General features: G+C 62.8%; 55 protein-coding genes, 1 tRNA gene and 1 pseudogene (1 of these 57 only partly in view). 28 read left to right on the top strand and 29 right to left on the bottom strand.

The window, feature by feature from the left end; translation table 11 throughout:
• From NKH54_RS29865 to NKH54_RS29845, 5 genes are all read right to left on the bottom strand, one after another.
• Positions 1-474: the 5' portion of an anti-sigma factor family protein gene (locus tag NKH54_RS29865; RefSeq protein WP_353029535.1), read on the bottom strand. It extends 318 nt beyond the left edge of the window; only the first 474 of its 792 coding nucleotides appear in the window; its start codon is at positions 472-474; the stop codon falls past the left edge of the window.
• The gene (locus NKH54_RS29860) at positions 471-989 is read right to left on the bottom strand and encodes an RNA polymerase sigma factor (RefSeq protein WP_023702686.1); all 519 of its coding nucleotides are present in this window, start codon (positions 987-989) and stop codon (positions 471-473) included. The genes NKH54_RS29865 and NKH54_RS29860 overlap by 4 nt, the downstream gene beginning before the upstream one ends.
• 162 nt (positions 990-1,151) lie before the next feature.
• Positions 1,152-1,568, bottom strand: coding sequence for a type II toxin-antitoxin system VapC family toxin (locus tag NKH54_RS29855; protein WP_023692861.1), 417 nt, complete (start codon positions 1,566-1,568; stop codon positions 1,152-1,154).
• Entirely contained in the window at positions 1,568-1,810 is a 243-nt protein-coding gene (locus NKH54_RS29850; RefSeq protein WP_353029534.1) for a type II toxin-antitoxin system VapB family antitoxin, read from the bottom strand. The genes NKH54_RS29855 and NKH54_RS29850 overlap by 1 nt, the downstream gene beginning before the upstream one ends.
• Before the next feature lie 47 nt (positions 1,811-1,857).
• Complete coding sequence (locus tag NKH54_RS29845; RefSeq protein WP_353029533.1) at positions 1,858-4,635, bottom strand: DUF2339 domain-containing protein; 2,778 nt, start codon at positions 4,633-4,635, stop codon at positions 1,858-1,860.
• Between the two features lie 247 nt (positions 4,636-4,882).
• On the opposite strand from NKH54_RS29845, the gene NKH54_RS29840 reads away from it, so the two are divergent.
• Complete coding sequence (locus tag NKH54_RS29840) at positions 4,883-5,347, top strand: NUDIX hydrolase (protein WP_023670246.1); 465 nt, start codon at positions 4,883-4,885, stop codon at positions 5,345-5,347.
• Positions 5,348-5,448: 101 nt separating this feature from the next.
• Here NKH54_RS29840 and recO read toward each other — a convergent pair whose 3' ends face one another.
• The 11 genes from recO to rpoZ form a co-directional block, all read right to left on the bottom strand.
• The gene (gene recO / locus NKH54_RS29835) at positions 5,449-6,240 is read right to left on the bottom strand and encodes a DNA repair protein RecO (RefSeq protein WP_352915567.1); all 792 of its coding nucleotides are present in this window, start codon (positions 6,238-6,240) and stop codon (positions 5,449-5,451) included.
• 102 nt (positions 6,241-6,342) lie between these two features.
• Entirely contained in the window at positions 6,343-7,236 is an 894-nt protein-coding gene (locus NKH54_RS29830; RefSeq protein ID WP_353029532.1) for an aminoglycoside phosphotransferase family protein, read from the bottom strand.
• Positions 7,237-7,280: 44 nt separating this feature from the next.
• Entirely contained in the window at positions 7,281-8,207 is a 927-nt protein-coding gene (gene era, locus NKH54_RS29825; protein WP_023670243.1) for a GTPase Era, read from the bottom strand.
• On the bottom strand, positions 8,204-8,920 hold the full coding sequence (gene rnc / locus NKH54_RS29820) for a ribonuclease III (RefSeq protein ID WP_353029531.1): 717 nt from the start codon (positions 8,918-8,920) through the stop codon (positions 8,204-8,206). Before rnc ends, era begins: the two co-directional genes overlap by 4 nt.
• Positions 8,920-9,669 (bottom strand): signal peptidase I, encoded by a 750-nt coding sequence (gene lepB, locus NKH54_RS29815; protein ID WP_023670241.1) that lies wholly within the window; start codon positions 9,667-9,669, stop codon positions 8,920-8,922. Before lepB ends, rnc begins: the two co-directional genes overlap by 1 nt.
• A 90-nt stretch (positions 9,670-9,759) precedes the next feature.
• Positions 9,760-10,173: a holo-ACP synthase gene (gene acpS / locus NKH54_RS29810; RefSeq protein ID WP_023670240.1), complete on the bottom strand. Its 414-nt coding sequence runs from the start codon at positions 10,171-10,173 to the stop codon at positions 9,760-9,762.
• Positions 10,170-10,754, bottom strand: coding sequence for a DUF2062 domain-containing protein (locus NKH54_RS29805; protein WP_023670239.1), 585 nt, complete (start codon positions 10,752-10,754; stop codon positions 10,170-10,172). Before NKH54_RS29805 ends, acpS begins: the two co-directional genes overlap by 4 nt.
• Before the next feature lie 264 nt (positions 10,755-11,018).
• Positions 11,019-11,399, bottom strand: a complete 381-nt coding sequence (locus tag NKH54_RS29800; RefSeq protein ID WP_352915561.1) for a VOC family protein — start codon at positions 11,397-11,399, stop codon at positions 11,019-11,021.
• Positions 11,400-11,410: 11 nt separating this feature from the next.
• Positions 11,411-11,989, bottom strand: coding sequence for an orotate phosphoribosyltransferase (gene pyrE / locus NKH54_RS29795; protein WP_352497144.1), 579 nt, complete (start codon positions 11,987-11,989; stop codon positions 11,411-11,413).
• 101 nt (positions 11,990-12,090) lie between these two features.
• Positions 12,091-14,322, bottom strand: a complete 2,232-nt coding sequence (locus tag NKH54_RS29790; protein WP_023670236.1) for a RelA/SpoT family protein — start codon at positions 14,320-14,322, stop codon at positions 12,091-12,093.
• A gap of 127 nt (positions 14,323-14,449) precedes the next feature.
• Entirely contained in the window at positions 14,450-14,851 is a 402-nt protein-coding gene (rpoZ, locus tag NKH54_RS29785; RefSeq protein WP_353029530.1) for a DNA-directed RNA polymerase subunit omega, read from the bottom strand.
• Positions 14,852-15,182: 331 nt separating this feature from the next.
• On the opposite strand from rpoZ, the gene NKH54_RS29780 reads away from it, so the two are divergent.
• A complete protein-coding gene (locus tag NKH54_RS29780; RefSeq protein WP_023670234.1) occupies positions 15,183-15,764 on the top strand; it encodes a LabA-like NYN domain-containing protein in 582 nt (193 codons plus the stop codon).
• A complete protein-coding gene (locus NKH54_RS29775) occupies positions 15,761-16,426 on the top strand; it encodes a uracil-DNA glycosylase (RefSeq protein ID WP_353029529.1) in 666 nt (221 codons plus the stop codon). Before NKH54_RS29780 ends, NKH54_RS29775 begins: the two co-directional genes overlap by 4 nt.
• 266 nt (positions 16,427-16,692) lie before the next feature.
• Here NKH54_RS29775 and NKH54_RS29770 read toward each other — a convergent pair whose 3' ends face one another.
• From NKH54_RS29770 to dapA, 3 genes are all read right to left on the bottom strand, one after another.
• Entirely contained in the window at positions 16,693-17,400 is a 708-nt protein-coding gene (locus tag NKH54_RS29770) for a glycoside hydrolase family 25 protein (protein WP_023687281.1), read from the bottom strand.
• Between the two features lie 82 nt (positions 17,401-17,482).
• Entirely contained in the window at positions 17,483-17,962 is a 480-nt protein-coding gene (smpB, locus tag NKH54_RS29765) for an SsrA-binding protein SmpB (RefSeq protein WP_023687280.1), read from the bottom strand.
• A 25-nt stretch (positions 17,963-17,987) separates the two neighbouring features.
• Entirely contained in the window at positions 17,988-18,869 is an 882-nt protein-coding gene (gene dapA, locus NKH54_RS29760) for a 4-hydroxy-tetrahydrodipicolinate synthase (protein WP_353029543.1), read from the bottom strand.
• Positions 18,870-19,146: 277 nt separating this feature from the next.
• On the opposite strand from dapA, the gene NKH54_RS29755 reads away from it, so the two are divergent.
• Entirely contained in the window at positions 19,147-21,180 is a 2,034-nt protein-coding gene (locus NKH54_RS29755) for a lytic transglycosylase domain-containing protein (protein ID WP_353029528.1), read from the top strand.
• A 311-nt stretch (positions 21,181-21,491) separates the two neighbouring features.
• Positions 21,492-22,394 carry an alpha/beta fold hydrolase gene (locus NKH54_RS29750; protein ID WP_353029527.1) on the top strand — a complete coding sequence of 301 codons (903 nt, stop codon included), beginning with the start codon at positions 21,492-21,494 and terminating at the stop codon, positions 22,392-22,394.
• A gap of 59 nt (positions 22,395-22,453) precedes the next feature.
• Here NKH54_RS29750 and NKH54_RS29745 read toward each other — a convergent pair whose 3' ends face one another.
• A complete protein-coding gene (locus NKH54_RS29745; protein WP_353029526.1) occupies positions 22,454-23,530 on the bottom strand; it encodes a tyrosine-type recombinase/integrase in 1,077 nt (358 codons plus the stop codon).
• A 240-nt stretch (positions 23,531-23,770) separates the two neighbouring features.
• Complete coding sequence (locus NKH54_RS29740; protein WP_353029525.1) at positions 23,771-24,991, bottom strand: porin; 1,221 nt, start codon at positions 24,989-24,991, stop codon at positions 23,771-23,773.
• A 463-nt stretch (positions 24,992-25,454) separates the two neighbouring features.
• Here NKH54_RS29740 and NKH54_RS29735 point away from each other — a divergent pair.
• The 3 genes from NKH54_RS29735 to NKH54_RS29725 all read left to right on the top strand — a co-directional run bounded on the left by NKH54_RS29735 (position 25,455) and on the right by NKH54_RS29725 (position 27,332).
• A tRNA-Ser gene (locus NKH54_RS29735) sits at positions 25,455-25,545 on the top strand.
• Between the two features lie 248 nt (positions 25,546-25,793).
• The gene (locus NKH54_RS29730) at positions 25,794-26,036 is read left to right on the top strand and encodes a GIY-YIG nuclease family protein (RefSeq protein ID WP_353029542.1); all 243 of its coding nucleotides are present in this window, start codon (positions 25,794-25,796) and stop codon (positions 26,034-26,036) included.
• 123 nt (positions 26,037-26,159) lie between these two features.
• Positions 26,160-27,332 (top strand): porin, encoded by a 1,173-nt coding sequence (locus NKH54_RS29725; protein WP_352769613.1) that lies wholly within the window; start codon positions 26,160-26,162, stop codon positions 27,330-27,332.
• A 77-nt stretch (positions 27,333-27,409) separates the two neighbouring features.
• Here the strand turns inward: NKH54_RS29725 and NKH54_RS29720 are convergent, their stop codons facing one another.
• Complete coding sequence (locus NKH54_RS29720; protein WP_353029524.1) at positions 27,410-27,592, bottom strand: hypothetical protein; 183 nt, start codon at positions 27,590-27,592, stop codon at positions 27,410-27,412.
• On the opposite strand from NKH54_RS29720, the gene NKH54_RS29715 reads away from it, so the two are divergent.
• The 10 genes from NKH54_RS29715 (at position 27,591) to NKH54_RS29670 (ending at position 37,087) form a co-directional block, all read left to right on the top strand.
• Entirely contained in the window at positions 27,591-28,703 is a 1,113-nt protein-coding gene (locus NKH54_RS29715; RefSeq protein WP_353029523.1) for a pyridoxal phosphate-dependent aminotransferase, read from the top strand. The genes NKH54_RS29720 and NKH54_RS29715 overlap by 2 nt on opposite strands.
• A gap of 146 nt (positions 28,704-28,849) precedes the next feature.
• Positions 28,850-29,140 (top strand): acylphosphatase, encoded by a 291-nt coding sequence (locus NKH54_RS29710; protein WP_023732008.1) that lies wholly within the window; start codon positions 28,850-28,852, stop codon positions 29,138-29,140.
• Positions 29,141-29,209: 69 nt separating this feature from the next.
• Positions 29,210-29,866 carry a TetR/AcrR family transcriptional regulator gene (locus tag NKH54_RS29705; protein ID WP_023735525.1) on the top strand — a complete coding sequence of 219 codons (657 nt, stop codon included), beginning with the start codon at positions 29,210-29,212 and terminating at the stop codon, positions 29,864-29,866.
• A gap of 65 nt (positions 29,867-29,931) precedes the next feature.
• Positions 29,932-31,095, top strand: coding sequence for an isovaleryl-CoA dehydrogenase (locus NKH54_RS29700; RefSeq protein ID WP_023735526.1), 1,164 nt, complete (start codon positions 29,932-29,934; stop codon positions 31,093-31,095).
• A 9-nt stretch (positions 31,096-31,104) separates the two neighbouring features.
• The gene (locus tag NKH54_RS29695; protein WP_352741774.1) at positions 31,105-32,010 is read left to right on the top strand and encodes a hypothetical protein; all 906 of its coding nucleotides are present in this window, start codon (positions 31,105-31,107) and stop codon (positions 32,008-32,010) included.
• Between the two features lie 8 nt (positions 32,011-32,018).
• Entirely contained in the window at positions 32,019-33,626 is a 1,608-nt protein-coding gene (locus NKH54_RS29690) for a carboxyl transferase domain-containing protein (protein ID WP_352741773.1), read from the top strand.
• A 1-nt stretch (position 33,627) separates the two neighbouring features.
• Positions 33,628-34,158 carry an O-acetyl-ADP-ribose deacetylase gene (locus NKH54_RS29685; RefSeq protein WP_023670208.1) on the top strand — a complete coding sequence of 177 codons (531 nt, stop codon included), beginning with the start codon at positions 33,628-33,630 and terminating at the stop codon, positions 34,156-34,158.
• 120 nt (positions 34,159-34,278) lie between these two features.
• The gene (locus tag NKH54_RS29680) at positions 34,279-34,653 is read left to right on the top strand and encodes a hypothetical protein (RefSeq protein ID WP_023670207.1); all 375 of its coding nucleotides are present in this window, start codon (positions 34,279-34,281) and stop codon (positions 34,651-34,653) included.
• A 45-nt stretch (positions 34,654-34,698) separates the two neighbouring features.
• Positions 34,699-35,076: a hypothetical protein gene (locus NKH54_RS29675; protein ID WP_023684512.1), complete on the top strand. Its 378-nt coding sequence runs from the start codon at positions 34,699-34,701 to the stop codon at positions 35,074-35,076.
• 49 nt (positions 35,077-35,125) lie between these two features.
• Positions 35,126-37,087, top strand: coding sequence for an acetyl/propionyl/methylcrotonyl-CoA carboxylase subunit alpha (locus NKH54_RS29670; RefSeq protein WP_352788137.1), 1,962 nt, complete (start codon positions 35,126-35,128; stop codon positions 37,085-37,087).
• Positions 37,088-37,153: 66 nt separating this feature from the next.
• On the opposite strand, the gene NKH54_RS29665 is transcribed toward NKH54_RS29670, so the two are convergent.
• Both NKH54_RS29665 and NKH54_RS29660 read right to left on the bottom strand, forming a co-directional pair.
• Positions 37,154-38,275, bottom strand: coding sequence for an ABC transporter substrate-binding protein (locus tag NKH54_RS29665; RefSeq protein WP_023687260.1), 1,122 nt, complete (start codon positions 38,273-38,275; stop codon positions 37,154-37,156).
• Positions 38,276-38,661: 386 nt separating this feature from the next.
• Positions 38,662-38,928 (bottom strand): SEL1-like repeat protein, encoded by a 267-nt coding sequence (locus NKH54_RS29660; RefSeq protein WP_006199745.1) that lies wholly within the window; start codon positions 38,926-38,928, stop codon positions 38,662-38,664.
• A gap of 440 nt (positions 38,929-39,368) precedes the next feature.
• Here NKH54_RS29660 and NKH54_RS29655 point away from each other — a divergent pair, with 440 nt between their 5' ends.
• From NKH54_RS29655 to NKH54_RS29635, 5 genes are all read left to right on the top strand, one after another.
• Positions 39,369-39,710: a DUF2147 domain-containing protein gene (locus NKH54_RS29655; RefSeq protein ID WP_023687258.1), complete on the top strand. Its 342-nt coding sequence runs from the start codon at positions 39,369-39,371 to the stop codon at positions 39,708-39,710.
• Positions 39,711-39,936: 226 nt separating this feature from the next.
• Complete coding sequence (locus NKH54_RS29650; RefSeq protein ID WP_023670201.1) at positions 39,937-40,089, top strand: hypothetical protein; 153 nt, start codon at positions 39,937-39,939, stop codon at positions 40,087-40,089.
• 39 nt (positions 40,090-40,128) lie between these two features.
• Positions 40,129-40,323 carry a hypothetical protein gene (locus tag NKH54_RS29645; RefSeq protein ID WP_023670200.1) on the top strand — a complete coding sequence of 65 codons (195 nt, stop codon included), beginning with the start codon at positions 40,129-40,131 and terminating at the stop codon, positions 40,321-40,323.
• 277 nt (positions 40,324-40,600) lie between these two features.
• Positions 40,601-42,061: an AMP nucleosidase gene (locus NKH54_RS29640; protein WP_023731828.1), complete on the top strand. Its 1,461-nt coding sequence runs from the start codon at positions 40,601-40,603 to the stop codon at positions 42,059-42,061.
• Between the two features lie 140 nt (positions 42,062-42,201).
• The gene (locus NKH54_RS29635; protein WP_155924236.1) at positions 42,202-43,215 is read left to right on the top strand and encodes an endonuclease/exonuclease/phosphatase family protein; all 1,014 of its coding nucleotides are present in this window, start codon (positions 42,202-42,204) and stop codon (positions 43,213-43,215) included.
• A gap of 25 nt (positions 43,216-43,240) precedes the next feature.
• Here NKH54_RS29635 and NKH54_RS29630 read toward each other — a convergent pair whose 3' ends face one another.
• Together NKH54_RS29630 and NKH54_RS29625 are read right to left on the bottom strand one after the other, a co-directional pair.
• Entirely contained in the window at positions 43,241-43,987 is a 747-nt protein-coding gene (locus NKH54_RS29630) for a DUF922 domain-containing protein (RefSeq protein WP_348625725.1), read from the bottom strand.
• Entirely contained in the window at positions 43,984-45,663 is a 1,680-nt protein-coding gene (locus NKH54_RS29625; protein ID WP_353029522.1) for an electron transfer flavoprotein-ubiquinone oxidoreductase, read from the bottom strand. Before NKH54_RS29625 ends, NKH54_RS29630 begins: the two co-directional genes overlap by 4 nt.
• Before the next feature lie 302 nt (positions 45,664-45,965).
• Here NKH54_RS29625 and NKH54_RS29620 point away from each other — a divergent pair, with 302 nt between their 5' ends.
• The 3 genes from NKH54_RS29620 (at position 45,966) to NKH54_RS29610 (ending at position 48,578) form a co-directional block, all read left to right on the top strand.
• Positions 45,966-46,520 carry a hypothetical protein gene (locus NKH54_RS29620; RefSeq protein WP_032889263.1) on the top strand — a complete coding sequence of 185 codons (555 nt, stop codon included), beginning with the start codon at positions 45,966-45,968 and terminating at the stop codon, positions 46,518-46,520.
• 141 nt (positions 46,521-46,661) lie between these two features.
• A complete protein-coding gene (locus NKH54_RS29615) occupies positions 46,662-47,540 on the top strand; it encodes a uracil-DNA glycosylase (protein WP_353029521.1) in 879 nt (292 codons plus the stop codon).
• Between the two features lie 225 nt (positions 47,541-47,765).
• Positions 47,766-48,578 carry a helix-turn-helix domain-containing protein gene (locus NKH54_RS29610; protein ID WP_353029520.1) on the top strand — a complete coding sequence of 271 codons (813 nt, stop codon included), beginning with the start codon at positions 47,766-47,768 and terminating at the stop codon, positions 48,576-48,578.
• 18 nt (positions 48,579-48,596) lie between these two features.
• Here the strand turns inward: NKH54_RS29610 and NKH54_RS29605 are convergent, their stop codons facing one another.
• The gene (locus NKH54_RS29605) at positions 48,597-49,499 is read right to left on the bottom strand and encodes a DMT family transporter (protein ID WP_353029541.1); all 903 of its coding nucleotides are present in this window, start codon (positions 49,497-49,499) and stop codon (positions 48,597-48,599) included.
• 419 nt (positions 49,500-49,918) lie between these two features.
• Between NKH54_RS29605 and pepN the strand changes: the two genes are divergently transcribed.
• Positions 49,919-52,558, top strand: a complete 2,640-nt coding sequence (gene pepN, locus NKH54_RS29600) for an aminopeptidase N (protein WP_353029519.1) — start codon at positions 49,919-49,921, stop codon at positions 52,556-52,558.
• A 301-nt stretch (positions 52,559-52,859) separates the two neighbouring features.
• Entirely contained in the window at positions 52,860-55,181 is a 2,322-nt protein-coding gene (locus tag NKH54_RS29595; RefSeq protein WP_023670189.1) for a PAS domain-containing sensor histidine kinase, read from the top strand.
• A 103-nt stretch (positions 55,182-55,284) separates the two neighbouring features.
• Here the strand turns inward: NKH54_RS29595 and NKH54_RS29590 are convergent, their stop codons facing one another.
• Together NKH54_RS29590 and NKH54_RS29585 are read right to left on the bottom strand one after the other, a co-directional pair.
• Positions 55,285-55,758 carry an EF-hand domain-containing protein gene (locus tag NKH54_RS29590; protein WP_023705425.1) on the bottom strand — a complete coding sequence of 158 codons (474 nt, stop codon included), beginning with the start codon at positions 55,756-55,758 and terminating at the stop codon, positions 55,285-55,287.
• Positions 55,759-55,823: 65 nt separating this feature from the next.
• A pseudogene (locus tag NKH54_RS29585) lies at positions 55,824-56,172 on the bottom strand (hypothetical protein); the annotation flags it as partial.

Here is a 56,172-nt window from a genome sequence, read left to right as displayed (position 1 = left end):
GACGCGGTTGGACAGCCAGGTCTGCAGGTGATCCTTCTCGCTTGCCGGCACTTCCACCGCATGGCGCTGTTCGGCGGCATAGATGACATGGGCGGCGATCGCCTCTTCGGCCAGTTGGTCATCGGCGCCATCTTCCCTGCCGATGCCGTCGATGCCGGCAAAATAGCCGCCAAGACCGCCGATGACGAGCACTGCGGCCGCCGCGGGCGCAAGCCACCAGCGCGACTGCCGCGCCGCCGCTTTGGTCGCGCCTTCACCGCTAACGATCTGCTTGAACAGCACCGGCACGGGCTCGTCGAGCACACCGGCAAAGGCGGCGCGCAACGCGGTGCGGTCGGCGGTGTAGCGGGCGCTTTTGGCCTTCATTTCGGGATTGGCGTCGATCCAGGCGTCGTAGGCGGCGCGCTCGTCGCCCGGCAGCTCGCCGTCGAGAGCCATGTGGATATCGCGTTCGGAAAAATCGCGGCGGGTCATTTCTCGACGATCCTTATCGAGCGGCGGCGCGCCGTGTCATCGAGCAGGCTGCGCAGCTCCTCGCGTCCGCGCGCTATGCGCGACATCAGCGTGCCGGCGGGCACGCCGAGAATGTTGGCGGCTTCGGCATAGGAGAATCCTTCGATGGCGACCATGACGAGAGCGGCGCGACGGTCGGGGCTGATCGCCTGCAATGCGTCGATGATCTCGCGCGAGGCGGCGTTCTCCGCCTGCTCGGCGGGGACTGCCTGCGCCTCGTTTGCGTCAAGCGGTAGGATCGTCGCCTCACCGCGCCGGTTCACCTTGCGCATCTGATCGATGAACAAATGATGCATGATCGTAAACAGCCACCTCCGGGGGCTTTCTCCCGTCTGCCAGCTTTCAAGCCGCAAGAGCGCTCGTTCGAGGCAATCCTGGACGAGATCGTCAGCGGATTCGCGGTCGCGCAGAAGCGAGCGTGCGTAGCGGCGCAGGCGCGGTATTTCGCCAAGGATTGCTGCCTTCTTTTCGTCCATGACCGCTGGTTCTGAGGTCGCCCTTGTTTAACCCGATTGAACGCGCCTTCCCGGCGCGGCGCAAGCGGCCAGCGCGAAGCGGTCTGCCGCCCCGGTCACCCAAGCAGTGAGATAACGAGTTGATCGGCTAAATTATTCCCCGCAATCAACAAAAGGGCCGAATTATCCTAAATCGGTCAGTGCGAAATCATGGCCTTTGTACAGCAGTGGAAGATCGCGGCTTTTCGCGCAGGCGTAAGCAAAACAGTCCCCGAGATTCAGATCCGCCTTGTGGCCAACGGCTTTGCCGTAACGGGCGCTCGCGTCAATGGCCCGAGAGCCGATGTTGTCGTCAATGGCCAGACTCTCTCCCATGATCTCCACAATGAACTCATCGATCAGATCGCGGGCATGGAGAAGGGCTTCAGCGCTGGGTCTGCGCGGGCCGGCGCCGGCCCTTGCCAATGCCTGTGTTGCTTCGAAGTGAACCAACGGAGAAACCCAGACCTGCCCGGAAAAACCGGATAGCTGCTTCAGCAATTCCTCCCACCCAGGTTCCTGGTTGAGAATGGCGACGATCACCGACGCGTCGACAAACATCAGTCTTCCCACATCTCGTCGGTGAACTTCTTCATATCGAAATCGGGATTGGGCAGGCCAAGCTTCCTGGCCCTCTCCTGAAGACTGGCGATCCGATCGCGCAGCGGCACCTTCGCCCGATTGCGCTCAAGTTCGTGCACGAGCGCGACCCGCACCGCCTCCGTTTTGCTCGGAGCGTTCGTCTCGCGTTGCAATCTGCTGGCCAGCGCATCCACTTCGTCGTCGCGGATATAGAGCGGCATCGAATATCCTCCGTTGGATATTCATATATTCCATCTCGTATATCACTTCAAGTTGCAGCGTTGGCCTCCCTCGCCGCCCGCGTCAGCAGCCGCTGGTAGAACAGGCCGATGCCGATCAGCACGGCGCCAAGACCGATGAAGGACAGCGCCCTGAGCACGCCTTCCAGTTCCGACATGTCGAACAGGAAGACTTTTACCACGGCAATCGCGATCAGCGCCGCCGAGGCAATGCGCAGCACCTGCGACTTCAGCCAGACGCCGGCGGTCAGCAGCACGACGCCGATGATCAGCCAGAGCGCCGAATAGGTGTAGGTCTCAAGCTGCCCGAGGCCGCTCCACAGGCCGATGAACTCGCCCTTGAACACGCGCCTGACCGACAGTGTGGCGTAGGCGAAGACAAGCAATGCCGCCACCACCGCCAGCATCTGCGCATACCATGGCGGCCGCTTGTCCCTGGCATAGAGCGCCAGCCCGCCGGCGGCTATGGCCGGCAACAGGTAAGCCAGGAACAAGAGGTTGAACACCGGGATCTGGCCGGTCGATTCGTCGGTGAACAGCGGATTGAGCACCAGGAAATGCTGGAGGACGATGAAGGCGACCGAGAGCACGCCGGCAGCCATCGAGCCGTAGCGCAGCACAGAGCTTGGCGAGCGCATGTCGATCGCCAACAGTATTACGCCGGCGCCGATGGCGATCAGCGTATAGATCGCCTGTTCGGCGAGCGTCACCGGGCCGGTGTCGATGACGCCACCATGCATGGCGTGGCGCACCAGCATGGCAACGGTGAGCAGCGCGAAAAGGGCTGCACCCGCTTCCATGGCCAGGCGCGGCCGGCCATTTGTGGTGCGGGCGAGTTGCCAGGCGGCAAAGCCGAAGGCCAGCGCCGGTACGCCGTATCCCGGCAGCAGCCAGTTGAACACCGGCGTCGTCGTCAGGAACTCGGCGCCGACGATGGTCGGATCGAAGGCGACGCGGCCCAGCACGGCAACGACCGCGCCGACCGAAATCCAGCCAAGCACCGGATAGCTGCGCCACCGCGTCGCCAGCGCCGGCACGATGGCGGCAACGCCGGCAAGAATGGTCGTCCAGCCGGATCCGAAGGCCATGTGCAGCATCAGCAGGCCGGCCAGAGCCGAGCCGCAAAGCGCGAAGGAGACGGCGATGTCGCCCTTGAGCGGCGGCTGTTCGGCGCGCGCGATCCATTCGCCACCGGCAGCGAAGACAACAACCAGAAGGGCAGCTATCGCTGCGTAGACAAGGTCGCGGTCGAGATTGCCGTAGGCAAGCCACAGCGTCAGCAGAATAAGCAGCGGCGCAGCGACGCCCCATGCCGCCCAGCATGCCGCGCGGACCCGTGCTGAGGCGGCGAAGCGGCGTGCGGCCCAGAAGCCGGCGCCGATGAAGACCAGGCCGAGGCCAATGCCGATGCGCAGCGTCAACGGATTTCCGGCCGCCACCGGCATGCCGTCAAAGCCGATATTCCCCTGGGTTATGTCGGAGCCGATGGTGGTGGGCGGAATGATGCCGAGATGGATCATCACGCTCACCACGCCGGCGGCATGCAGCAGCGGCAGCGCGCGCGGCCGGTAGAGTGCGGTGGCGACAAGGGCGACGAGGACGAAGGCGCCCGGCAAGGCGCCACCGGCGGCGACCAGCGTCGTGTCGACGGACAGGCCTAGCGCTGAAAACGCAACGAAAACGCCAGGCACGATCGAGGGCCAGTCGAAGCCCGCCTTTGCAGGTTCCGCTTCGCCGCCACGACTGCCCAGCCAAACAAAGGCAAGCACCGCCAGCGTCACCGCGTCGATGAACAGGACGACGGCAAGGTCGGCGAACCGGATGACGGCAAGGTCGGCGACGAGCGTACTCATCATGTAGGCGATGGTCCAGGCGCCGGTGCCGAAGAAGGCGGCCGCAATCAGGAATTTCCAGTCGCGAATGCGGGCGATCACGGCTGTGGCGGCAAGCACGATCGCCAGGTAGACGAACAGCGCCCATGGGTTGGGCGCCTGCGAGGACACAAGCGCCGGCGTCGCCATCGAGCCGACAAGGCCGATGCCGGCCAGGGCCTGACCGTGGACGAGAGCGGCGACAATGGTCGCTACGCCGATGGCGCCGAGCACGGTGAAAGCGAAGGCCGGGCCGACGAAACCGTAAATGGCGTGCGCGGCATAGACCGTACCGAACAGAATGAAGGCGCCGGCAGCCGTCAGGATCGCGGGAATATAGGCGCCTGCAGCCCCTTGCACCGGCACCTTGAAGCCGGTGCGGCGGATGAACTCGCCGCCGCCGATCAGCACCAGGCCGAGCAGCGCCGCCAGGGACAGCCGCACTTCGGGGCCGAAAATGCCGGCCTCGATGGTGTAGCGGATCAGGAACAGGCCGCCCAAAGCCAATGCGACGCCGCCGACCCAGACCGCCCAACGGGTGCCGAGCGCCGTTTCGACCTCGGACTGGCGGGCTGCCTTCGCCGTGGCGGCAGGCGCGGATCCGGTGAATGCCGCCTTGGCCGCGGCCGACAGTTCTGGCACGGCCTCGCTGGTGGCCGCATCGGCTTCGGCGGCCGGTGCCTGGGCATGTGCCGCGTCTGCTGTTGTTGGCGAAGCTATGTCGGCAACTGGTGCGCTAGCGTGAGCGGCATCCGCCGGTGCGCTTGCAGCCTGCTCGGCCGGTTTGGCAACGGGCGGTGTCGCATGCACTCCGGACAGAACCAGGCTGCGCAGCGCTCCGAGCTCGCGCTCGATCAGACTGACGCGGCCCTGCTGGCGCAAGACGAGGACAAAAAGCACGATAACGACGACGGCGCCAATCAGGCTTTCAAACATGGCGGTTCCCCCAAACCAGGCCAGTTTTCACTGACAATTGCGGCGGCCACACGGCCACCCCAGACGGCTATTCAAGTCACGCCACCGCAATGGTGGCCGAAAAGAAGTTATCGAGCATGTTTCGTCGGCAAATTCCAGCGGCCTACGGTCTTTATCCTCACCCATCATCTGAGATAGCCAGGAATGGCATGCCGCCGCCACTTGCCCAGGAGCCATGCTATCCTCGGATGAACTACGAGGAAATCGAATGCCGAAACGAAGTGCAGGGCTGCTGATCCACCGGACAAGGGCCGGCATTCTCGAATTTCTGCTCGTCCATCCCGGCGGCCCGTTCTGGGCAAGGAAGGATGAAGGCGCTTGGTCGATCCCCAAGGGCCTCGTCGAGGACAATGAAGATGAGTTGGCCGCCGCCCGGCGCGAGGCTGGGGAAGAACTCGGAGTCAGCATCGATGGCGATTTCGAACCTGTCGGCAGCTATCGGCAAGCCGGCGGCAAGATCGTCATCGCCTGGAGTGTCGAAGCCGATTTCGATCCCGATGCCGTTAAAAGCAACATGTTCACGATGGAATGGCCGCCCAGGTCAGGCGTGACGAGGGAATTTCCCGAAATCGACAGGGCCGGCTGGTTTTCCTTCGCCGAGGCCAGCCTCAAGATCCTCGGCGGTCAGCGCGCCATCCTCGATGATTTCATGGAGCATCGCAAAGCCGGCTGAGGCTCTTGCCCTACGAGTACCCCCACCCTAACCCTCCCCACAAGGGGGAGGGAATGCTGCCGCATGCAGCTTTTAGTGTGAACCTGGACGGTTTGCGGAGGTCAGCACCCACCGAGTCTCCCTCCCCCTTCTGGCGCAGCGTCTGCCGTAAGGGCGGCCTTGCCGCCCGAATGATGCTTGCGCAAGGCGGCGAGGAAGCCGGCACGGGCATCGGGCTGTTCGATGCCGCGCGGCTCGTAGACATGGCGGGTGAAAAAGAAACCGGTCAGATGGAAGGCGTCCTCGAGTGCCGCGTGGTCCGCCCGCAAGCCGGAGCCGCGCCGCAGGAAGGCCGGCAGCGCCAGCATCTTGTCGCGCCATGGCGCGCCGGCCTGGCGCGAAACCGCGCGGCCGGATTTCGGCGAGACATAGGCCAGATCCTGCCTGGCGCCGGTCGCCGCGCACTGGCTGAGATCGAGGCCGAAGCCGAGTTCGTCGAGGATGAGCAGTTCGAAGCGCGCCACCAGTTCGCCGGCGGCATCCGAATCGTCCAGATGGGCGATCATCACGGCAAGCGTCTCATACAGGCCGCCATGGGCGTCGCGCTCCGGCAGGAGCCTGAGATGCGCGACCATGGTCTGCAGGCCGTAGACGGCGACTGCGCTGTCCATCAACCGGGCGGCATTCATCTCGATCGCCTCGGCCTGGAAGGTGCCGAGATGCTCGTCGAGGCGTGCCCGCCACAAAAGGTCGACGCGGTTGCCGGGCTGCAGCACCGGCTGCTGCTTGCGCGAGCGCCCGCCGCGCACCAGGCCGAGATGGCGGCCATGCGCACGCGTCATTACCTCGAGAATGGCGCTGGTTTCGCCATGCTTGCGGGTGCCGAGTATGATTCCCTCGTCGCGCCATTCCATGGCAGGAGCTTGTCACCGGTTGCGTGGCTAAATCAAGATTTTGGCGCGCCGCGTGCGATCTGTGCTGACATTGGATCCCCACACATCGTCGAAAGGCTCTGATCACGCGAATTCCCGGTGATCGGCCAGGACGTCGTCGATGACGCGGCGCGATCGCTCGGCTTCGGCTTGGTTGGCGTCGTGTCCGGCAACCGTGATCAGCGCCTTCCACAGCGTCCAGCCGCGGCCGCGCGCCCAGGTCGCTTCATCGACGTCGATGGCGGCGCGGAACGCCTCCCGGCTCTCGCCCTGGAAGAACGTCCAGGCGATCGCCAGGTCGCAAGAGGGATCGCCGATGCCTGAGGTGCCGAAGTCGATGATGGCGCTCAAACGGCCGTTTTGGACCAGAAGGTTGCCCCAGGCGACGTCGCCGTGAAACCAGACGGGCGACCCTTGCCAGGTGGCGGCAAGGGCCGCATCCCAGACAGCGGTGGCCGCCTGGGTGTCGATCTGCCCCTCCAGCGCCTGGAGTGCTTTCCTTGTCTGGTTGTCATACACGCTCGGCGATCCGCCGCGGAAGAAATTGTGCTGGCCCGCGGGCGGCCCGCCCGCCGGATCGATCCGCCGGAGCGCAATGAGGAACTTGGCCAGATCGACCGCGAACTGTGGGCGATCGGCGATTTCGGCGGTCTTGGCTGTTTCGCCGTCGATCCAGCGGTAGACGGACCAATGCCAGGGGTAGCCCTCCCCGGGCTCGCCCATCGTCAGTGGAACCGGGATCGGCAGCGGCAGAAGCGGCGCCAGCCTGGGCAGCCAGCGGTGCTCTTTTTCGACCTGCAAGGCATATGGTGCGGCACTCGGCAGCCGCAGAGTCATATCATTGCCGAGGTGGAAGGTTCGGTTGTCCCAACCGCCAAACGTCACCGGGCTCACCGGCAGATGCCGCCATTGCGGAAACTGCGCGTTGACCAGCCGGCGCACGAGATCGGTATCGATGGTCGGTTTTGGATCAGGCATGTCATCGTCTCAAACTGCCGGGCGGCACTTCTAGACGATGAAGCTCAATGGGGAAACTCAAGCCCCATCTCACGGTAGCGCTCGGGGTCGTCGCCCCAGTTTTCACGCACTTTGACGAACAAGAACAGGTGCACTTTCTGCTCGAGAATGCCGGCTATCTCCATGCGCGCCGACTGGCCGATGGCGCGGATGGTCTCGCCCTTGTGGCCGAGCACGATCTTCTTCTGGCTGTCGCGCTCGACATAGATGGTCTGGTCGATGCGCACCGAGCCGTCCGGTTTCTCTTCCCATTTCTCGGTCTCGATATGCGAGGAATAGGGCAACTCCTGATGCAGCCGCAGATACAGCTTCTCGCGGGTGATCTCGGCGGCCAGTTGGCGCATCGGCAGGTCCGAGATCTGGTCTTCCGGATAGTACCAGGGGCCGACCGGCAGCGCTTGCGCGAGATAGTCGAGCAAATCCTTGCAGCCGGAGCCGGTCAGCGCCGAGACCATGAAGGTGCGCTTGAACGGCACCTTTTCGTTTGCTGCCGCAGCCAGGGCCAGCAGCGCCTCGTGCTTGACCCGGTCGACCTTGTTGAGGATCAGCACCATCGGCTGGCGGACGTCCTTCAGCCGCTCGAGGATGGCGTCGGCGTCACCCCTGATGCCGCGCTCGGCATCGATCAGCAGCAGCACGATATCGGCGTCCTTGGCGCCACCCCAGGCTGTGGTCACCATCGCGGTGTCGAGCCGGCGCTTCGGCTTGAAGATGCCGGGCGTATCGACAAAGACGATCTGCGCGTTGTCATGCGTGGCGATGCCGCGCACGATGGCGCGGGTGGTCTGTACCTTGTGGGTGACGATCGACACCTTGGCGCCGACCAGTTGGTTGACCAGCGTCGACTTGCCGGCATTGGGCGCCCCAATCAGGGCAACGAAGCCGGAATGCGTGGCCTCCGCTGCCGGAGGGAGATCTTCGCTGCCGGTCATGCCGCACTCCCTTGGTTGGCCCAGATGCCTTCGCGCGTAAGAAACGCCGATGCCGCCGCTTCTTCGGCTGCGCGGCGAGAGCCGCCCGTGCCGCTTGCCGGCGCAAAACCGCCGACCTTCACGGACACCGTGAAAACCGGTTGATGTTCAGGTCCTTCTCGTTTCTCGATCGCGTATTCGGGCCTGACATCGCTGGTCTTGGCGATCCATTCCTGCAGGTCGGATTTCGGATTGGGCGGCTTGGCCACCACCTTTTGCGAGCGCGGCTCCCAGTAACGCAGGACGAATTGCCTTGCCGCATCGAGGCCGCCATCGATATAGACCGCCGCGATCAGCGCTTCGACTGCATCCGCCAGATAGTTTCCGCCCGAGCCACGCGAGCGCGCCTTCAAGGCAGCGTCGGCCCGAACCAGATCTTCGAGCTGCATTTCAATGCCGATCTCGGAGCATGTCCGCGCATCGACCAGGGCATTGAAGCGCGGGGCGATTTCACCTTCCGGCGCCTCAGGAAACTTTTCAAAAAGCAGGTCGGCAACGATCAGGCCGAGCACGCGGTCGCCAAGGAATTCGAGGCGCTGGTTGTTGCTGCTTGCCTTGACCGCGCTGGAATGGGTCAGCGCGGTCTCGAGCAAACGGACGTCCCGGAAGGAATGGCCGGTTTTGGCTGTCACCAAATCGGCCAGAGTTTCACCCGCCGGGCGCTTCAAAGCCATCAATTCACGAAATGGAACAGGCGCGACAGGCGCACCAGCGACGGCCATTTCCAGATCTCGAGCGGGCTCGCCTTCCCGGCGATCGAGAAGAAGACGATGTTGGCGCGGCCGACAAGGTTCTCCGCCGGCACGTAGCCGACGCTGAGGCGGCTGTCGGAGGAGTTGTCGCGGTTGTCGCCCATCATGAAATAGTTGCCGGGGGGCACGACGAACTCGCGGGTGTTGTCGGTGATCGAATTCGGTGTCAGGTCGAGCGTGTCGTAGCTGACGCCGTTGGGCAGGGTCTCGCGATAGACGTCGACCGGCTCAGGCACTTCCGTGATATCAGGATTTTGGATCTGGCCGGTTTTCACACGAGGCACGCCCTGGCCGTTGATGAACAATTGGCCGTCCTTCATCTGGATCTTGTCGCCGGGCAGGCCGACGACGCGCTTGATGTAGTCGAGCGACGGATCCGGCGGGAACTTGAAGACCACCACGTCGCCGCGCTTCGGATCGGAACCCCAGATGCGGCCGGAAAAGATGTCGGGGCCGAATGGCAGCGAATAGCGCGAGAAGCCGTAGGACCATTTGGTGACGAACAGATAGTCGCCTTCGAGCAAGGTCGGCCGCATAGAGCCGGACGGAATCGAGAAGGGCTGGAACAGCAAGGTGCGGATGACCATGGCCAGCAGCAAAGCCTGGATGATGACGCTGACGATTTCGCCAAGCCCGCCGGATTTCTTCTCGGATTTTTCAGCCACGCTCATGTCGTCCTCGATTGTGCGTTGGATGGTATAGAGTCTCGGCGCGCGCTGGGCAACGTCAAGTCGGCGTTAGATAGCGGTCGTCTGATGCAATCAATGTGGCGCTTGTTCGGCGGGCAACGCCTCGATGATCACAAAGGCTTGAGCAAGCGGGAAATCATCGGTGATTGTGAGGTGGATCGCCGCTCTGTGCCCCTGTGGCAGGATTTTGGCCAGCCGTGCCGCCGCTCCCCCGGTCAGCGCCATCGTCGGCGCGCCGCTGGGCAGGTTGGCGACCCCCATGTCGCGCCAGAACACGCCCTGCGCCAGGCCGGTGCCAAGCGCCTTGGCGCAGGCCTCCTTGGCGGCGAAGCGCTTGGCATAGGAGGCGGCGCGGCCCTTGCGGCCTTCCGAGCGGACCTGTTCGACCTCGGTGTAGATGCGCTGGATGAAGCGCTGACCATGCCGTTCCAGCGACTTTTCGATGCGTCTGATGTCGATCAGGTCGCTGCCGATGCCGATGATCATTCCGCCGGAACTTCCCGTCCGCGGTGCCCGGCCTTATGCGCCCGCTCTGCCATGCGCTTCCTGCGCTGCTCGCGAAAGGCTGTCATCCCCCAGCGGGTAATGCCGTAGAAGATCAGCCCGAAGATCAGGCCGAGCGGCACAGCGCCGATCAGCATCGGCTCGAGCACCGGGTGCCACAGCTTTGCAAACGACAGCGTGTGCATCATCTCACCAAGATGCGCAGGCGGTCCGTTCTTGGGCAGGCGTTCATGCAGGATCAGCTTGCCGACTTCCCAGGACGCTCCCCACAGCAGCGGGAAAGTCAGCGGATTGCCGAAGAATACCGCGCCGAGGGCGGCGGCCACCAGATTGCCGGCGACCACCCAGCAGAGCACGGCGGCGACGGCGAAATGGAAGCCGAGCGGAAAGAAGGAGGCGAAAACGCCGGCCGCGACGCCGGCCGCCACTGCATGCGGTGTCGCCTTCAGCCGCAGGATGCGCTTGGAGAAATATTGCAACGAGCGCGAAAACGAGCGGCGCGGCCACAGATAGGTACGCACCCGCTCCAGAATGCCATCAGGCTTTCGGCGTCGAAAAAGCACTCTGTTCCAGTTCCCGGTTCATCACGCCCAAATTGCAACCATCCCTGGCCGGGCGCGGTCGCTCCATCTTGCGCTTCGAGGGCGCAGAAAGGCAACAACGACTTTGATATAGCGACTGCCTTGCGGCGGAACAATGAAACGCCGCCGCGATGGTCTGCCGCAGGCGGGTAACAAGAGCGCCATTGGGGCGAAACTGAGGACAATATCGATGAAAGCTCCCCGACGACGGCAAGGCCCGCGCGAGACGACGCCGAGGCGGATAGATTATTCCCGATATTCGCTGACTTCGACCAAATTGCTGTCCGGATCGCGGAAATAGACCGACATCATCTTACCGCGGGCGCCGATGCGCTCGACCGGACCGACTTCGATGGCAACGCCATTGGCTTCCAGACGGGCGCAAATCTCGGCAAGCGGCCTTGCGGCGACCAGGCAGAAATCGCCGGAGCCAGGCATCGGCACCTTGGCCTTGGGCTCAAAGGTGCGGCCCACCTGATGCAGATTGATCTTCTGCGATCCGAACAGCAACGCCGTCGGCCGGTTCGGCTCGTCGAGGCGCTTGAGGCCAAGCACCCGCTGGTAGAAGGCGCAGCTGTCCTCCACAGAGCGGACCGTCAGCACGAAATGATCGATGCCGGCGATCATGGTGATGTCCCCTAGATGTTGCGGCTTCCTGGCTTAACGGCGGGAATGGCGGCAAGTTCCGGCGGCAGGCGGTCGGCGGGATAAGCCGGGACCTCGTATTCGGCAAGCGCGATCAGCGGCACGCCGACATTGGTCTTGCCGGCCGAGCGGTCGATGATGCAGGCCGCCGCCACCACCTCGGCGCCAATCGCGCGCAGGCAGTCGATGGTTTCGCGGATCGAGAGACCAGTGGTGACGATGTCCTCCACGATGACGACGCGCGATCCCGGCGCGATCTCGAAGCGGCGCAGCCTGAACTCGCCGCCTTCGCGCTCCACCCAGATTGCTGGCACACCGAGATGGCGCGACGTCTCATAGGCCGGGATCAGGCCGCCGATCGCCGGGCCGACGACGTAGTCGACCTTGCCCGGCACCGCCTTGCGGATCTTTTCGGCCAGCGCCTTGCAAAGCCGCTCGGTCTTGTCGGCATGCATGAAGACGCGCGCCTTCTGCAGGAAGACCGGGCTGCGCAGACCCGACGTCAGGATGAAATGTCCCTCCAGAACAGCGCCCGCCTCGCGGAAAATGCCCAGAACTTCGTCGGTATTCATAACTCGCCCCATGCCCATGGTGAATGGTGAATGGTGAATGGTGAATGGTAGTGAGAGCGCCTTCTTTCACTATTCACTATTCACTATTCACTATTCACTATTCACCCATTCACACGCCGCGCATCGCTGACGCTCGAATTATCCTTGAGCTGCGACAGCAGCCGGTTGAGGTGCTTCAGATCCCAGACTTCGAGATCGATCAGCATTTCGGTGAAGTCGGGCGCGGTGCGCACCATCGACAGCGTATGAATGTTGGCGTCGTTGGAGGCAACGACCTGGGCGATGTCGGCGAGCGAGCCCGGCGCGTTGATGGCGGTAACCGAGACGCGCGCCGGAAAGCGCTCCTTGGTCTGCTCGTCAATGTCCCAGCGCACGTCGATCCAGCGCTCCGGCTGGTCGTCGAAGGCCTGCAGCGCCGGCGACTGGATGGGATAGATGGTGATGCCGGTGCCCGGCTGGACGATGCCGACGATGCGGTCGCCAGGCACAGCCCCTTCCGGCGCGAAACGCACCGGCAGGTCGCCGCGCACGCCGCGGATCGGCACCGCGCCATCGCGCGGCTGGTCCTTGTCCTTGCGCGCGGCTCGGGTGCCGGGCATCTGGAACAGCATGCCGGCGGCGTTGCGGATCTTCGACCAGCCCTCCTCGCGCTGCTTAGGGGCGCTGACGGTGACGCGCTCGTCCTTGTAGTCTGGGAAGACCGCCTTCATGACGTCGGTCGAGGCAAGTTCGCCGCGCCCGACCGAGGCCAGCACATCTTCGATGTCCTTGCGCGCCAGTCGGTGCAGCACCGGCTTCAGGCTTTCCTTGGTGAAGGTCTTGCCGGCGCGCTCGAAGGCGCGCTCGAGAATGCGGGCACCAAGACCTGAATATTGCTTGCGAATGGCGTTCTTGGTGGCGCGGCGGATGGCTGAACGCGCCTTGCCGGTGACCACCACCGACTCCCAGGCCGCTGGCGGCACTTGCGCCTTGGAGCGGATGATCTCAACCTCGTCGCCGTTCTTCAGTTCCGTCATCAGCGGCATGATGCGGCCGTTGACCTTGGCACCGACGCAGGTATCGCCGACATCGGTGTGCACGGCATAGGCGAAGTCGATGGGCGTGGCGCCGCGCGGCAGCGCGATCAGCATGCCTTTCGGCGTGAAGCAGAATACCTGGTCCTGGAACAGCTCCAGCTTGGTATTTTCGAGGAAGTCTTCCGGGTTGTCGCCTTCTGCCAGTTGCTCGATGGTGCGCCGCAGCCAGGCATAGGCGTTGGTCTCCTTCGAGATCGCATGGGCGGCACCGTTCGTCTTGCCGCCGGTGTCCTTGTAGATCGAATGGGCGGCGACGCCATATTCGGCGATCTTGTTCATCTCGCGGGTGCGGATCTGCAGTTCGACGCGCTGGCGCGATGGGCCGACAATGGTGGTGTGGATCGAACGGTAGTCGTTCTGCTTGGGCGTCGAGATGTAATCCTTGAAGCGGCCAGGTACCATCGACCATGTGGTGTGAATGGCGCCGAGCGCGCGGTAACAGTCTTCGACGCTGTCGACGACGACGCGGAAGCCGAAGATGTCCGAGAGCTGCTCGAAGGACAGCGCCTTGGCCTCCATTTTGCGGAACACCGACCAAGGCTTCTTCTGCCGGCTCTTCACGCCGGCGTTGATGGCATGCTTTTCGAACAGCGCCGACAGCGCCTTTTCGATGTCGGTCAGCACGCCCTTGTTGCGCTCGAATATCTCGGCAAGCCGCGCGGTGACGGCGCGATAGGCTTCCGGATTGATGAAGCGGAAGGCGATCTCTTCCAGTTCCTCGCGCATGCCTTGCATGCCCATGCGCCCGGCGAGCGGCGCATAGATGTCCATCGTCTCCTCGGCGATGCGCAGGCGCTTGGCCTCGGGCATGTGGTCGAGGGTGCGCATGTTGTGCAGACGGTCGGCGAGCTTGACCAGCAGAACGCGGACATCCTCCGAGATGGCCAGCAACAGCTTGCGCAGGTTTTCCGCCTGCTCGGCCTTCTTGGAGACGAGATCGAGCTTCTTCAGCTTGGTCAGGCCTTCGACCAGCTTGCCCATTTCGGGGCCGAACAGATCGTCGATCTCGGCCCGCGTCGCGGTGGTGTCCTCGATCGTGTCATGCAGCAAGGCGACGGCGATCGTCGCCTCGTCCATGTGCATTTCGGTGAGGATGGCGGCGACTTCGAGCGGATGCGAGAAATAGGGATCGCCGGAAGCGCGCTTCTGGTGGCCATGCTTCTGCATGGCGTAGACATAGGCCTTGTTGAGCAACGCCTCGTTGACGTCAGGCTTGTAGCGCGCAACGCGCTCGACAAGCTCATACTGACGCATCATGGGCGGGTTCTCACGGTGCTGAAATGATTGATGCGCCGCACTGATGTACGGCGCATCTCATAGATAGCCACGAAACTCACGGGACGGAAGTGCCGGAACCATATTCCCGGCAGGTCCAGGGCAGCGATTAGTAGTCGTCGCTCTTTTCCGGGGGAACCAGGCCCTCGATGCCGGCCAAAAGGTCTTCCTCGGTCATGCGATCGAAGGTGACGTTTTCTTCGGCGTCGTCGGCATCGGTAACTGCAACTGCGTTGCCGGTCTGGTCGGCGATCGCCTCGCCGTCGGCCTCGGGCTCGTCAACCTCGACATGCTTCTGCAGCGAGTGGATCAGATCTTCCTTGAGGTCGTCGGGCGACAGCGTCTCGTCGGCGATCTCGCGCAGCGCCACGACCGGGTTCTTGTCGTTGTCGCGCGGCACGGTGATCGGCGCGCCCTGGCTGATCTGGCGGGCGCGATGGCCGGCAAGCAGCACGAGCTCGAAGCGGTTGTCGACCTTGTCGATGCAGTCTTCAACGGTTACGCGGGCCATTGATTGCCCCTTTCATGCCTGGATTTGATGGAAAACAGGCGCGGTCCATAACCCGAACGCCGCCAAAATACAAGCATTATGGCTCTGTGGCCCCATGGGCTGGCGAATGCCAGCTTCTGGCGCCGCTGAATGCCTTGCCGGCAAAGCCCGCCTACCGGCGACGACACGGCTCCGATCACAATTGCTTGCAGTGCGCCCCGGCACCCTTGGATTGCCGTAAAACTGGCGCTATCTCGGTTGACGAAAGGTCAGCCGGTTTATTTACGAGCCGAGCGATATAAACGACCCATTTCGATTAGTCCGCCACCTATTTCGAAAAAGGAATATTGCCATGTTCGACCCCCGTGAAAAAATCGCTCTTTTCATAGACGGCGCCAATCTCTACGCCACCTCGCGCGCACTCGGCTTCGACATAGACTACCGCAAACTGCTGTCCAGCTTCCAGAAGCGCGGCTATTTGCTGCGGGCCTATTACTACACCGCTCTGGTCGAGGATCAGGAATACTCTTCGATCCGTCCCCTGATCGACTGGCTCGACTATAATGGCTTCAAGGTGGTGACCAAGCCGGCCAAGGAGTTCACCGACTCGACCGGCCGCCGCAAGATCAAGGGCAATATGGACATTGAACTGACCGTCGATGCGCTCGAACTTGCCGATGTTGTCGACCACTATGTCATCTTCTCCGGCGACGGCGACTTCCGCACACTGGTCGAAGCGCTGCAGCGGCGCGGCCGCAAGGTCTCGATCGTCTCCACCATGGCCTCGCAACCACCGATGATCTCGGACGATCTGCGCCGCCAGGCCGACCATTTCATCGATTTGACCTCGCTGAAGAACGAGGTCGGCCGCGATCCCTCCGAACGGCCGGTGCGCAGGCCCGAGCCGGCCGAAGTCGAAGAGGAAGACTATTGACGGCGGCGGCCTTGGACGCCGCTCCCGAACCCGACCGCGACTGCCCCCTCTGCCCACGCCTGCATGATTTCATCGCAGACTGGCGACGGCGCGAGCCGTCGTGGTTCAACGCGCCGGTGCCGACCTTCCTGCCGCCTGATGGCGAGGACGCCGTCGAGCTGCTGATCGTCGGGCTGGCGCCCGGCCTGCGCGGCGCCAACCGCACCGGGCGACCGTTCACCGGCGACTATGCCGGCGACCTGCTCTACTCAACGATGATCGCTCACGGTTTTGCCCGCGGCGAGTTCAAGGCGCGGCCGGATGACGGGCTCGAACTGATCGGCACCGCGATCACCAATGCGGTGCGCTGCGTGCCGCCGGAGAACAAGCCGGTCGGCGCCGAGATCGCCACTTGCCGCAGCTTTCTGGTGCCGACGATTGCACGCTTTCCCAGATTGCGCGCCGTGCTGGCGCTGGGCTCGATCGCCCACCAGTCGACCGTCAGGGCGCTGGGCCAGCGCGGCGCTGCCTATCCGTTCAAGCACGGCGGTCGGTTGCCGGCCGGCGGCGTCACGCTGTTTTCCAGCTACCACTGCTCGCGCTACAACACCAACACCGGTGTCTTGACGGAGACGATGTTCGTCAAGGTTTTCAGCGACATCGCCGAGTTCCTGCGCAATTAAGCCTTCAGAACCCCGCCAGCACGATCTTGCCCTTGGCTTGCCCGGGCGCGGATGACGAAGCTTGCCGAAAGGCAGGCACGACGAGACAGGCGCTCTCCAAAGCCTTGAGCGGCGACGGGAACCCGGAATTGCGACAATCATGAAAGTCCGGAAGCGCTCGGTCTGAAACCGACCTTCGTTAGCGCGCAGACTGGCCGGAACGCTGGGTAGGGCCGATCAGCGCCGCGATGTTTGGTTCCAATCTCGCGCCGGTCGAGCACGCCAGGTCAAGGCGCGGCAAACAACTCAGCCAGCTTCTCCTGCCCGCCCTTCAGCACATTCAGATCGACATCGCCGACGATGCCGTCGACGCGGCCCATATTGTGGTACTGCCAGTAGATCCAGTCGTTGCGACCTGGCTCCAGGAGCAACGAGCGACGCCAGAGCGGGCGAACGTCGATTTTCCCGGCATAGGCGTCCTCGGCCTCGTCGGTCAGGTAGATGATCGCCGGCTTGCCGAACGCAGCTTCAACCGGTCCGAGGAAGGCCTGGAGTTCCGCGCTCAGCTGCTCCGGCGACGGGCGTTGCGGGCAGTTGCCGCCGAATTCGATGTCGACGACCGGCGGCAGCAGCGGCTGGTCGTGCGGCACCACCGCGATGAAATTTTTCGCCTGGTCGGCGCCCGGCCGGCAGAAGGTGAAGAAGTGATAGGCGCCGACGGCGAGGCCGGCCGCGCGCGCCTCGCGCAGATTCTTGGCGAAGGCATCGTCGACATGGTCGCCGCCCTCGGTCGCCTTGATGACCGCGAAGGCGACATCGTCGGCGGCAACGCGCCGCCAGTCGATCTCACCCTGATGATGGGAAACGTCGATGCCCCTGACCGGATAGCTGTCACGATCCGGCGAGAACGTCCGGAAATAGAAGATGCCGCCTGCGGCGACGATGCCGGCGAAGACCAGACTGGCCGCACCCCAGAGGATGATCCGGTTCTTCAAGCCTTCCCCCGTCGTGTTTTGCTGTTGCAGCTGTTCGAAACTTGAAAGCCGATGTCTGGCTTTTCTGGGGCTGCCTGAGATTCTAGCCGCGTTCCTTCATGAGCCGGCCCTTTTCGCGCGACCAGTCGCGCTGCTTTTCGCTCTCGCGCTTGTCGTGCAGTTTCTTGCCGCGGCCGACGGCGAGCAGCAGCTTGGCACGGCCCTGGTCGTTGAAGTAGATTTTCAGCGGCACCAGCGTCATGCCTTCGCGGTCGATGCTCTGCGCCAGTTTTGCCATCTCGCGCTTGTTGAGCAGCAGCTTGCGGCGCCGCCTGGGCTCGTGGTTGAAGCGGTTGGCCTGCAGATATTCCGGCAGATAGGAGTTGATCAGCCAGATCTCGCCGCCCTCGACCGAGGCGTAGCTGTCCTGGATGTTGGCCTGACCCTGGCGCAACGACTTGACCTCGGTGCCGGTCAGCACAAGGCCGGCCTCGACCGTGTCGAGCACCTCATAGGAAAACCGCGCCTTGCGGTTTTCCGCAACGGTCTTGTTGTTGGGATCGGCTTTTCTGACCTGGTTCATGATGCGGAGAGGTGGCGCCTCATCCTTAATTTATCAAGCCGGCGTGTTTCATCGCCGCATCGATCTTCTCGGCGGTCGACGCCTCGATGGTCACCAGCGGCGAGCGCACCACGTTCTCGACCTTGCCAATTTTCGACAGCGCGTATTTGACGCCGCACAGGCCGGGCTCGAGGAAGATCGCCTTGTGCAGCGGCAGCAGGCGGTCCTGCAATTCCAGCGCCTTGGCGCTGTCACCGGACAATGTGGCTTCCTGGAATTCGGCGCACAGCCGCGGCGCGACATTCGACGTCACCGAGATGCAGCCGACGCCGCCATGGGCGTTGAAGCCGAGCGCCGAGGCATCCTCCCCTGAAAGCTGGATGAAATCCCTGCCGCAGGTGGCGCGCTGTTCGGACACGCGCTCGACCTTGCCGGTGGCATCCTTGACGCCGACGATGTTCTTGAAGTCGTGCGCCAGCCTGCCCATCGTCTCCGGCATCATGTCGATCACCGAGCGCGGCGGGATGTTGTAGATGATGATCGGCAGCTTGGTCGCCCTGGCGACGGCGGCGAAATGCTCGTACAAGCCGCGCTGTGTTGGCTTGTTGTAATAAGGCGTGACCACCAGAGCGGCGTCGGCGCCCGCCTGCTCGGCATACTGCACCAGACCGACCGCTTCAGCGGTGTTGTTTGAGCCGGCGCCGGCGACGACCGGAGCGCGGCCTTTGGCCACCTCGATGCAGACCTTGACGACATGGCGATGCTCGTCATGCGACAGCGTCGGCGACTCGCCGGTGGTGCCGACCGGGACGAGGCCCGTCGTGCCCTCGCCAAGTTGCCATTCGACGAAGGCGCGAAAGGCTTTCTCGTCGAAACGCCCGCTCTTTTCGAACGGTGTCACGAGCGCAGTAAGCGAGCCTCTCAGCATGTCGTCCAACTCCTTGGAACTTGTTTGTTTATGCATGTCGTCGTCCCAAAACCGGTTCCCGCTTTTGGGCGACTGCATCGGGCGCCTTCTAGCCGAAAGCGAAGCCGCGCACCATAGTCTCGACACTGTTGCGCGGCAAGCATGCCGATGGTGCCAGCAAGCGCAATTCGAACGGCCTCGATAACCCTTTGTTTACGGGCTCTTCACGACCTAAGTCTAGGCTCTCGGGCACCTGGGCTTGCCATCTAAAGTGCCGCAACAGGGAAAGATCAGGATCATGCCGGCCGGTCGGCCACTCCGCTTCATATTGCTTGGCGCCGTTGCCCTGCTGATAGTGGGGACGGCGGCAAACGAGAGCGTCGACGAGCAGACGACCTCATCGATCCCGATGCCCGACATGCAAGACAGAGCGCAGACCGATGCGCCCTCCCCCAGTATCGTCGTGCTGAAAAGCGGTCTCGAGGCATTGGCGACCGGCGATATCGCCGCGGCGCGAGCCGTGCGCGAAACATTGCCGGCCAATTCGCTGGACCGCCATATCCTGGCCTGGGCAATCGCGCTCTATGGCGGCGACCATGTGCCGAGCAGCGAGATTGCCGATACCGCAAAGATGCTGCCGAACTGGCCGGGCACCATGGCCTTGCGCAAGAACAGCGAGCGCGCGCTCTACCGCGAAAGCCCGTCGCCGCAGACCGTGGTGAAAGCCTTTGACGGCAGCCAGCCGCTGACCTTTCAAGGCGTGGTCATCCTTGCCCGTTCTTATGTAGCTCTTGGCAACACCAAGGCTGCGCTTTCTGTGCTGTCGCCATTCTGGCGCACCGAGAAGCTGGAAGCCAGGGACGAGGCGGCCGTCAGCAAGGAGTTTGGCGCCATCATTCCGGCTGCCGACCATCGTTTCCGCATGGAACGGATGTTTTATGCCGACCGGGAGAATTCGGCACTGCGGGTCGCAGCCCTTGCCGGCGCGCAACCGCTGGCCGATGCCTGGGCCGCCGCCTCGCGTGGCGACAAGAACGCGGCCAAGCTGTTGAAAGCGGTGCCTGCCGCGCAGCAATCGGCCGGCTATTTCTTCGCGCAAGCCGAACATCTGCGCAAGCAGCGGAAGTTTGCGGACGCCGCCGCGGTGATGATGAAAGCGCCAACGAACCGCGACGCGCTGGTCGATCCCGATGCCTGGTGGGTCGAGCGCCGCGTGCTGTCGCGCGCACTGGTCGACCAGGGCGACTGGAAGACCGCCTACAAGATCGTTGCCGCGCATGCCGCCGAAAGCCCCGCCAGCGCCGCCGAGGCCGAATTCCACGCCGGCTGGTATGCGTTGCGCGGCCTCAACGATCCTGCGACGGCCTCGACCCATTTTGCCCGCATCGCCGATCTCGCGCAGGGACCGATGTCGCTGTCACGCGCCTATTACTGGCTTGGCCGCGCGGCGGAAGTCGGCGGTCCCGGCAATGCGAAGGGTTATTTCACCAAGGCGGCAGCCTATGGCACCACTTTCTACGGGCAGTTGGCGGCGGAACGGGTTGGCTTGCGCACGCTGAACATCGTCTATCCCGAGCCAAGCACTGCCGACCGCCAAAGCTTTGACGGCCGCGAAGCCGTCAGCGCCATCAAGCGGCTGCAGGAGGCGGGCTACGACCGCTATGCCGAGACGCTTTACCGCGACCTCGCCGGGCAGTTGACCAGCCCCGGCGAGCTGGCGCTGCTTGCGGTGCTGGCGGAAAAGCAGGGCAATCATTTCATGGCGCTGAAGATCGGCAAGATCGCCGGCGCGCGCGGCATCGATGTCGGCGCGCTGTCGCATCCGCTGGGCGTCATTCCCGACACCGCCGACATATCCGGCTCGGGCAAGGCGCTGGCCTATGCGATCGCCCGCCAGGAAAGCGAATTCAATGTCGGCGCCGTCTCCAGCGCCGGCGCGCGCGGCCTGCTGCAGCTGATGCCGGGCACCGCCAAGCAATTGGCGAAGAAGGCAGGACTGAGCTTTTCCCAGGATCGGCTGACCAGCGATGCCGGTTACAATGCGACGCTGGGGGCTGCCTTCCTTGGCGAGCAGCTCGACCGCTTCGGCGGCTCCTATGTGCTGACCTTCGCCGGCTACAATGCCGGCCCTAACCGCGCCAGCCAATGGGTAGCCAAGTACGGCGACCCGCGCGGCAAGGGCATCGACGCCGTCGTCGACTGGATCGAGCGAATTCCCTACACCGAAACAAGAAGTTACGTGCAGCGCGTGATGGAGAATTACGAGGTCTACAAGATGCGCATTTCGGGAAAGTACGATATCGTTGGGGATTTGGTGAACGGAAGAGGCTGAGGCCGCAGAGCTGTCGCCACGGGCAGACGTTGGCGATCCTTGGCGCCCCCCTCTGGCCTGCCGGCCATCTCCCCCACGAGGGGGGAGATCAGCTGTCATTGCCGATTTCGCCAATCTCCAACGTCGAAGGAAGGGCGTAGCACCTGAACCGCCAATCTCCCCCCTCGTGGGGGAGATGTCCGGCAGGACAGAGGGGGGCGCTGTCCCTCCGACATTTCCAAGAGTGTCAGCTTGCCGACAACCCTCGATTTGACCGCTCCCACCCTCGCCTGTAGCAGACGGAGACAATCCGGCAAGGGAGTCCTTTTAATATGTCGAGAACCGACGGCTTCTCCGACTTTTTCTACACCGCGCCGGACGGGCTCAAGCTTCACGCCCGCGTCTATGGCGAGACCAATTCGGCAGACTGGCAGGTCGTTTGCCTGGCCGGCCTGACCCGCAACGCGCGCGATTTCCATGAGCTGGCGCTTTATCTGTCGCAGCGGACCGACAATCCGCGCAAGGTCATCGCCTTCGACTATCGCGGCCGCGGCCAGTCCGCTTACGACCCTGATATCGGCCACTACACTATCGGCATCGAGGCCGGCGATGTCCTCGCCGGACTGGCCGCTCTGAACGTCGAGGAAGCGGCCTTCGTCGGCACCTCGCGCGGCGGGCTGATCATCCACGTGCTCGGCGCGCTGCGGCCAGCCGCGCTGAAAGCCGTTGTGCTGAACGACATCGGACCGGTGATCGAGGCCGCGGGGCTCGCCCATATCCAAACCTATCTCGACCCGGCACCGAAACCGAAGAGCCGCGATGAGGCGATCGATGCGCAACGCGTCGCGCACGGCGCGGATTTTCCCGCTCTGACCGCGGCGGATTGGGAGCGGATGGTGTCGGCCCTCTACCGCGAGACGGACGAAGGCCTCCTGTTGCCGGATTTCGACCCCCAACTGGTCGAGACGGTGGCGGGCCTCGACCTCAGCAAGCCGTTGCCGGATCTGTGGCCACAGTTCGAGGCGCTGGCGGCGATACCTTTGCTTGCCATTCGCGGCGCCAACTCGAAACTCTTGTCGGCCGACACACTCGACGAGATGCTAAAGCGTCATCCCGGCATGGAAGCGACCACCGTCGAGGGCCAAGGCCATGCCCCCTTCCTGGAGACAGGCAACCTGCCGGGCGCTATCACGGCCTTCCTGGATGGAGTACTAAATACGGCCCAGGAAAAGTAAACCCCAAGATCAAATATGATCCTGGGGTTGCCATGGCAGTATATGAAAGCCTTGGGTAACTATTTGGCTTTCGAGCTTTTCCGGGGCGTCTTGGGTGCCTTCGCCGCTGCCGTTTTGCTCTTTTGGGCAGGCGTTGGCACTGAGGCCGTGGTCAGCGGCGATGCGAAGGCGGAGTTTTTTCCATCACCGGACAGCCCTTCGCCGCGGGGCGTTTCCAGCACGACGACGCAGCCGTCGAGATCGTTGGTGGCCAGATGCGCATAGCGCATGGTCATCGAAAGCGTCTGGTGGCCGAGCCACATCTGCACGCGCCGGATGTCGATGCCGCCCTGGACCAGACGTGAGGCGCAGGTGTGACGCAAGATGTGCGGCACCACCTGGTCGTCGGCGCCGAGGCCGACCTCGGCCTTGGCATCGTTCCAGATGGCGCGAAACTGCGCCTGGCTGAGTTTGGTGAACGGACCTTTGGGCCGGCGGCCCTCTGAGGGCGGCAGTTTGATCACCTCTTTGACCCGCTCGGTCATCGGGATGGTGCGGCTGCGGCCGGATTTGGTGATCCAGAACGAGACGCGGTGTTCCTGGATGTCGTTCCAGATCAGTCCGAGCGCCTCGCCGAGACGGCATCCGGTGTCCACGAGAAAGCATGAAAGACGGTAGGCATCCTCGCTGCGGGTCCTGATGGCGGCGAACAGCCTTGCTTCTTCGTCCCTTTCGAGGAAACGTATCCGTCCCGCCCGCTCCTTCTGGCGGCGGAACTCGGGCAGGCTGTGGATATCCCCCATCTTGTAAGCCTTGCGCAGCAGTTTGCTGAGGGCAGCCATCTTTCGATTGATGGTTGCGTTGCTGTTGCCGCGCTGGCGCAAGGTGCCGATAAGATTGTCCAGGGTGCTCTGGTCAAAGGCGCTGAACCGTTCTCCGAGGAGAATTTCGTCTATTTCGCCGATGAAGGAGCTGACATTGTATTTATGTCGCCCATCATCCCAGAGTATGTCCCGGTACGCTGAAAAAAGCTCTCCGACCCGGTGCGACTTTACTTCTCTGATCTTGTTGTAGCTGTATTTTATCTTCGCATTTTGAGAAGAGAACATTGAGAAATGTTCGGAGGGGTCGCCCTCTTGTATCGCGTCGATGGTCATAAATTGCCACACCCCCGAGTGGATAGAGTCAGACCTACCCGCTTGGAAGCGTCCTTTCAAGAGATTTAATCACGCAGTTGTGAATTCATCCGCCCATCAGCGGATCCCACGAACTCACCCTACGGACTGTTCAGCTGCCGATTCCCCCTGTTCCTTCTGCTTGTCTTGACCCAGTCACGAAACAAAACAGCCCGGGCGTTGACGCGCCCGGGCTGGTATTCATTTGTCTAAAGCCAACCCTTAGAACGAGCGCTGGAAGCGGAGCATGCCGCCGATGGCGTCGTCGCCGCCATCAGAAATGCCGGTCCAGTTGTGGTTCAGGCCATCGGCTTCGTCGATGCTCCCTGCATTGACGTAGTCAACTTCGGCCGTGACCGTGAAGCCCGGGACAACGTCGTAGGCGATGTTCGCGGCGATGGCGAGGTTCTCACCTTCGTCATACGAAACCTGGGCGTTGAACGAGGTCTTCTCGTTGATGGTGTAGGTGCCACCGCCCCAGACTGCCCAGTTGCCGTCCCACTGCTTGTAGAAGCCGCGACCGCCGGCCGGGAACGCGTAGGTCCCGTCCGTGTAATTGTCGTCGGTGCCGTAGCCGCCCATGATGAAGAGCGACAGGTTCTGCATCGGGGTGATGTCCAAACGCACCTTGCCGGCGACTTCTTCATAGTTGCTGTCGTAAGCAATGACGCCGGTGATGGCGCCCCAGCCCTGCGTGTACTTCAGACCGCCGACGACATGCGGAACGTAGCTGTCGATCGTGCCCACGCCGTAGAGACCAGCAGTGCCGCCGCCTGAGCCTTCTTCGAGAGAGATCACGGCCGAGAAGCCGTTGCCCGCGTCGAAGTAGTACTGGATGACATTGGTGTCGAAGTCGCCGTAGGGAACGAGCGTATCCTGGATGACGTTGCCGGCGTAGCCGATGAACGTATTGAAGGCCGATTCGTCCTTACCGACGCGCAGGCCACCGAGTTGGATCCAGGCGAAGTTCAGCGAAGCACCGGTGTTGCCAGCAGGATTGACGGCGTTGCTCGCGGGGAGCGGACCCGCGCCATCGGGATCAACGAGTGCGCCCGCATCACGGTTGTTATTCTGGAAGTTGAAGCGGGTCTCGGTGTAGGTCTTCAAGGTGCCGAGTTCGGTTTCCTGGCCGGTCCAGGTCTTCAGCGAGAAACGGGCCTTTTTGTACCAGGTGTCGTTGCTGCCACCATCCTCAACGTCGGCGGACGTCGCACCGTCGAACGAACCGACGTCGCCGCCACCGATGTCGTAACGGACATAGCCGCCGATGCGCAGGCAGGTTTCGGTGCCGGGAATGTAGAAGTAGCCCGAGCCGTAAACGTCGCAAATCTTGACGTATTCAGCCGGTTCCGGCTCGGCGACGACGACGGCGTCGGCGGCGCGCGCACCGGAAACTGCGATCAGGGCCGCAGCGGAGCCGAGAAGAAGGCTCTTAATGTTCATTTTCTGACCTCCAGTCAAAAGTTAAAAAACGGGTCTGGGTATTCTTTGCTGAAGGACAGCGTTCCCTGCCCCATCCCCACTACCGAAAAAGATGCGCACCGCGCCGCTCCTTCGAAATCGACATTACCCATGAGGCGGCGGCGTTCAACCACGATCGTACCGGCAAAAGGGCTGTGCGGGTGCTATCCCCCGGCGTTGTTGCACAAATGACACGATTTGGCCTCAGTCAGAAAGCTCTCATTAACTATCGAAGGGCCCGGAAGCCTTTGCTGCAGCGCCGGAATGCGGCCGAATCCGGCGATGAACGGCCGAGATTGCGGCCATGTCGCCGAGTCGCCAGCCAGGGAACCGACGCAGAATCGCCGCATGCAAAGGCGGCGCTGCGGCCGAATGCGGATTTTTCAACGATTATCGCGCCGGCTTGTTGATTGTGCCGGCGCTTTTCTCTATCCAGCGGCGCAACGGAGAGGTGGCCGAGTGGTCGAAGGCGCTCCCCTGCTAAGGGAGTAGAGGTCAAAAGCTTCTCGTGGGTTCGAATCCCATCCTCTCCGCCATCCTGCTTCGCTCTTCGAGCTTCGCAGGACAAGCCCAACCCTCAGCGCGAAGCAGGATGGCGGAGAGGATGCCCTCCGAAGCCTTGGCGTAGGAGGGCCGCCGCACAGCGTAAGCCCAGAGAATCCCTTGCAAAATTCGATTGGCAGTCCTGCTTCGCTCTTCGAGCTTCGCAGGACAAGCCCACCTCAGCGCGAAGCAGGATGGCGGAGAGGATGCCCTCCGAAGCCCCAGCAAAGGAGAGCAGCTCATGTGGTATGTGTATCTTCTGGAGAGTACGGCTGCGGAAGGCAAACGCTATATCGGCATAACGACGGACCTGAAACGACGGCTCGTCGAGCACAATGCGGGGAAATCCAGCCATACATCCAAGTTTCTGCCGTGGCGGATCGTCACCTATATGGCCTTTTCGAACCAGGCCAAGGCAGCTTCATTCGAGCGCTATCTCAAATCCGGTTCAGGGCATGCTTTCGCCAACAAGCGCCTGTGGTGATGGCCGCATCACCTGCCGCAAAGGTCCATTATTTCAATAAACTTCGACAATAACAATTGGTTACAGAGAAAACGCCTGTCGCCGGCTTCACTGTCTTGTTCGATTCTGACTGGAGGTCAGAAAATGAACATTAAGAGCCTTCTCCTCGGCTCCGCTGCGGCCTTGATCGCAGTTTCCGGTGCGCGCGCCGCCGACGCCGTCGTCGTCGCCGAGCCGGAACCGGCCGAATACGTCAAGATCTGCGACGTTTACGGCGCCGGCTACTTCTACATTCCCGGCACCGAAACCTGCCTGCGCATCGGCGGCTATGTCCGTTACGACATCGGTGCCGGCGACGTCGGCTCGTTCGACGGTGCGAGGTCCTTCGACCATAAGGATGGCGACGAGCAGGATACCTTCTACAAGAACGCCCGTTTCACGCTGAAGACCTGGACCGGCCAGGAAACCGAACTCGGCACCTTGAAGACCTACACCGAGACCCGCTTCAACTTCGGCAACCGCAACGGCTACCCCTCGGCAGACGATCCGGCCACGGAAGCAGACGAGTTCAACTCCAACCCTGCCGGCAACAAGAACGTTTCGCTGAACTTCGCCTGGATCCAACTCGGTGGCTTGCGGGTCGGTAAGGACGAATCGGCCTTCGACACGTTCATCGGCTACGCCGGCAACGTGCTCCAGGATACGCTCGTTCCCTACGGCGATTTCGATACCAACGTGGTCCAGTACTACTTCGATGCGGGCAACGGCTTCTCGGCCGTCGTCTCTCTCGAAGAGGGCTCGGGCTTCGACACGATCGACAGCTACGTTCCGCATGTCGTCGGCGGTCTGAAGTATACGCAGGGCTGGGGCGCCATCACCGGCGTCGTCGCTTACGACAGCAACTATGAAGAAGTCGCCGGCAAGGTGCGTTTGGACGTCACCCCGATGCAGAACCTGTCGCTGTTCATCATGGGCGGCTACGGCACCGACGACAATTTGACGGACTCGAGCTATGCGATCGACGCCGGCGGCCGCGGCTTCTACAAGCAGTGGGGCGGCAACTGGGCTTTCTGGGGTGGTGGCACCTACACCATCAACGAGAAGACCTCGTTCAATGCCCAGGTCTCGTATGACGAATGGAAGAATCTCGGTGTTGCCGCCAACATCGCCTACGACGTTGTTCCCGGCTTCACGGTCACGGCCGAAGTCGACTACCTCAATGCAGGCAAGTTCGACGACGCCAATTTCTCCAACTTCACCAACGCCGACAAGAAGAGCAGCATCGGCGGTCTCCTCCGCTTCCAGCGCTCGTTCTAAGACGCACAGCCTGGCGTGAAAATCGAACCCGGCGGGCTACCGCCGGGTTTTTCTTTTTGAAGCACCCGTCGCCATAATCATTGGCTGCAGTGCTGGCCTTCAAAAGGTTGCCGCCTACCGGCGTTCAGGTCGTAGAACGTGGCCACCCGCGCCGATTTCATCACGGGCGTCATGGCCACTGTTTCCAGCCGCGCCAGAACTTGCGCCGTCCTATCGGGCACGCTAGCAAGAAGGCTCATCTTCTCGTGAGCTTTTGCCATGCGCCAGCGCCCTGCCCTCACGCCGCTTGTCGGCGCGCTTCCCTCCACGGTGCCGTTTGTCGGACCGGAAGCGCAGGAGCGCGAGCGCGGACGTGCTTTTCGCGCCCGCATCGGCGCCAATGAGAGCAGTTTCGGGCCTTCGCCGCGCGTTATCGCCCGTATGGAGCGCGTCGCGCGTGACCAGTGGATGTATTGCGATCCCGACAATTACGATCTGAAGCAGGCTGCGGCCCGCCATCTCGGCGTCGGCGCCGAAAACGTCGTGGTCGGCGAAGGCATAGACGGGCTGCTTAGCCTGGTGGCGCGCATGTATGTCGCGCCTGGCGACGCGGTGGTCACCTCGCTCGGCGCCTATCCGACGTTCAATTTCCACATTGCCGGCGTCGGCGGCCGGCTGGTCACGGTGCCTTACGAGAACGACAAGGAAAGTCTGGATGGACTGCTCAAGGCAATTATCAAGGAGAAGGCGCCGCTGGTCTATCTCTCCAATCCGGACAATCCGATGGGCAGCTGGTGGGAAGCAGGAGATATCACCCGCTTCGTCGAAGCGTTGCCGGAAACCACCATGCTGGTGCTCGACGAGGCCTATGGCGAATTGGGGCCGGCCTCGGCGCTGCCGCCGATCGATGTCGCGCGGCCCAACGTCATCCGCATGCGCACCTTCTCCAAGGCATACGGGCTGGCCGGCATTCGCTGCGGCTATGCGGTGGCCGAGGCTGAGGTGATCCGCGATTTCGAGAAGATCCGCAACCATTACGGCGTCAGCCGCATGGCGCAGATCGCCGGCGTCGAGGCGCTGGCCGACCAGGACTGGCTGCACAGCGTGGTGGCGCGAGTCGCTGCCGGACGCACACGTATAGCCGGGATTGCCGAGACGAACGGGCTGAAGCCGCTGCCATCGGCGACCAATTTCGTCACCATCGATTGCGGCAAGGACGGCGCCTTCGCGCTGAAAGTGCTGCAAAATCTTTTGTCGCGCGACGTGTTCATTCGCAAACCGATGGCGCTAGGGCTCGACCGTTGCATAAGGGTCAGCGTCGGCCTCGATCATGAGCTCGACATCTTTGCCGAGGAACTGCCCGGCGCGCTCGCCGCTGCGCGGGGAAATTAGCCCGGCCGATTGCCGTCGCGACACGGCCTGCCAATGCCGCCAAAGGCCAAGACAGAACCAGCCGGGCCCCCGGCTTCCGTCGATCCAACAACAATCCAACCGTTCAAGGCTGTTGCTTTCGTCCGATCCCGCGCCAGTTCTTGAGCATGGGAGATAACGACCGGCAAAAGGCGGTGCAGGCGCGCATGCATGGTAAGGTGCAAGGCGTCGGCTACCGGATGTGGGCGCGACGCGAAGCGATAAGGCTTGGCCTCGTAGGTTGGGTACGCAATGAACGAGACGGCACGGTGACGGCCTCGATTGCCGGTGCCGATGCTGCGGTTTCCACAATGATCGAACGGCTCCGGCAAGGGCCAAGGGGAGCTTCGGTTTCGAGGGTCGAGATCGAAGAATTCGAACTCCTCGACGCGCCCATCGACTTTCGGATCATTGTCTAGACGGAACCACTTTATTGCCGCTTGAATTAATTGAACGTTCGTTTTATTACTAAATACCGGGAGACTATCATGGCACGCACAACGGGATCCGACGGCGAAAAAACTGAAGCGGCCGTCCGCGAGGCAGCGGTCAGCCTGATCGCCCGCTTCGGCTATGAGGCGACGTCGATGCGGCAGCTTGCCGCCGAGGTCGGCGTCCAGGCGGCCGCGCTCTACCGCTATTTTCCGACCAAGGAAGACCTGCTGTTCACGCTGATGCGCGAACATATGGAAGGGCTGATCGAAGCGTGGGACGCCGCACGCCCCGACGCTGCCGATCCGGCAACGCGGCTTGCCGCCTATGTCGAAAACCACATCGCTTTCCACATCGAGCGCCGCCACTCCACCCATGTCTCGAACATGGAATTGCGCAGCCTGTCACATGACCGGCTGACGCAGATCCTTCGCATGCGCACCGCCTATGAGAAGGAGTTGCGCGCCATCCTGCGCGACGGCGCGGAGGCCGGCGCCTTCAGTGTCGATGACACCGGGCTCACTGCCATGGCGCTGATCCAGATGATGACCGGCGTCATCGTCTGGTTCCGGCCGGGCGAGCGGCTGTCGATGGCTGAAGTCACGGCGACATATCTTTCAATGACAATGCGCCTGGTTGGCGCGAACATAGACGGCAAGACTTACAGCGCCGCGCGTCCCTTCGGACGCGCAAATGACGCTGTAGCATTTTGATTTCGCGCATGATCCTTTCCGAAAATCAAAGTTGATTTCGGGGTCATGCGGCAGGAGGGAACGGCATGTACACGAACACACTCAGCTTCGGGCATGACGAGGACATCGAGGCGCTGCGCGATCTGGTGCGCCGCTTTGCCCAGGAGAAAATAGCGCCGATCGCCGCCGAGATCGACCGCAGCAACCAGTTCCCCGCGCATCTGTGGAAAGAACTCGGCGCGCTCGGCCTGCTTGGAATCACCGCCGATCCCGATTTCGGCGGTAGCGGCATGGGCTACCTCGCCCATGTCATTGCGGTGGAAGAGATTTCGCGCGCCTCGGGCTCGGTCGGCCTTTCCTACGGCGCCCATTCGAACCTCTGCGTCAACCAGATCAACCGCTGGGCGACACCTGCGCAGAAGGAGAAATTCCTGCCGGCATTGTGCTCGGGCGAAAGGGCAGGTGCGCTGGCCATGTCGGAATCGGGCGCCGGCTCCGACGTCGTCTCGCTCAAGCTGCGCGCCGAAAAGCGCAACGACCGCTATGTGCTCAACGGCTCGAAAATGTGGATCACCAACGGCCCCGACGCTGAAACGCTGGTGGTCTACGCCAAGACCGATCCGGAGCGGAAATCGCACGGCATCACCGCCTTCATCGTCGAAAAGACCATGGCCGGCTTCTCGGCATCGCCAAAGCTCGACAAGCTCGGCATGCGCGGCTCCAACACCGGCGAACTGGTGTTCGACAATGTCGAGGTGCCCTATGACAATGTGCTGCATGAGGAGGGCCGCGGCGTCGAGGTCCTGATGTCGGGCCTCGACTACGAGCGCACCGTGCTCGCCGGCGGCCCGCTCGGGCTGATGGCGGCGAGCCTCGACGTTGCCGTCCCCTATGTGCATGAGCGCAAGCAGTTCGGCCAGCCGATCGGCGAGTTCCAACTGGTGCAGGGCAAGCTCGCCGACATGTATTCGACGATGAACGCCGCGCGCGCTTACGTTTATGCCGTCGCGGCTGCCTGCGATCGCGGCCAGACGACACGCAAGGATGCCGCCGGCTGCGTGCTGTTTGCCGCCGAGAAGGCGACGCTGATGGCGCTCGACGCCATCCAGCTGCTTGGCGGCAACGGCTATACCAACGAGTATCCGACCGGCCGGCTGTTGCGCGACGCCAAGCTCTACGAAATCGGCGCCGGCACCAGCGAGATTCGACGCTGGCTGATCGGGCGCGAGATCATGGCGGAAGGGGTGTGAGCGATTTCAATGCCTGGTTTGCCAAAATACCTTGGAGTATTAGCACGGACTATCGTCGCATTGATCCCATTGTCGGGATTCGCGAATGCCGCCTCTTCAGATATGCCGCAATTTCGAGACGTTGCAGCACTGCGGGTTGAAGTCATTTCCCGCCTGAAGGCTGACAGCCGAGTCAAGCAAGCAATTCCCAACCCCGCCGATCCGGCGCGTCTTGACGTAACCAGGGTCGGTTCTACCGGCAAGGATATTCATCTTCAGGTGGACGTTACGAACCTGCTAGGCCGCATTCGCGACCTGCCGGCGGGAGAGGCGGAAACCGAAATCGAACGTTTTCTAACCACGCTCGTGCTCAGCGATAGCGAAAGCGGCTTCCAGGCCGATCTACTGATTGCCAACATTCGACCGCGCGAACATCTCGACGCTTTCAAAGGCGATGGCACAGAGCCCGACAAAGGACCGGCGTTTGAAACCTTGGCGGGTGACGTCGTGATCCTTTACCAAATCGACAATGAGGACTCGCTCGCCAGCGTCCGGCTTGACGATGTTGGAGACCGCTCACTCGCACAGCTTCGCCAGCTTGCTCTGGAAAACATCAACAAGCAGATTACGAAGGTCAAGCAGGAGCGTATCCTCGACGGGATATCGATCTTCACCGTCGAAGGGGATGAGGCCATCTCACCCGCTCTCCTCCTGACCGAAAAATTCTGGGCCACGCTTGGACCGCAATTCCCCAACGGCGTTTTCATAGCCATTCCAAAACGCGATGCCATCGTCGTTGTAGACAAGCGGCTTCCCAATGCGGTTCAGTTTGCTCGCTCATTTGTCGACAAGGTTTTCAAGACCGAACCTGATCTTCTCTCCGAGTACATTTTCGAGCGCCGTGACGGCAAGCTGCAAGTCGTGGCAGAGCAATAGGAACCGATGTGGCCGTACTCCAAACCCAGATCTCGCCCTCCTCCGAAACCTACCTCGCCAATGCCGAGCGCATGCGGGCGCTGGTTGCCGACATTGCGGACAAGGCGGCAACCGTCGAGCGCGGTGGCTCGGAGGAGGCGCGCGAGCGTCATGTTTCGCGCGGCAAGCTGTTGCCGCGCGAGCGGCTGGCGCAATTGCTCGACACCGGCTCGCCTTTCCTCGAGATCGGCCAGTTCGCGGCATGGTCCATGTATGGCGAGGAGATTTCCTCGGCCGGCATCATCGCCGGCGTCGGCCGTGTCGAAGGGACCGAGGTGATGGTCGTGGTCAACGACGCCACGGTGAAGGGCGGCACCTATTATCCGCTCACGGTGAAGAAGCATTTGCGCGCGCAGGAGATCGCGCTGCAAAACAATCTGCCTTGCGTCTATCTGGTCGACAGCGGCGGCGCCAACCTGCCCAACCAGGACGAGGTGTTTCCCGACCGCGAGCATTTCGGCCGCATCTTCTACAACCAGGCCAACATGTCGGCGGCCGGCATTCCGCAGATCGCCTGCGTCATGGGCTCATGTACTGCGGGCGGCGCCTATGTGCCGGCAATGTCGGACGAGACGATCATGGTGCGCAACCAGGCGACCATTTTTCTCGGCGGCCCGCCTCTGGTGAAGGCGGCTACGGGCGAAGATGTCAGCGCCGAGGAGCTTGGCGGCGCCGACGTGCACACCAGGCTGTCCGGTGTCGCCGACCACTATGCGCTGGACGACGAACATGCGCTCGCGATTTGCCGGCGCATCGTCAAGAACCTCAACCGGCGCAAGACCGTAAGCCTGAGCTTACAGGAACCCGCGCCGCCGCTTCACGATCCGCGTGAACTCTATGGCATCGTGCCGACGGATTTGCGCCAGCCCTATGATGTGCGCGAGGTGATCGCGCGCGTCGTCGACGGCTCCGAGTTCGACGAGTTCAAGCAGAATTACGGCACCACGCTGGTCACCGGCTTTGCCCATCTTCAGGGCATGCCGGTCGGCATCATCGCCAATAATGGCGTGCTGTTTTCCGAAAGTGCTGTCAAGGGCGCGCATTTCATCGAACTGTGCTGCCAGCGCAAGATCCCGCTGATCTTCCTGCAGAACATCACCGGCTTCATGGTCGGGCGGAAATACGAGGCCGGCGGCATCGCCAAGGACGGCGCCAAGCTGGTGATGGCGGTCGCCACCGCTCGCGTGCCGAAGGTGACCATGATCATCGGCGGCTCGTTCGGCGCCGGCAATTACGGCATGTGCGGACGCGCCTACTCGCCGCGGTTCCTGTGGATGTGGCCGAACGCGCGCATTTCGGTGATGGGCGGCGAACAGGCGGCGACCGTGCTGGCGGTGGTCAAGCGCGAGGGCATCGAGCGCAAGGGCGGTGAGTGGAGCGCGGACGAGGAAGCGAAATTCAAGAAGCCGATCCTGATGAAATACGAGCATGAGGGCCACCCGCTCTACTCCTCGGCGCGGCTGTGGGACGACGGCATCATCGACCCGGCGAAAACGCGCGAGGTGCTGGCGCTCAGCCTGTCGGCCGCGCTCAACGCCGGAATCGAGGAAACGAAGTTCGGCGTGTTCAGGATGTGAGATGAGCAAGTTCGGCGAACGGATACATGTCCACACCGGCGACATCACCAGGCTTGCGGTCGATGCCATCGTCAACGCCGCCAATTCCTCGCTGCTGGGCGGCGGCGGCGTCGACGGCGCCATTCACCGCGCCGCAGGCCCGGAGCTCGAATTCGAATGCCGGATGCTGAACGGCTGCAAGGTCGGCGAAGCAAAGCTTACCAAGGGCTATCACCTGCCGGCACGTTACATCATCCACACGGTCGGACCTGTCTGGCAAGGCGGCGGAAAAGGCGAAGCCGGGCTGCTCGCCTCCTGCTATATCAGGTCGCTCGAAATCGCCGCCGCCAGGGATTGCCGGACCGTGGCATTTCCGGCGATCTCCACCGGCATCTACCGTTATCCGAAAAATGAGGCGACGCAGATTGCCGTTGGCATCGCAGGTACCTTCGTCGGACAGAACTCAACGCCCGAAACAGTTATTTTCTGCTGCTTCGACGAGCCAACAGCTCAACTATACCGACAAGCCGTTGCTGCCATTGAAGGATGCTAGTCTGCATGGATAAGATGGTTTATCCACCTACGCAAAAGAAATTTTCGGTGAGCAGGCTGGCGGCACTGGAGAATAGACGCTATTGTTCATCCCGCATTGGGCAACGGGGATGGGGTAAAGATGAGGCCGAAATATTCGGGAAAAACGACTGCGTCGGTACTTGCAGTCTTGCTTATATTTGCGGTACCCGGCGTTGGCGCCGCGGCATCGCTGGCGGGAAGCAAAGGCGACATCCATTTCTATCCGTATTTGCCGAAAAGCCCGAAAGACCAGTGCACCATGGCTTACAACGCCTATGTGGCCGCCGGCGGCCATTCGGCCTATGCGACCACGCCCTATGCCCGGATCCGTTCGTTGTACATCATCTGCGGCTCGGGCTTGAATGCACCGTCACAGAAGGCTGCCGAAGAACGGGCGATGAAATCCTGCGAGTCCGCCCGCAGCCATTACAAGGTCATTACAGGTGCGGGCTGCGAAGTTGCGGCATCGAAGTAGGCCGACAAGCATCGGCTTGGGCATTTTTCAAATGGGCGGCGCAAGATGAAATCGACACGCATCAAACGAATTACTGTATCGATGCTTGCCGGCCTGCTCGTATTTACGGCACCCGGTATCGGGGCGGCTGGATCGCTGGCGGGCAGCAAGGGAGACACCCGATTCTGGCCTCCGTTGTCACTGAATCCAAAGGAGCCCTGCACGAAGTCGTACAACGCCTATGTCGCGGCGAGTGGCCACTCGGCCTACGCGACCACATTCTACTCCCGCGTCGACGATCTTTACATCATCTGCGGTGCGCGGCTGAACGCGCCATCTCAGAAGGCCGCGGAAGAGTTGGCGTTGCGAAGCTGTCAGGTTGGCCTGAAAAAGTGGAAGGTTCAGACCGCGAGCGGCGGCTGCAAAATCGCGGCTTCGAAATAGGCTCATTCCTGCTAGACCGGCGCCGCCCGAGACAAACCCGGGAGGCTCCATGTTCGCCAAGATCCTGATCGCCAATCGCGGCGAGATCGCCTGCCGGGTGATACGCACGGCCAGGAAGATGGGAGTGCGCACCGTTGCCGTCTATTCCGACGCGGACGCCAAGGCCCTGCATGTCGAAATGGCCGACGAGGCGGTGCATATCGGCGCTTCGCCCGTCGGTGAAAGCTATCTGCGCGGCGACAGGATTGTTGCGGCGGCGCTGGCGACCGGCGCGCAAGCAATCCACCCCGGCTACGGTTTTCTCTCGGAAAACCCTGATTTCGTCGACCAGGTGACAGCAGCAGGGCTCACATTCATCGGCCCGTCGGCCGCCTCGATCCGCGCCATGGGGCTGAAGGACGCGGCCAAGCGGCTGATGGAAAAGGCCGGCGTGCCGGTGGTGCCGGGCTATCATGGCGAGGCGCAGGAGATCGTGCTGCTGGCGTCCAAGGCGCGTGAGATCGGCTATCCCGTTCTGATCAAGGCGCGCGCCGGCGGTGGCGGCAAGGGCATGCGCCGGGTCGAACATCCCGACGATTTCTCCGAGGCGCTGTCGGGCGCACGGCGCGAGGCCAAGGCCGCGTTCGGCGACGACCGCGTGCTGGTCGAAAAATATGTCGACAAGCCGCGCCACATCGAGGTCCAGGTATTCGGCGACAATTTTGGCAATGCCGTGCATCTCTACGAGCGCGACTGCTCGGCGCAGCGCCGCCACCAGAAGGTGATCGAGGAAGCGCCGGCGCCCGGCATGACGCCGGCGCTGCGCGAGGCGATGACGGAAGCGGCGGTCAAGGCCGCCAAGGCGATCAGCTATTCCGGCGCCGGCACCATCGAATTCATCGTCGATGCCTCGCAAGGGCTGAAGGCCGACCGCTTCTGGTTCATGGAAATGAACACCCGCCTGCAGGTCGAGCATCCCGTCACCGAAATGGTCACCGGCACCGACCTGGTCGAGTGGCAGTTGCGGGTAGCCGCCGGCGAAAAGCTGCCGAAGACGCAGAGCGAAATCACGCTTTCCGGCCACGCCTTCGAGGCGCGCATCTATGCCGAGGACGCGGCGAAAGGGTTTCTGCCGGCGACCGGCACGCTGCATCACCTGGCGTTTCCCGACAACGCGCCCGAAGGCGCCAGCATGCGCATCGAGACCGGCGTGCGGGCCGGCGATGCCATCTCGCCCTTCTACGATCCGATGATCGCCAAGCTGGTCGTCCACGCCAAGGACAGGCAGGCGGCACTCGATGCGCTCGGCACTGCGTTGTCGCAGACCGAGATTGCCGGCTCGACCGTCAACACCGCCTTTCTCGCGGCACTTGCCGCGGACGCCGATTTTTCGGCCGGTGATGTCGATACCGGCCTGATCGGCAGGCATCAGGAAGCGCTGACCGCGGTCGCCCTGCCGCGCAGCGAGATCGTTGCCGCGGCGGCCCTTGCCGCGGCGGGCGCCGGTGCCTTGCCGCCGTCGAACGATCCGTGGTCGTCGCTTGCCGGCTATGCGCATTTCCACAGCGTTGCGCGCCGCACGCGCCTGCGCCATGGCGAGGACGATATACTGGCGCGTGTTTCAGTGCGGCCGGACGGGCGCTTCGAGGTGGCGCTGGACGCGCCCTATGACAGCGTCAATTCGCATGATCTTCGCGCCGCCCTTCGCCTTGCCCGCTGGCCAGGCCACGTCACCGTGTTCGAAGGCGCGGTCGGCTACAGTTTCCTCGTCCCGGATCCGCTGGCGCGAACCGACGAGGCGGCCGCCGCTTCGGGCAGCCTGCGCGCGCCGATGCCGGGCCTGGTCAAGCTGGTGCGCGCGGCAAAGGGCGAAAGGGTGATCAAGGGCCAGCCGCTACTGATCCTGGAAGCGATGAAGATGGAGCACACGATCGCGGCCAGCCATGACGGCGTGATCGCCGAGATCGCCACCGAGGGCGCGCAGGTCACCGACGGAACGGTGCTGGTGCGCTTCGTTGAAGAGGCTGCATAGCCGGCTGGAGGCTTGAATGAAAAATGGCCGGGACAAGCCCGGCCATTGCCATGAGTACGCGGCCGCTTACTGCGCGATCGGTGCGTATTTGCCGTCGTGCCACTGGTTGATGTCGTAGCTGGCGTTCTTCAGATCGCCCTTCTCGTCGAAGGTCACGTCGCCGACCACGGTGCTGAACGGCGTGCCGTTCTTCAGCGCTTCGGCTACCTTGACCGGATCGTCCGTTCCGGCGCGCTTGACGCCCTCTGCAAACGCCTGAACGACGGCGTAGGAGAACAGCGTAAAGCCTTCCGGCACGAAGCCGCCCGCCTTGATCTTGGCGATGGCCTCCTTGGCTTCCGGCTTGGCCTGCGGGTCCGACGGGAAGACGAACAGGGTGCCTTCACCGGCGGGGCCGGCGACCTGCCAGAATTCCGGCGAGGCGATCGAGTCCGGCATGATCAGCTGGAACTTGACGCTCTGCTCGGCCGACTGACGCAGGATAAGCCCGGCTTCCGGGTGATAGCCGCCGAAATAGACAACGTCGGCCTTGAGGTCCTTCAGCTTGGTGACGAGAGCCGAATAATCCTTCTCGCCGGCATTGATGCCTTCATAGTCGATCTCCTTGAGGCCACCGGCATTCATCGTCGCCTTCACGGCATCGGCAACGCCCTGACCGTAGGCGCTCTTGTCATGCAGGATAACGACATTCTTGCCGGCATATTTCTTGGCGATCCACGGGCCGATGAAGGCGCCCTGCGCGTCGTCACGCGTATAGAGACGCATGATCGTCGGCCAGCCGGCCTTGGCGGCGGCATCGGTCAGCTCGGGATTTGAAGAGGCCGGGCTCATCATCAGCGCGCCGGCCTCGGCGTAGACGGCGGAAGCCGGGATGCTCGAACCTGAACAGGCATGGCCGTCAATAAACTTGACGCTGTTGGCAACGATCCGGTTGGCCACCGAAACCGCCTGCTTGGGATCGCACTGGTCGTCCTCGATGTCGAGCTTGATCATCGAGCCGTTGACACCGCCGGCGGCGTTGATCGCATCGGCGGCTGCCGTTGCGCCCTGCTTGAACTGATCGCCGATCGTGGCGAGCTGTCCGGTCATCGGGCCGACCACCGAAATGGTGATGTCATCGGCAAAGGCAACCGGCGCGCTCATCATCAGGCCAAATACGGCCGCGCTCAAAATACCCGTTTTTTTCATGGTGATAGAACTCCTCCCACACTCGCGCAGCCGCTCTGGCCGCGCTTCTTTCCGAAGGCGGGACAATTTCATCCTTCATTGGGCCTGTCTAGGCGCATCGGCGCCGCTCGATTGGGCCTCATCAACGCAAAAAGCCACGCCAGCCTGTTCCGGCCGGTCGTGGCTTTTTGCTCGTAGCAGTCCCCATGCGCCCCCGCGCCACGAAAACCTGCCCGCCGTCCCCATTGTGCACGACTGGACCGTGCCGGCCTGCCGCGTTCTTGTTCTTTCATGGTCGGCCGTCTTGTCGCGGCCTTGTCGTTTCACCGGTTCCGACCGTCTTTGCGGTCTTGATCCCGGGGCTTCCCTGTTTTCGATAATCTGCCTGCGATAATCTGCTCGCGATCTCAGTGCATCGTCATCCATTCGCGGGCTTCGCGCAGCGCCTTGGCGATCTCGACCTTGGACATTGCGGCCGACAGTTCCGAGCGCAGTTCCGCGGCGCGGACCGAGCCCTTGATGGCGGCGATGTTGAACCATTTGTGGGCGGCAACGACATCGGTCTCGCAATCGCGGCCGGTCGCATACATCATGCCCAGTTCGAAAAGAATGTCGGCCTGGGCAGTTGCCCCCATGGCGCCGAAGCCGGCTTCAAGCATTTCAAAACGTGCCATTTTAGTCCCCTGTCTGGCTCCCGAGAGCGGGCCTCTTCTGTCCCCCGGTGTTCCCCGGGGAGCCGCTCTTTCGATGCTTCCGAGAATGAGGCCGAGCCTTGAATCCGTCGTTAAATGGCGTGCTTAATTTGGAGAAAACAAAGCTAAAACAAGAGGTAAACGCGGAAATTCGTTAAGGATACAAAGTCAGCAATCCCGCCGTTTTTCGATCGATTTGACGAAAATTTGCAAGACGCCGATCAACACTCTGCTAACCACGCAAACCAAAGCCAACGCCTCGATCGTTTCATTTTCACGGGCTGCGCTCTCCCGACCCCGCATGAAAATTGCGAAACCTTCCGTCGCGGCACCCGCTTTTGTTTTGCCGGGAGCTGGATTAGCTTACGTTTGCGTAAGGGGCAGAGAGGCGGCTGCCCCACCTAACACCAGGGAGGACAGATATGTTTCGCAAAGTGAGCTTGGCCCTGGCGGCCGCCGTGATGATGGCTGGTGCGGCTTGGGCCGATCCGATCGAAGGCAATTGGAAGACACAAGCCGGCGACACAGCAGTTATCGGCGGCAGCGGTTCATTCTCCATCACCCTGAAGACCGGCAAATATGCCGGGAAGACCATCGGTTCGCTCAAGGCGGCCGGGGCCAACAAATATGCCGGCAACATCACCGATCCGGCAAACGACAAGACCTATTCGGGCAAGGCAACACTGTCGGGCACCTCGCTCAAGATGAGCGGCTGCGTGCTCGGCGGGCTGATCTGCAAGAGCCAGACCTGGCACAAGCTCTGATCTTGCTGCTTTGAGTTGACCAACGGGGCCTTCACAGGCCCCGTTTTCTTTTGCAGGACGGTCCGCGCCATAGCGACGACCGTGCCGTTTGCGGCGGCGCAAACCCGAACCGATGCTCTCCCTAAAACATCGTCAATCACTTTGAACCGCAGATGAACGTCGGCATCAGCGCCGGTTCAGTCGCATCAGGGCATTTTGATGGCGTGTTCAAGGAGACACTCCGCAAATGCTCGCTCGCCGCTTCACCATCGTCTGCCTGTTGATGAGCCTGTTCGGGATGCTCTTCGCCATCCTCGTGGCCGAATCCGGCCGTCCGGCCCGTTCCTGGGATGCAGCCAGTTCCTGCCAATTCGATTGCATGAACCATTTTCGCCCCTGAGACGACAAAGACATAGATCCAAACAGAAAAGCAAAAGCCATGAACCGCATCGCCATCAACGCCCTCCAGACCCTTCGGCTCCTGCCGCGGGCGGCGCTCGTCCTGGTCGTGCTGTCGGCGCCGGTCCTGGCCATGCCAATGATGCGGGCCAATGCCGACACGACGATCGACGCGCCGGCGACGAAGAAGCATGGCGTCGGCTTTGTCTTGCTGGTCAGTCTGCAGCGCGGGTAAGGTGTGCCGGTATTAAGGTGATGCCGGCCTGCAAGTGGCGGCCTTGGTGCTCACATGCTTCGAGTACGCTCCGCTCCGGTTCTCGAAGCCAACCAGTTTGGTCGCTTCGCGCCCGTCCTCGACTCCGGCTCAGCCTTACCTGAATCTCAGCACACCTTGGGCGTGGACGAATAAATCGACCACTTGGCGGCCACCCTCCCCTCCCAAGTGCGGCCTCAAGTCTCTATATTGAGCCATGGAAAAGCGAATCTACCCACAAGCTATCGAATCGGTCGTCATGCCGGAGCCTTTCGGCAAGCAGAGCTTCGACGACGCCAAAAAGGCCGTGGCCGCCTTGCAGGTGCTCTACGACCGCAACACCAAGTTTCTGCGCGACTCCTTTGCCACGCTTGCCGCCGGCGGCGACGAAAGCAAGCGCTACCGCGCCTTCTACCCGGAGATCGGCGTCACCACCAATTCGTTCACCCAGATCGACTCGCGCCAGGCCTACGGCCACATGCCGACCCCCGGGCATTTCTCGACCACCATCACCCAGCCGGTGCTGTTCGAACGCTATCTCGTAGAGCAGCTTCGCCTGATCATGCGCAATCACGGCGTGCCGGTAACGGTTTCGGAATCGACCACGCCGATCCCGCTGCATTTCGCGTTCCTTGAAGGAACCCATGTCGATGGCGCCGCCGCCGACCGCATCAAACGGCCGATCCGCGACCTGTTCGACGTGCCGGATCTCGACGGCACCGACGACCAGATCGCCAACGGTACCTTCGAGGTCGCGTTCGGCGAACCAAGGCCGCTGGCGCCGTTCACGGCGCAGCGCATCGACTATTCGCTGCACCGCATGACGCACTACACGGCGACCAGCCCGCAGCATTTCCAGAACTTCGTGCTGTTCACCAACTACCAGTTCTACATCGACGAGTTCGTCGCCCGAGCGCGGGCCCAGATGGCTGAAGGCGGCCACGGCTATACCGAATTCGTCGAACCGGGCAATGTCATCACCAAGGCAGGGCAAAACGCGCCCAGCGAAGGCGTGGCGGCGCCGCGCCTGCCTCAGATGCCAGCCTATCATCTGAAGAAGCCGAACCATGGCGGCATCACCATGGTCAACATCGGCGTCGGCCCGTCCAACGCCAAGACGATCACCGACCATGTCGCGGTGCTGCGGCCACATGCATGGCTGATGCTCGGCCATTGCGCCGGCCTGCGCAACACTCAGGCGCTGGGCGACTATGTGCTGGCGCATGCCTATGTCCGGGAAGACCATGTGCTGGACGATGACCTGCCGGTGTGGGTGCCGATACCGCCGCTGGCCGAGATCCAGGTGGCGCTGCAGGAGGCGGTCGCCGAAGTCACCGGACTTTCCGGCTACGATCTCAAGCGCATCATGCGCACCGGCACCGTCGCCACCATCGACAACCGCAACTGGGAACTGCGCGACCAGCGCGGACCGGTGCAGCGGCTGTCGCAGTCGCGCGCCATCGCGCTCGATATGGAATCGGCCACGATCGCCGCCAATGGCTTCCGCTTCCGCGTGCCCTACGGCACGCTGCTTTGCGTCTCCGACAAGCCGCTGCATGGCGAGTTGAAGCTGCCCGGCATGGCGACCGAATTCTACAAGCGGCAAGTGGCGCAGCATCTGACCATCGGCATCAAGGCGATGGAGAAGCTGGCGGAAATGCCGATGGAACGGTTGCATTCGCGCAAGCTGAGAAGCTTTTCGGAGACGGCCTTTCAGTAGACCGGCTTGCCGTAAATGTTTGCCGCGAGGCGTTTCGTCATCTTGATTGGGCCGCATTTCAGCCGATAAAGGCCTGATACCTCGGCAATGTATTACCCGGTCTATGGGCAAAACCCGGTCTGATGGCACGCGTGCGAAAGATGATGGCTTCAATGGCGTTCCTGGCAATGCTCGGCCTCTCGGCCGCGCTTGTAGCCGGGTTCTTTGGCGCACTGCATCCGGCCTTCGATTCCTTCGCCCATTTCCGCATCCATTTTGCCGTGCTGATGGGGCTGATTGCGCTGCCGCTGCTCGCCACCTCGTTTCGCCTGCAGGCGGGCGTGGGCCTGCTGCTGGCCGTGGCCGCCTTCGCCAGCACGTTGAGCACCTTGCCGCGCCTGTGGCCGGTGCAGGCCGCCAATGACGCCGCGCCCGGCAACGAACCGGTCTACCGGCTGCTGCAGATGAACCTGCGTTTCAACAATCCGACACCCAAGAAGGTTCTTTCGCTGATCGCCAGGACCAACCCGGACGTGATCACGCTCGACGAAGTATCGGCCATGTGGGCGACCGAACTCGGCTATATCGAGAACGCCTATCCCTATCGCATCCTGTGCGCCCATCCCGAGGGCGTGTGGGGCGTGGCGCTTTTGTCCCGGCGACCCTTTGCGGCCGGCACCGAGCCGCATTGCGAACCGCGCGGCGCGATGGCGGCCGCCACCGTCGATTTCGGCGGCACTCCGGTCGATGTCGCGGCGATCCATTTGAGCTGGCCGTGGCCGAAGGAACAATACTGGCAGATCGGCGAGTTGACCGAGACGCTCACCTCGCTCGGCGAGACGGCGATCATGGCCGGCGACTGCAACGCCGTGCCGTGGAGCGCCGCGGTACGGCGCGTTGCCTCGCTCGGCGGACTGACCGTGATGCCGTCGGCCGGACCGACCTGGATCCACCGGACCCTGCCCGATTTCCTGCGGCGCTATGCGGGCCTGCCGATCGACCAGGTGTTTTCGAAGGGCGGGGTGACCATCCTGTCGTCGACGCAGATGGAAGAGACCGGCTCCGACCATCTGCCGGTGATGGTGGAATTTTCATTGATGCGCGACGAGACCAAGCCGGTCGACGAGGATTCTACCGCGACTGTGTCGCTGATCCAGCCCAGCATGGGCGGCTAGATCGTACGCCACGGGGCTTACGGTTTCACAAGCCTACCAAGGCCTCGATGATGCGCTCGACATGGCCGCCTTCACTGTGCTCGCGCGCGTCGAACGCGATCTGTTTTGCCTCATAGAGCTTGGAAGTGGCTTGCAAGCGCCGCGTGGCTTCGACGCGCGTTTTGTTGCATTGCGGATCGTTGGCAAATTTCAGGCCGCGAACCGACCGCTCGGCAGCCTGCATCATCTGCCCGGCGATACGGCCATGGGTTCCTTCATGAGCGAGAACGCCTGTGAAAAACCGGTTCCAGCGTTTGCGCAGCGCCGGCGTGACGGCCGAGGCGACGCGCGGGTAGGTGTAGGCGATGTTGAGCGTTCCATTGGCCTGGCGCAGGCGGCAGACGCCGTTGACCTGACCCACGTCCAGGCTCCAGTCGGCGGTGTAGCTTGTCTGCGCGATGGCGTGGGTCATGAAACCGTGCTTGGGGCCCCTGCGGTTCATGGCGATAACCAGACCGGCACCTGTCGTGCCGGTGATGTCATAGGTTCGCGTCTTGACGACGGTTTTCACCCCCGCCGACGCCGTCCCGACGACGCCGCAGGCCGCGCTTACGACGGCGACGCAAAACAAGACCACCACGCGCATGCCATTTTCCCCATGGACGCGGCAATGAGACCACAAGCAGACGACGGTTTCAACAATCTTTGGCGCCGAGCGCCTTACATGCCTTGGTAAACCCGGCCATCGCCGCCATTTTTGCTGGTTGAGACGGCCCCGGTCGGTGAGGCTCACATGCCCTGATAGACCGGGCCTTCGCCGCCTTGTGGCGGCACCCAGTTGATGTTCTGGTTGGGATCCTTGATGTCGCAGGTCTTGCAGTGCACGCAGTTCTGCGCGTTGATGACGAAGCGCACATCCTTGTCAGACGGATCGGCGGCGGCGTTGCCGTCCTTGTCGACCCATTCGTAAACACCGGCCGGGCAATAGCGGGTCGAAGGCCCGGCAAAGACATCATGCTCGGAACGCTTCTGCAACTCCACGTCGCCGACGATGAGATGCACCGGCTCGTTTTCCTCGTGATTGGTGTTGGACAGGAACACCGAGGACAGGCGGTCGAAGGTCAGCACGCCGTCCGCTTTGGGATAGGCGATCTTCTTGTGCTTGGCCGCGGGCTCAAGCGTGGCATAATCGGCCTTGCCATGTTTCAGCGTGCCGAAGGGCGAGAAGCCGAACAGCGTGTTCAGCCACATGTCGAGACCACCGAGGCCGACGCCGATAATGGTGCCGAAGCGCGACCAGAGCGGCTTGACGTTGCGGACCTTCTTCAAATCCTTGCCGATATCGGTCGCGCGCCAGGCGTCCTCATAAGACGACAGCTCGTCATTGGCGCGGCCGGAGCCGATCGCTTGCGCGACATGCTCGGCCGCCAGCATGCCGGACAGCACCGCATTGTGCGAACCCTTGATGCGCGGCACGTTGACGAAGCCCGCCGCACACCCCATCAGCGCGCCGCCGGGGAAGGAGAGTTTCGGCACCGACTGCCAGCCGCCTTCGGTAATGGCGCGCGCGCCATAGCCGATGCGCTTGGCGCCCTCGAAGGTGCGCGATATCGCCGGATGCGTCTTGAATCGTTGGAATTCCTCGAAGGGCGACAGCCAGGGGTTCTTGTAGTTGAGATGCAGGACGAAGCCGACCGCGACCTGGTTATCCTCGAGGTGGTAGAGGAAGGAGCCGCCGCCTGTCTTCAGGTCGAGCGGCCAGCCGAAGGAGTGCTGCACCAGGCCCGGCCGGTGGTTCTCGGGCTTGACCTGCCACAGCTCCTTGAGGCCGATGCCGTACTTGCCGGGCTCACGGCCGTCGGACAGTTTGTATTTTGCGATCAGCTGCTTGGACAGCGAACCGCGCGCGCCCTCGCCGATCAGCACGTATTTGCCCATCAGCGCCATGCCCGGCGCAAAGCCCGGGCCATGTGTGCCGTCTTTTTCGACGCCCATGTCGCCGGTGACGACGCCCGTGACCGCGCCGGCATCGTTGTAGACGAGGCTGGCGGCGGCAAAGCCCGGATAGATCTCCACGCCTAGCGCTTCAGCCTTGGTTGCCAGCCAGCGGCAGACATTGCCGAGCGAGACGATGTAGTTGCCGTGATTGTTCATCAGCGGCGGCATCAGTATATTGGGCAGACGGAACGAGCCGGCGGGGCCGAGCACCAGGAAATCGTCGGCCGTAACCGGCGTCTTGAAGGGGTGGCCATCTTCCTCGCGCCAGCCCGGCAACAGGCGGTCGATGCCTATGGGATCGACGACGGCGCCTGACAGAATGTGGGCACCAACCTCGCCGCCCTTTTCCAACACCACGACGGAAAGCTCGGGATTGACCTGCTTGAGACGGATCGCTGCGGCAAGGCCCGCCGGGCCGGCCCCGACGATGACCACGTCGAATTCCATGCTCTCGCGTTCGATCTCGCTCATCAACCCCTCCGCTCTGGCCAACCGTTTCCGGCATTTTGCTGGCTCCTGCGCTGCATAGCGCATCAATCCGCGACAGGAAACCGGCGCTGACGTGACAATGCCGATTTCGACAAAAAGTCGCGGATAACAACTCTGCCGCAAGCGTTTTGCGCGCGGCCGCGCTCAGCGTCCCATATTTTAATTGTTCGACGGCTCTCTTATCGGCCATACTTATTTCCATGCGCACGCCGTCCGGCTATTCATTGACGCGCTTCCCCCTTCCGCCCGGCCGGACCTGCCGAGCGATCCTTCTCGCCCTTTCAATGCTTACGCCGGTTCGCGCTCAGGCCGAGCCGGTGAAGGTGTGGGCGACCGGCGCCTATTCCTTTTCCGACGAGCTTGGCGGTTTCCACATCACCGGCGCCTCGGGCACCGGCACGAAGGAAGATCCGTTGGTCATCTCCGAGGAGCTGAATTCGTCGACGCCGGTGACGCTCACCATCCGCACCACCAAACCGATCCAGCCGTTCAGCACCAACGGCGAATTCGCCAACGGCATCCTGTACATGCGTATCGAGGTGCTCAACAACAGCGGCCAGGCCTGGGTCGAATTCCAGTTCGAGCTGCAGGAGATACTCAACCAGCCGAGCGTGTTCGGCGACGGCCTGTCCTTCGACCAGCGCAACAAGACGCCCGACAACATCCTGTCGAGCGCGTACGCCGATTTCGACCGCGATTTCGAACCCTATGACCGGCTCTTGTTCAAGAGTGGACAGATCGACCCGCTGAAGAGGGGACGCTTCCAGTTTCTGATCACCGACTACACGCCGCGCTGGACGTTCTATCTGGTGCAGGATCCGCGGATACCGACGGGGTAAGCGGCAGACGCCGTGAAAATCGCCACGAAATGCCCTTCGTGATTGGCGAAAGCCGACGAGCGCGTAATCTCCCTCCTTGAGGGGGAGATTACTAACCGCCCAACCTTGCAAATCGTCTCTCGGCGGACGAATGTGCCCGGCATGACTGCCGCCTCCCCCAACAACCGATCCGACCTGGCCGAGTTGCTCGCCTTCTACGCCTCTGCCGGTGTCGACGAAGCGTTGGAGGACGCGCCGGTGAACCGGTTTGCCGGGGCAGCACCGAAGCGCCCCGAGCGCACAACGGCGCCTGCCGCGCCGTCTCGCGAAAACAAGTTTCCGGAACAAGCCGCCGCCAGCCCCGGGCTGGACGCAAGCCGGGTGCCGGACGCGCCTGCGCGTTCCGTTCCGGCCATGGCGACGGTGCCCGACGAGGCACAGGCGGCCCTGGCCCGGCAGATGGCGGCAAGCGCCTCGACGCTCGACGAACTGCGCCAGCACATGGCGTCCTTCGATGGCTGCAACCTCAAATTCACCGCCAAGAACCTGGTCTTCGCCGACGGCAACCCGGAGGGTTCGGTGATGCTGGTCGGCGAGGCGCCCGGCCGCGACGAGGATATTGAGGGCCTGCCCTTCGTCGGCCGCTCCGGCCGGCTGCTCGACCGCATGCTGGCGGCGATCGGGCTTGACCGGACTTCGGTCTATATCGCCAATGTCATTCCCTGGCGGCCGCCCGGCAACCGCACGCCGACGCCGCACGAGACCGAAATCTGCCGTCCGTTCATCGAGCGGCAGATACAGCTGGTCAATCCCAAGGTGCTGGTCAATCTCGGTGGCCCTTCGGCCAAAACCCTGCTCAACACTACCGAGGGCATCCTGCGCCTGCGCGGCAATTGGCAGGTGCACACGACGGTGTCGGGCACTGCCATTCCGGCCATGCCGACGTTGCACCCGGCCTATCTCTTGCGGACGCCGGCGCACAAGAAACTGGCGTGGCGGGATTTTCTCGAGGTGAAAGCGAAGTTGCGAGAGGTGGGGTGAGGCGCGCCTCTTCCTTCCACCCTTGTGGGGGAAGGTGGATCGGCGCGCAGCGCCGAGACGGATGAGGGGTGTTCCAGCGGAGTGAGACGTTGGCGTTCCCTGGAACACCCCTCATCCGACCGAGCTTCGCTCGGCCACCTTCTCCCACAGGGGGAGAAGGGAGAACCGCGCCAATGACCTCAGAGGTAATTGAAATACCGCCCGCCCCGGCCTACTCATCCTCCCATGACAACAGCCCAAACCTCCGCCGGCAGCCTGATCCGCGAATGGCGCACGCGCCGGCGCATGAGCCAGCTTGATCTCGCAATGGAGGCTGAGATTTCCCAGCGTCATCTCTCCTTCGTCGAAAGCGGCCGCGCCGCGCCCTCGCGCGAGATGGTGCTGCATCTGGCCGAGCAGCTTGAGATTCCGCTGCGGCAGCGTAATCAGCTGTTGCTGGCTGCCGGCTTTGCCCCGAGCTTCAGCGATCGGCCACTCACAGATACGACGCTGGCGCCGGCGCTTGCCGCAGTCGAGAGCGTGCTCAAAGGGCATGAGCCGTTCCCCGCCCTCGCCGTCGACCGGCACTGGAACCTGATTTCCGCCAATGCCGCCATCGGCCCGTTTCTGGCCGATGTTGCCGAGCCGTCGCTGCTCCAGCCGCCGGTCAATGTGCTGCGCCTCAGCCTGCACCCGAACGGCATCGCACCGCGCATCGTCAATCTCGCGGAATGGCGGGCGCATCTGCTGGAGCGGCTGAAACACCAGAACGATGCCGCCGGCGATCCCGTCCTGGTCGAGCTGGAGCGCGAATTGCGAACCTATCCCTCCGGGCTCAAGGGCGCGCGGCCGGTGCCGGTCGAGCCCAACGGCATCGTCCATCCGCTGCGGCTGGCGCGTGGCGACCAGGTGCTGTCCTTCATCAGCACCATCACCGTCTTCGGCACGCCGCTTGACGTGACGCTGTCGGAACTGGCGATCGAGTCTTTCTTCCCGGCCGACGAGCAGACGCGAGCGGTGCTGGTGCGGCTGGCGAAGGAACGTGCGGAAGCTAGCTGAGCAACCCCGCGGACCTCCTCACCCCTGTGGTGGCGCTGCCTTGCGCGTTCGGGTGCGTTCCAGGCCGAGTTGGCGCTCGCGCCAGATGATGAACATGCCGGCGGCAACGACGATCACACCGCCGACGAGCGTGTTGATGGTGGCGATATCGCCAAAGGCGAAATAGCCGACGACCACGCCGAGGATCATCGAGGTGTATTCGAACGGCGCCACCACCGAAGCTTCGGCATGGCGGTACGCCGCCGTCATCAAAATCTGCGCCAGCCCGCCACAGAACCCTGCTGCGACCAGCAGACCGGCCGGCAGCGGCGTCAGCGCCTGCCAGCCGAAGGGCAGCGTAAGCAGCGCCATGACACTCGCCGTCGCCGAGAACCACAACACGATGGTCGCTGTTCGTTCAGTCTGGACAAGATTGCGCACGAGCAGGATGGCATTGGCGGAGATTGCTGCAGAAACAAGAGCAGCGATGACGCCCAGCACCTCTTGGTCGCCGAGCGCGACGCCCGACGTGAGCAGCGTCAGCTCCGGCCAGGAGATGATCAGCACGCCGACCAGACCGACCGCAACCGCGCTCCAGCGATAGACGCGAATGGCTTCGCCGAGGAATAGCGAGGAGAACACCACCACCAGCAAAGGCTGGGCATAGTTCAGCGTGATCGCTTCCGGCAGCGGCAGCCGGGTCAGCGCGAAGAAGCCGAGCCCCATGGCGCAAACGCCGACGACACCGCGCGCAATGTGGTTCAGCGGGCGTTTGGTGGCGAACGCCGTACCGAGTTTTCTCTTGAAGGCCAGGAAGACGATGATCGGGAAGATGGCGAAGAAGGAGCGGAAGAAGACGATCTGGCCGGCCGGCAAAGTGCCGGCGGCCTTGATGCAGGTTTGCATGCCGACAAAGACCGCCACCGACATGACCTTGAGCATGATCCCGGTGAGAACATTAGAGCGCCGCGCGTCGTCTTCGACGCGCAAAGGACGCTCTGACACTTTAAATCTGCGCATCGTGCTTTCCAAAAATCGACATCGATTTTTGGGCCGATGCGCGCCGGGATGATCGGACAGTTTCCCGCCCGCTTCGTCTCCAGGCCCGGCTTTCACTGTTTTGTTGCTTCCCGGATCTCCGCTGAGATGCGCGTCGAACGACGCGGTACACAGGCGCCCATGCCGAACTTCGATCTGACGACGGTCATCAAGGCCTCACGATGATGGCGGAAGGGGAACGCCCCGAAATAGGCATTGGCGCAGTTTTGTCGAGTGACCGTTTCGTGTAAAGAGCGCGCAACTTTAGATTAATGGGCCAGGACACGTCAGCGGCTCCGATAGCGACAGGGAAACCCAAGGGAATGCGAACCGATACCGGCCAGGTCTTCAAGCTCGAAGACTACCGCCCCAACGACTTTTCCATCCCGCAAACCGGCCTCACCTTCCGCCTTTCGCCAGACGCAACGCGTGTCACCGCAGTGCTGACGATCGAACGCCGCGATGGCGCCGCCGCCTCGACGTCGCTGGTGCTGGACGGCGACGGGCTGGTGCTCAAGCGCATAGCCATCGACGGTCGCGAGCTTGCCCCGGCCGAGTATCTCGCCACGCCGGACCAGCTGACCATTTTGAGGCCGCCGGCCCGTTTCCAGCTGCTGCTCGAGACCGAGATCGCGCCGGCCAGCAATGAGGCGCTGATGGGCCTCTACCGCTCCAGCAATGTCTATTGCACGCAATGCGAGGCCGAGGGCTTTCGCCGCATCACCTATTTCCTCGACCGCCCCGACATCCTGTCGGTCTATACCGTGCGTATCGAGGCGAGGCTAGACGAAGCGCCGCTGTTGCTTTCCAACGGCAATCCGGTCGAAAGCGGCGCGCTTGCCGACGGCTGGCACTTTGCAGTCTGGGACGACCCTTTCCCCAAGCCGTCCTATCTGTTTGCGCTCGTGGCCGGCAATCTCGGCAAGGTTGCGGACAGTTTCGTCACCATGTCCGGGCGCGAGGTCGAACTCGGCATCTATGTCGAGCCAGGCAAGGAGGGGCTTGCCGGCTACGCCATGGATGCGCTGAAGCGCTCGATGCAATGGGACGAGCAGGCCTTCGGCCGCGAATACGACCTCGACGTCTTCAACATCGTCGCCGTTTCCGACTTCAACATGGGGGCCATGGAGAACAAGGGCCTCAATATCTTCAACGACAAGTATGTGCTGGCCGACCGGGAAACCGCCACCGATGCCGATTTCGCCAATATCGAGGCGATCATCGCGCATGAGTATTTCCACAACTGGACCGGCAACAGGATCACCTGCCGCGACTGGTTCCAGCTCTGCCTCAAGGAAGGGCTGACGGTCTTTCGCGACCATGAATTCTCCGCCGACCAGCGCTCGCGCGCGGTCAAGCGCATCGCCGAAGTGCGCACGCTGAGGGCACACCAGTTCCCCGAGGACCAGGGACCGCTGGCGCATCCGGTGCGGCCGCGCCGCTACCGCGAGATCAACAATTTCTACACGGCGACCGTCTACGAAAAAGGCTCGGAAGTCGTGCGCATGATCCGCACTATCCTCGGGGCCGAGGCTTTCCGCGCCGGCATGGATCTCTATTTCGAGCGCCATGACGGCGAGGCCGCGACGATCGAGGACTTCCTGAAGGTGTTCGAGGACGTCTCCGGGCGCGACCTGTCGCAGTTCGCGCTCTGGTATCACCAGGCGGGCACGCCGAACCTGACCGTCAGTTCGACGCACAATCCGGCGACGCGCGAGTTTACGCTCGAGATCGAGCAGTCGGTGCCGCCGACACCGTCGGAGAGCCGCAAGCGCCTGATGCACATTCCGCTCGCCTTTGGCTTGGTCGGCGCCGGCGGCGAACCGGTCGCCTATGGCGGCGTCGAAGGCGCCACCGTCGAAGACGGTGTCATCCATATCCGCAAGCGCCGACATATGGTGCGCTTCTCAGGCGTCGCCGAGCGGCCGGCGGTGTCGCTCAATCGCGGCTTTTCGGCGCCGATCACACTTTCGGTCGAGCAGAAGGCCGACGACCAGTTCTTCCTCGCCGGCCATGACAGCGATGCCTTCGCGCGCTGGCAGGCGTTCAACACGCTGCTCACCGATGCGCTGATAGCGGCCTTCCGCCAGATCCTCGGCGGCGCGAAGCCGGCTTTCACCGCCAGGCTGACCGGACTTGCCGGCAAGATCGCCGGCGACGAGACCCTGGAACCTGCCTACCGGGCGCTGGCGCTGTCACTTCCGGGCGAGGCCGACATTGCCCGCGACATCGGCACGAACATCGATCCCGACGCCATCTTTGCCGCTCGCGAGGCGTTGGCGCTGGCAATGGCGCGCGCCAATCAGCAAACGTTCACCGACCTATACGGCCGCCTCGCCGACGACGGGCCGTTCAGCCCCGACGCGGCAAGTGCGGGACGCCGCGCGCTGCGCAACATCCTGCTCGACTACCTCTCGCTGCTGCCGAAAGGTGCTGCGCTCGCCGCCCGGCATTTCGAGGTCGCGACGAACATGACCGACCGCGCCGCAGCGCTGACCGTCCTTGCGCACCGCCATGACGGTTCGCCGGAGGCGATCAAGGCGCTGGCCGACTTCGAGGCGCGTTATGGCGCCGATCCGCTGGTCATGGACAAATGGTTCCAGATCCAGGCCAGCGTGCCGGGACCCCGGACAGTCGATACGGTACGCAAGCTGACTGGTCACGCAGCTTTCTCGATGGCCAATCCGAACCGGGTGCGCTCGCTGGTCGGCACATTTGCCAGCGCCAACCAGACCGGCTTCCACCGAGCCGATGGCCAAGGCTACCGGTTTTTTACCCAGACCGTACTCGAGGTTGAAAAACGCAATCCGCAGGTGGCGGCCAGGCTGGCGACAGCGCTGCGCTCGTGGCGCTCGCTGGAGCCGGGCAGGCAAGCTCAGGCCAGGGAAGCGCTGCTGGCGATCGCCGGTGCCGAGAACCTGTCGGCGGATTTGCGGGATATTGTGGAGCGAACGCTAGCCTGATCCCTCCCCTTGAGGGAACGGTGGACAGCCGCCGAAGGCGGATGGACGGGTGGGGTCGTTGCGGCAGTGCGCGACCTCGACCAACTTCGACCGTGAGAGTCGAGCGCTTCGCCAAGGACCCCACCCGGCCCTTCGGGCCACCCTCGCCTCAAGGAGGGATTTCAGCGTTATTTCAATCAATTTTTAATGTTTTTCGGCCGCGCCTCTGGACAAGGCGAATCACCTTTGATTCTTTACAGACGATTCGGACGTGCGGTGTTGCCGGATCGTCAAGCGTACGGAAATTCGGGGAGTGCCATTTATGGCCAAGGCGGACGCGTGGGGCGCGCCCGAAGGGACGGCTTTTGAGCGGCGCAAGGCGCGAGGCGACGGCCTCGCCGGCAATACGCGGCTCATCGCTGAACCAGCCTACCGGCGGCTCCTGGCTGCCGAACCCCTTCTGCGCCGTTCGATACCGGCTCTCATCATCATCTTCCTGATCGTCATCGCCGCACTGCGCGTGCTGTCACTGATGAACGAGCGCGACGAGGCCGAGCGCGACGGCAAGGCGGTGCTAGGTCTCGCCGCCGGCCAGATGGCGAACGCAATCTCGGCCGACCCGACCGCGGCATCCAGCGGTGCAATTGATCTTCTGGAAAGCACGAGCCGCCAGGGCGCCATGGGCAGAAGCCATGTGCTTGTGATCACCGACAGCGCCTTCAAGATCATTGCCGTGTCGCCGCTGTCGACCGGCTGGCAAGGGCGATCGCTGGACAGCCTGGTGCTGGACGGCCAGCCGCTGTTCATGTTCGGCGACCGCGCCGGGGTCATGGATGTCAGCATCGGCGGCCAGGACTGGTACGCGGCGGTGAGCCTGACCCGGGACCGCAAGAACGCCGCCGCCGTGCTGGTGCCGCAGGAAGCGGTGTTCGACAACTGGCGCAAGACCGTCTCGCTCAACGTCACGCTGTTTGTGCTGACAGCCGGCGTGCTGATCATCATCCTCTACGCCTATTTCGGCCAGGCATCGCGCGCCCAGACAGCCGACCGCATCTATCTCGAAGCCCATCAGCGCATCGACATGGCGCTGGTTCGCGGTCGCTGCGGCCTGTGGGACTGGGACATGGTGCGCGGCAAGATGTACTGGTCGCGCTCGATGTACGACATGCTGGGCTACGAGCCCTGCAACTCGATGCTGTCGTTCGGCGAGGTCGACGACATCATCCACCCCGAGGACGGCGACCTGTTCGAGCTGGCCAACAAAATCGTCGAGCGCGAGATCGACCATATCGACCAGGTGTTCCGGATGCGTCACGCCGACGGCCAGTGGGTGTGGATGCGCGCCAGGGCCCAGGTGATCGACCCGGAAGCGCCTGAGATCCAGCTGATCGGCATTGCCGTCGACGTCACCGAGCAGCGGCATCTGGCGCTGCGCTCGGAGGCGGCCGACCTGCGCCTGCGGACCGCGATCGAAAACATCAACGAATCCTTCGTGCTGTGGGATGCCGCCCAGCGCCTGATCATGTGCAATTCCAAATACCAGAAGGACAACGGCCTGTCGGACCGCGACGTCATGCCGGGCGCTGCGCGCGCCGTGCTTGAAGAGCGCATGCTGGCCTTCGCCTCTGAACGGCGGCTGGCCAACACCAACGGGCCGCAAGGGGGCGCAACCTTCGAGCGGCAGCTCTCCGACGGCCGCTGGCTGCAGGTCAACGAACTGAGGACCCGGGACGGCGGCACGGTCTCCGTCGGCTCCGACATCACCCAGATCAAGCTGCACCAGGAAAAGCTGGTCGACAGCGAGCGCCGGCTGATGGCGACCATCCACGACCTCAGCCTCGCCCGCCGGGCCGAGGAAGAGCGCGCCAAGGAACTGGTCGAGCTCAACCGCGAATATATGAAGGAAACCGAGCGCGCCGAGGCCGCCAATCGGGCCAAATCCGAATTCCTAGCCAACATGTCGCACGAGCTGCGCACGCCGCTCAACGCCATCATCGGGTTCTCCGAACTGATGGAACAAGGCCTGTTCGGGCCGCTCGGTTCGCCGCGCTACGAGGAATATGCCAACGACATCAACGGCAGCGGCAAATATCTGCTCGGCGTCATCAACGACATACTCGATATGTCGAAGATCGAAGCCGGCCAATTCTCGGTGGACCGCGAGGAAATCGATCTCTGCCCGCTGATCCGCGAGACGGTGCGGGTGATCTCGCTGCAGGCGGCGGAGAAATCGATCACGGTCGAAACCCGCATCGCCGATACGATGACGCTGTTCGCCGACCGCCGGGCGATCAAGCAGATCGCCATCAATCTGCTGTCGAATGCGGTGAAGTTCACCGGCCAGGGCGGCCATATCTCGGTGCGCGCCCGCAACACGTCAGGCGCGCTGGTGCTGACCATCGAGGACAATGGCTGCGGCATTCCGAAGGAGGCACTGAGCAAGCTTGGCCGCCCCTTCGAACAGGTGCAGAACCAGTTTTCGAAGAACCACGCCGGTTCCGGCCTCGGCCTTGCCATCTCGCGCTCGCTGGCCGAGTTGCAAGGAGGAGCGCTGAAAATCCGCTCGACCGAAGGCGTCGGCACGATCGTGTCGGTGCGCATCCCGGTGAAGAAGGCGCAACCGGCGGTGAAGGCGGCGGCCTGACGGCCCGCCAATGCGAGCGGTGCTCTCCGCTGCGTTCAAGGACTGGGTAGGCGCGGTCATGTAAGGGCTCCGGCGGCTTTCGCCGCCGGAGACATATCGCCATTCACTCCATGCTGTCGTCGCCGCCGTCCCATTGGTGGTGGCGGCCCATGCGGCCGTTCTTTGGTAGTTCGTTGCGCTCGATCTTGCCGTCATTGTTGCGGTCGAGCATGGCGAACACCTTTTTCTCACGCCCGGTGATGTCGTCCGTGGTCAGCGTGCCGTCGCCCTTGGTGTCGTAGCGGGCGACGATACGCTTTGCCATTTCCTCGAACCGCGCCTTTTCCAGCGCGTCGGCGAGCTGGGCAACGGTCAGCTTGCCGCCATTGTCGGCGACCAGCTTCTTCAGCCGCGCGTTCATGGCGTCGGAAAACTGGTCGAAGCTGATGGTGCCGTTGGAATCCTTCATCGCCTTGTCGAGGCGCATCATCGCGCCCTCGCGCATTCTGGCGCTGGCATTGTTCTCGGCATAGGCGGTGGTGCCAACGGCGCCGGCAAGCGCGACGAAGGCAAGGGCAAGTCCGGTTGTCTTTCTCATGGGTATTCTCCTGTTGCATCGTCACCCCCGATGCGATCCGAAACAGCCGCCAGCGCTTCACGCCCTCACAACCGTTTCGTACGAAGCAAAAGGTCAAAATCCTTTCTGACCTTTTGCGACGTCTCCTTGAGGTGTGCTTCCAGCACACCGAAATCCGGCAGGTCAGTCACCGCCAGAAGCAGATCCGACAGTCCCGGCGGAACGTCATCGCGTTCGAATGCGCCGGTGAGGCAAAGCCGCGTCATCTGGGTCAGCGCCAGATAGAGCTGGTAGGCTTCGCAAAGCTGCTGCCTGACGTCGGCCTCGGCCCAAAACCCCCCCCCCATGCCCCGGGTTTTGCCCGTGGGGGGGGCCCCGCGGGCCGCGTGGACCAGCCCCGGGTTAAACCCCCCCCGCCGCGGGAAATAGCAGGGG

Source organism: Mesorhizobium sp. M1004, from assembly GCF_040318795.1.
Taxonomy (GTDB): Bacteria; Pseudomonadota; Alphaproteobacteria; order Rhizobiales; family Rhizobiaceae; genus Mesorhizobium.
Note: the sequence above shows the minus strand (reverse complement) of the source record. Positions and strands in the feature narration are given on the sequence as shown.

Excerpts from the sequence above, each read along its gene's own strand:
- NKH54_RS29655 (WP_023687258.1), top strand. The coding sequence starts at position 39,369 with ATGTTTCGCAAAGTGAGCTTGGCCCTGGCGGCCGCCGTGATGATGGCT.
- NKH54_RS29860 (WP_023702686.1), bottom strand. The coding sequence starts at position 989 with ATGGACGAAAAGAAGGCAGCAATCCTTGGCGAAATACCGCGCCTGCGC.
- pepN (WP_353029519.1), top strand. The coding sequence starts at position 49,919 with ATGCGAACCGATACCGGCCAGGTCTTCAAGCTCGAAGACTACCGCCCC.
- rpoZ (WP_353029530.1), bottom strand. The coding sequence starts at position 14,851 with ATGGCCCGCGTAACCGTTGAAGACTGCATCGACAAGGTCGACAACCGC.
- NKH54_RS29710 (WP_023732008.1), top strand. The coding sequence starts at position 28,850 with ATGGGAGATAACGACCGGCAAAAGGCGGTGCAGGCGCGCATGCATGGT.
- NKH54_RS29640 (WP_023731828.1), top strand. The coding sequence starts at position 40,601 with ATGCCGGAGCCTTTCGGCAAGCAGAGCTTCGACGACGCCAAAAAGGCC.
- NKH54_RS29675 (WP_023684512.1), top strand. The coding sequence starts at position 34,699 with ATGAAATCGACACGCATCAAACGAATTACTGTATCGATGCTTGCCGGC.
- NKH54_RS29755 (WP_353029528.1), top strand. The coding sequence starts at position 19,147 with ATGCCGGCCGGTCGGCCACTCCGCTTCATATTGCTTGGCGCCGTTGCC.
- smpB (WP_023687280.1), bottom strand. The coding sequence starts at position 17,962 with ATGAACCAGGTCAGAAAAGCCGATCCCAACAACAAGACCGTTGCGGAA.
- NKH54_RS29650 (WP_023670201.1), top strand. The coding sequence starts at position 39,937 with ATGCTCGCTCGCCGCTTCACCATCGTCTGCCTGTTGATGAGCCTGTTC.
- NKH54_RS29800 (WP_352915561.1), bottom strand. The coding sequence starts at position 11,399 with ATGATCGCCGGCATCGATCATTTCGTGCTGACGGTCCGCTCTGTGGAG.
- NKH54_RS29705 (WP_023735525.1), top strand. The coding sequence starts at position 29,210 with ATGGCACGCACAACGGGATCCGACGGCGAAAAAACTGAAGCGGCCGTC.
- dapA (WP_353029543.1), bottom strand. The coding sequence starts at position 18,869 with ATGCTGAGAGGCTCGCTTACTGCGCTCGTGACACCGTTCGAAAAGAGC.
- NKH54_RS29700 (WP_023735526.1), top strand. The coding sequence starts at position 29,932 with ATGTACACGAACACACTCAGCTTCGGGCATGACGAGGACATCGAGGCG.
- NKH54_RS29620 (WP_032889263.1), top strand. The coding sequence starts at position 45,966 with ATGCTTACGCCGGTTCGCGCTCAGGCCGAGCCGGTGAAGGTGTGGGCG.
- NKH54_RS29625 (WP_353029522.1), bottom strand. The coding sequence starts at position 45,663 with ATGAGCGAGATCGAACGCGAGAGCATGGAATTCGACGTGGTCATCGTC.
- NKH54_RS29740 (WP_353029525.1), bottom strand. The coding sequence starts at position 24,991 with ATGAACATTAAGAGCCTTCTTCTCGGCTCCGCTGCGGCCCTGATCGCA.
- NKH54_RS29750 (WP_353029527.1), top strand. The coding sequence starts at position 21,492 with ATGTCGAGAACCGACGGCTTCTCCGACTTTTTCTACACCGCGCCGGAC.
- NKH54_RS29745 (WP_353029526.1), bottom strand. The coding sequence starts at position 23,530 with ATGACCATCGACGCGATACAAGAGGGCGACCCCTCCGAACATTTCTCA.
- NKH54_RS29660 (WP_006199745.1), bottom strand. The coding sequence starts at position 38,928 with ATGGCACGTTTTGAAATGCTTGAAGCCGGCTTCGGCGCCATGGGGGCA.
- NKH54_RS29695 (WP_352741774.1), top strand. The coding sequence starts at position 31,105 with ATGCCTGGTTTGCCAAAATACCTTGGAGTATTAGCACGGACTATCGTC.
- NKH54_RS29685 (WP_023670208.1), top strand. The coding sequence starts at position 33,628 with ATGAGCAAGTTCGGCGAACGGATACATGTCCACACCGGCGACATCACC.
- recO (WP_352915567.1), bottom strand. The coding sequence starts at position 6,240 with ATGGAATGGCGCGACGAGGGAATCATACTCGGCACCCGCAAGCATGGC.
- NKH54_RS29715 (WP_353029523.1), top strand. The coding sequence starts at position 27,591 with ATGCGCCAGCGCCCTGCCCTCACGCCGCTTGTCGGCGCGCTTCCCTCC.
- NKH54_RS29670 (WP_352788137.1), top strand. The coding sequence starts at position 35,126 with ATGTTCGCCAAGATCCTGATCGCCAATCGCGGCGAGATCGCCTGCCGG.
- NKH54_RS29635 (WP_155924236.1), top strand. The coding sequence starts at position 42,202 with ATGATGGCTTCAATGGCGTTCCTGGCAATGCTCGGCCTCTCGGCCGCG.
- NKH54_RS29665 (WP_023687260.1), bottom strand. The coding sequence starts at position 38,275 with ATGAAAAAAACGGGTATTTTGAGCGCGGCCGTATTTGGCCTGATGATG.
- NKH54_RS29595 (WP_023670189.1), top strand. The coding sequence starts at position 52,860 with ATGGCCAAGGCGGACGCGTGGGGCGCGCCCGAAGGGACGGCTTTTGAG.
- NKH54_RS29615 (WP_353029521.1), top strand. The coding sequence starts at position 46,662 with ATGACTGCCGCCTCCCCCAACAACCGATCCGACCTGGCCGAGTTGCTC.
- lepB (WP_023670241.1), bottom strand. The coding sequence starts at position 9,669 with ATGAGCGTGGCTGAAAAATCCGAGAAGAAATCCGGCGGGCTTGGCGAA.
- NKH54_RS29850 (WP_353029534.1), bottom strand. The coding sequence starts at position 1,810 with ATGCCGCTCTATATCCGCGACGACGAAGTGGATGCGCTGGCCAGCAGA.
- era (WP_023670243.1), bottom strand. The coding sequence starts at position 8,207 with ATGACCGGCAGCGAAGATCTCCCTCCGGCAGCGGAGGCCACGCATTCC.
- rnc (WP_353029531.1), bottom strand. The coding sequence starts at position 8,920 with ATGGCTTTGAAGCGCCCGGCGGGTGAAACTCTGGCCGATTTGGTGACA.
- NKH54_RS29790 (WP_023670236.1), bottom strand. The coding sequence starts at position 14,322 with ATGATGCGTCAGTATGAGCTTGTCGAGCGCGTTGCGCGCTACAAGCCT.
- NKH54_RS29840 (WP_023670246.1), top strand. The coding sequence starts at position 4,883 with ATGCCGAAACGAAGTGCAGGGCTGCTGATCCACCGGACAAGGGCCGGC.
- pyrE (WP_352497144.1), bottom strand. The coding sequence starts at position 11,989 with ATGAATACCGACGAAGTTCTGGGCATTTTCCGCGAGGCGGGCGCTGTT.
- NKH54_RS29720 (WP_353029524.1), bottom strand. The coding sequence starts at position 27,592 with ATGGCAAAAGCTCACGAGAAGATGAGCCTTCTTGCTAGCGTGCCCGAT.
- NKH54_RS29610 (WP_353029520.1), top strand. The coding sequence starts at position 47,766 with ATGACAACAGCCCAAACCTCCGCCGGCAGCCTGATCCGCGAATGGCGC.
- NKH54_RS29590 (WP_023705425.1), bottom strand. The coding sequence starts at position 55,758 with ATGAGAAAGACAACCGGACTTGCCCTTGCCTTCGTCGCGCTTGCCGGC.
- NKH54_RS29725 (WP_352769613.1), top strand. The coding sequence starts at position 26,160 with ATGAACATTAAGAGCCTTCTCCTCGGCTCCGCTGCGGCCTTGATCGCA.
- acpS (WP_023670240.1), bottom strand. The coding sequence starts at position 10,173 with ATGATCATCGGCATCGGCAGCGACCTGATCGACATCAGACGCATCGAA.
- NKH54_RS29645 (WP_023670200.1), top strand. The coding sequence starts at position 40,129 with ATGAACCGCATCGCCATCAACGCCCTCCAGACCCTTCGGCTCCTGCCG.
- NKH54_RS29855 (WP_023692861.1), bottom strand. The coding sequence starts at position 1,568 with ATGTTTGTCGACGCGTCGGTGATCGTCGCCATTCTCAACCAGGAACCT.
- NKH54_RS29680 (WP_023670207.1), top strand. The coding sequence starts at position 34,279 with ATGAGGCCGAAATATTCGGGAAAAACGACTGCGTCGGTACTTGCAGTC.
- NKH54_RS29605 (WP_353029541.1), bottom strand. The coding sequence starts at position 49,499 with ATGCTCAAGGTCATGTCGGTGGCGGTCTTTGTCGGCATGCAAACCTGC.
- NKH54_RS29780 (WP_023670234.1), top strand. The coding sequence starts at position 15,183 with ATGTTCGACCCCCGTGAAAAAATCGCTCTTTTCATAGACGGCGCCAAT.
- NKH54_RS29830 (WP_353029532.1), bottom strand. The coding sequence starts at position 7,236 with ATGCCTGATCCAAAACCGACCATCGATACCGATCTCGTGCGCCGGCTG.
- NKH54_RS29730 (WP_353029542.1), top strand. The coding sequence starts at position 25,794 with ATGTGGTATGTGTATCTTCTGGAGAGTACGGCTGCGGAAGGCAAACGC.
- NKH54_RS29845 (WP_353029533.1), bottom strand. The coding sequence starts at position 4,635 with ATGTTTGAAAGCCTGATTGGCGCCGTCGTCGTTATCGTGCTTTTTGTC.